At 68.7% G+C, this 56,012-nt stretch carries 45 protein-coding genes and 6 pseudogenes; 16 read left to right on the top strand and 35 right to left on the bottom strand.

The features are described 5' to 3' along the window. Positions 1 to 168, top strand: a pseudogene (locus tag ADL12_RS53495) (IS110 family transposase); the annotation flags it as partial. 184 nt (positions 169 to 352) lie between these two features. Here ADL12_RS53495 and ADL12_RS41790 read toward each other — a convergent pair. Then, the gene (locus ADL12_RS41790) at positions 353 to 1,597 is read right to left on the bottom strand and encodes an amidohydrolase family protein (RefSeq protein ID WP_062713273.1); all 1,245 of its coding nucleotides are present in this window, start codon (positions 1,595 to 1,597) and stop codon (positions 353 to 355) included. Between the two features lie 605 nt (positions 1,598 to 2,202). Between ADL12_RS41790 and ADL12_RS54615 the strand changes: the two genes are divergently transcribed. Further along, entirely contained in the window at positions 2,203 to 2,451 is a 249-nt protein-coding gene (locus ADL12_RS54615) for a hypothetical protein (RefSeq protein WP_159053468.1), read from the top strand. Between the two features lie 346 nt (positions 2,452 to 2,797). Here the strand turns inward: ADL12_RS54615 and ADL12_RS41785 are convergent, their stop codons facing one another. Next, positions 2,798 to 3,493 carry an SDR family NAD(P)-dependent oxidoreductase gene (locus ADL12_RS41785; protein WP_062713271.1) on the bottom strand — a complete coding sequence of 232 codons (696 nt, stop codon included), beginning with the start codon at positions 3,491 to 3,493 and terminating at the stop codon, positions 2,798 to 2,800. A 102-nt stretch (positions 3,494 to 3,595) separates the two neighbouring features. On the opposite strand from ADL12_RS41785, the gene ADL12_RS41780 reads away from it, so the two are divergent. Next, positions 3,596 to 4,438: a helix-turn-helix transcriptional regulator gene (locus tag ADL12_RS41780; RefSeq protein WP_062713268.1), complete on the top strand. Its 843-nt coding sequence runs from the start codon at positions 3,596 to 3,598 to the stop codon at positions 4,436 to 4,438. Positions 4,439 to 4,810: 372 nt separating this feature from the next. Here ADL12_RS41780 and ADL12_RS41775 read toward each other — a convergent pair whose 3' ends face one another. After that, complete coding sequence (locus tag ADL12_RS41775) at positions 4,811 to 5,608, bottom strand: alpha/beta fold hydrolase (protein ID WP_062713266.1); 798 nt, start codon at positions 5,606 to 5,608, stop codon at positions 4,811 to 4,813. An 81-nt stretch (positions 5,609 to 5,689) separates the two neighbouring features. Here ADL12_RS41775 and ADL12_RS41770 point away from each other — a divergent pair, with 81 nt between their 5' ends. Then, entirely contained in the window at positions 5,690 to 8,200 is a 2,511-nt protein-coding gene (locus ADL12_RS41770; protein ID WP_244188250.1) for a SpoIIE family protein phosphatase, read from the top strand. A gap of 14 nt (positions 8,201 to 8,214) precedes the next feature. Here ADL12_RS41770 and ADL12_RS41765 read toward each other — a convergent pair whose 3' ends face one another. The 7 genes from ADL12_RS41765 to ADL12_RS41735 form a co-directional block, all read right to left on the bottom strand. Continuing rightward, positions 8,215 to 9,378, bottom strand: coding sequence for a substrate-binding domain-containing protein (locus tag ADL12_RS41765; protein WP_062713262.1), 1,164 nt, complete (start codon positions 9,376 to 9,378; stop codon positions 8,215 to 8,217). 69 nt (positions 9,379 to 9,447) lie between these two features. Beyond that, the gene (locus tag ADL12_RS41760) at positions 9,448 to 10,596 is read right to left on the bottom strand and encodes an ABC transporter permease (protein WP_062713260.1); all 1,149 of its coding nucleotides are present in this window, start codon (positions 10,594 to 10,596) and stop codon (positions 9,448 to 9,450) included. After that, positions 10,593 to 12,176, bottom strand: a complete 1,584-nt coding sequence (locus ADL12_RS41755) for a sugar ABC transporter ATP-binding protein (protein ID WP_062713258.1) — start codon at positions 12,174 to 12,176, stop codon at positions 10,593 to 10,595. The genes ADL12_RS41760 and ADL12_RS41755 overlap by 4 nt, the downstream gene beginning before the upstream one ends. 139 nt (positions 12,177 to 12,315) lie before the next feature. Next, a complete protein-coding gene (locus ADL12_RS41750) occupies positions 12,316 to 15,219 on the bottom strand; it encodes a SpoIIE family protein phosphatase (protein WP_062713256.1) in 2,904 nt (967 codons plus the stop codon). Positions 15,220 to 15,344: 125 nt separating this feature from the next. Next, on the bottom strand, positions 15,345 to 16,313 hold the full coding sequence (locus ADL12_RS41745) for a cyclase family protein (RefSeq protein ID WP_062713253.1): 969 nt from the start codon (positions 16,311 to 16,313) through the stop codon (positions 15,345 to 15,347). 741 nt (positions 16,314 to 17,054) lie between these two features. Next, entirely contained in the window at positions 17,055 to 18,356 is a 1,302-nt protein-coding gene (locus tag ADL12_RS41740; RefSeq protein WP_079052568.1) for an RICIN domain-containing protein, read from the bottom strand. Between the two features lie 100 nt (positions 18,357 to 18,456). Then, positions 18,457 to 19,887: an endo-1,4-beta-xylanase gene (locus ADL12_RS41735; protein ID WP_062713249.1), complete on the bottom strand. Its 1,431-nt coding sequence runs from the start codon at positions 19,885 to 19,887 to the stop codon at positions 18,457 to 18,459. Between the two features lie 881 nt (positions 19,888 to 20,768). On the opposite strand from ADL12_RS41735, the gene ADL12_RS41730 reads away from it, so the two are divergent. After that, complete coding sequence (locus tag ADL12_RS41730; protein WP_062713247.1) at positions 20,769 to 22,235, top strand: non-reducing end alpha-L-arabinofuranosidase family hydrolase; 1,467 nt, start codon at positions 20,769 to 20,771, stop codon at positions 22,233 to 22,235. A 183-nt stretch (positions 22,236 to 22,418) separates the two neighbouring features. Here the strand turns inward: ADL12_RS41730 and ADL12_RS41725 are convergent. Next, positions 22,419 to 22,694 (bottom strand): annotated as a pseudogene (locus tag ADL12_RS41725) (transposase); the annotation flags it as partial. 109 nt (positions 22,695 to 22,803) lie between these two features. Between ADL12_RS41725 and ADL12_RS41720 the strand changes: the two are divergent. Together ADL12_RS41720 and ADL12_RS54610 are read left to right on the top strand one after the other, a co-directional pair. Beyond that, positions 22,804 to 23,154: an MFS transporter gene (locus ADL12_RS41720; protein WP_062713245.1), complete on the top strand. Its 351-nt coding sequence runs from the start codon at positions 22,804 to 22,806 to the stop codon at positions 23,152 to 23,154. 528 nt (positions 23,155 to 23,682) lie between these two features. After that, positions 23,683 to 23,832, top strand: a complete 150-nt coding sequence (locus ADL12_RS54610; RefSeq protein WP_159053467.1) for a hypothetical protein — start codon at positions 23,683 to 23,685, stop codon at positions 23,830 to 23,832. A gap of 132 nt (positions 23,833 to 23,964) precedes the next feature. Here ADL12_RS54610 and ADL12_RS41715 read toward each other — a convergent pair whose 3' ends face one another. Next, the gene (locus tag ADL12_RS41715; RefSeq protein ID WP_062713243.1) at positions 23,965 to 24,366 is read right to left on the bottom strand and encodes an LAETG motif-containing sortase-dependent surface protein; all 402 of its coding nucleotides are present in this window, start codon (positions 24,364 to 24,366) and stop codon (positions 23,965 to 23,967) included. An 82-nt stretch (positions 24,367 to 24,448) separates the two neighbouring features. On the opposite strand from ADL12_RS41715, the gene ADL12_RS41710 reads away from it, so the two are divergent. Further along, complete coding sequence (locus tag ADL12_RS41710; RefSeq protein ID WP_062713241.1) at positions 24,449 to 24,775, top strand: MafI2 family immunity protein; 327 nt, start codon at positions 24,449 to 24,451, stop codon at positions 24,773 to 24,775. Here ADL12_RS41710 and ADL12_RS53480 read toward each other — a convergent pair. Beyond that, positions 24,736 to 25,423: pseudogene (locus tag ADL12_RS53480) on the bottom strand (IS5 family transposase); the annotation flags it as partial. The gene ADL12_RS41710 and the pseudogene ADL12_RS53480 sit on opposite strands and share 40 nt — an antisense overlap. Positions 25,424 to 25,559: 136 nt before the next feature. Here ADL12_RS53480 and ADL12_RS41695 point away from each other — a divergent pair. Next, the gene (locus tag ADL12_RS41695) at positions 25,560 to 26,726 is read left to right on the top strand and encodes an alkaline phosphatase PhoX (RefSeq protein ID WP_062713239.1); all 1,167 of its coding nucleotides are present in this window, start codon (positions 25,560 to 25,562) and stop codon (positions 26,724 to 26,726) included. Positions 26,727 to 27,078: 352 nt separating this feature from the next. Here the strand turns inward: ADL12_RS41695 and ADL12_RS41690 are convergent, their stop codons facing one another. From ADL12_RS41690 to ADL12_RS41670, 5 genes are all read right to left on the bottom strand, one after another. Beyond that, a complete protein-coding gene (locus tag ADL12_RS41690) occupies positions 27,079 to 28,824 on the bottom strand; it encodes a PhnE/PtxC family ABC transporter permease (RefSeq protein ID WP_107120161.1) in 1,746 nt (581 codons plus the stop codon). Next, the gene (locus ADL12_RS41685) at positions 28,821 to 29,567 is read right to left on the bottom strand and encodes a phosphonate ABC transporter ATP-binding protein (protein ID WP_062713235.1); all 747 of its coding nucleotides are present in this window, start codon (positions 29,565 to 29,567) and stop codon (positions 28,821 to 28,823) included. Before ADL12_RS41685 ends, ADL12_RS41690 begins: the two co-directional genes overlap by 4 nt. Next, the gene (locus ADL12_RS41680) at positions 29,564 to 30,472 is read right to left on the bottom strand and encodes a putative selenate ABC transporter substrate-binding protein (protein WP_208614725.1); all 909 of its coding nucleotides are present in this window, start codon (positions 30,470 to 30,472) and stop codon (positions 29,564 to 29,566) included. The genes ADL12_RS41685 and ADL12_RS41680 overlap by 4 nt, the downstream gene beginning before the upstream one ends. Positions 30,473 to 30,533: 61 nt before the next feature. Next, positions 30,534 to 31,457 carry an Rv1678 family membrane protein gene (locus ADL12_RS55835; RefSeq protein WP_159053466.1) on the bottom strand — a complete coding sequence of 308 codons (924 nt, stop codon included), beginning with the start codon at positions 31,455 to 31,457 and terminating at the stop codon, positions 30,534 to 30,536. 12 nt (positions 31,458 to 31,469) lie between these two features. Continuing rightward, positions 31,470 to 32,567 (bottom strand): radical SAM protein, encoded by a 1,098-nt coding sequence (locus tag ADL12_RS41670; RefSeq protein WP_079052565.1) that lies wholly within the window; start codon positions 32,565 to 32,567, stop codon positions 31,470 to 31,472. A 114-nt stretch (positions 32,568 to 32,681) separates the two neighbouring features. Between ADL12_RS41670 and ADL12_RS41665 the strand changes: the two genes are divergently transcribed. Beyond that, a complete protein-coding gene (locus ADL12_RS41665) occupies positions 32,682 to 33,326 on the top strand; it encodes a class I SAM-dependent methyltransferase (RefSeq protein WP_062713230.1) in 645 nt (214 codons plus the stop codon). A 91-nt stretch (positions 33,327 to 33,417) separates the two neighbouring features. Next, entirely contained in the window at positions 33,418 to 34,890 is a 1,473-nt protein-coding gene (locus tag ADL12_RS41660; RefSeq protein WP_063806802.1) for a glycosyltransferase family 87 protein, read from the top strand. Between the two features lie 78 nt (positions 34,891 to 34,968). Here ADL12_RS41660 and ADL12_RS57925 read toward each other — a convergent pair whose 3' ends face one another. From ADL12_RS57925 to ADL12_RS41605, 13 genes are all read right to left on the bottom strand, one after another. Continuing rightward, positions 34,969 to 35,097, bottom strand: a complete 129-nt coding sequence (locus ADL12_RS57925) for a hypothetical protein (protein ID WP_279617197.1) — start codon at positions 35,095 to 35,097, stop codon at positions 34,969 to 34,971. Positions 35,098 to 35,795: 698 nt separating this feature from the next. Beyond that, positions 35,796 to 37,082, bottom strand: coding sequence for an amidase (locus ADL12_RS55830; protein WP_279617198.1), 1,287 nt, complete (start codon positions 37,080 to 37,082; stop codon positions 35,796 to 35,798). A gap of 11 nt (positions 37,083 to 37,093) precedes the next feature. Continuing rightward, positions 37,094 to 37,726 carry an amidase gene (locus ADL12_RS57920; protein ID WP_208614726.1) on the bottom strand — a complete coding sequence of 211 codons (633 nt, stop codon included), beginning with the start codon at positions 37,724 to 37,726 and terminating at the stop codon, positions 37,094 to 37,096. A 57-nt stretch (positions 37,727 to 37,783) separates the two neighbouring features. Further along, positions 37,784 to 38,017: a hypothetical protein gene (locus tag ADL12_RS54605; RefSeq protein WP_159053465.1), complete on the bottom strand. Its 234-nt coding sequence runs from the start codon at positions 38,015 to 38,017 to the stop codon at positions 37,784 to 37,786. 340 nt (positions 38,018 to 38,357) lie between these two features. After that, positions 38,358 to 38,537 (bottom strand): hypothetical protein, encoded by a 180-nt coding sequence (locus ADL12_RS41645; protein WP_062713224.1) that lies wholly within the window; start codon positions 38,535 to 38,537, stop codon positions 38,358 to 38,360. 25 nt (positions 38,538 to 38,562) lie between these two features. Then, positions 38,563 to 38,826 carry a hypothetical protein gene (locus tag ADL12_RS41640; RefSeq protein WP_062713222.1) on the bottom strand — a complete coding sequence of 88 codons (264 nt, stop codon included), beginning with the start codon at positions 38,824 to 38,826 and terminating at the stop codon, positions 38,563 to 38,565. Positions 38,827 to 39,229: 403 nt separating this feature from the next. After that, positions 39,230 to 39,826 carry a transposase gene (locus tag ADL12_RS41635; RefSeq protein ID WP_159053464.1) on the bottom strand — a complete coding sequence of 199 codons (597 nt, stop codon included), beginning with the start codon at positions 39,824 to 39,826 and terminating at the stop codon, positions 39,230 to 39,232. 76 nt (positions 39,827 to 39,902) lie between these two features. Next, positions 39,903 to 40,994, bottom strand: coding sequence for a nucleotidyltransferase family protein (locus ADL12_RS41630; protein ID WP_159053463.1), 1,092 nt, complete (start codon positions 40,992 to 40,994; stop codon positions 39,903 to 39,905). Positions 40,995 to 41,008: 14 nt separating this feature from the next. Next, complete coding sequence (locus tag ADL12_RS41625) at positions 41,009 to 41,818, bottom strand: hypothetical protein (RefSeq protein WP_062713217.1); 810 nt, start codon at positions 41,816 to 41,818, stop codon at positions 41,009 to 41,011. Next, the gene (locus ADL12_RS41620) at positions 41,815 to 43,035 is read right to left on the bottom strand and encodes a M16 family metallopeptidase (protein WP_079052563.1); all 1,221 of its coding nucleotides are present in this window, start codon (positions 43,033 to 43,035) and stop codon (positions 41,815 to 41,817) included. The genes ADL12_RS41625 and ADL12_RS41620 overlap by 4 nt, the downstream gene beginning before the upstream one ends. A 318-nt stretch (positions 43,036 to 43,353) precedes the next feature. Beyond that, positions 43,354 to 44,163 carry an ABC transporter permease gene (locus ADL12_RS41615; protein WP_063806801.1) on the bottom strand — a complete coding sequence of 270 codons (810 nt, stop codon included), beginning with the start codon at positions 44,161 to 44,163 and terminating at the stop codon, positions 43,354 to 43,356. Further along, positions 44,160 to 44,924 carry an ABC transporter permease gene (locus tag ADL12_RS41610; RefSeq protein WP_062713214.1) on the bottom strand — a complete coding sequence of 255 codons (765 nt, stop codon included), beginning with the start codon at positions 44,922 to 44,924 and terminating at the stop codon, positions 44,160 to 44,162. The genes ADL12_RS41615 and ADL12_RS41610 overlap by 4 nt, the downstream gene beginning before the upstream one ends. After that, positions 44,921 to 45,880: an ABC transporter ATP-binding protein gene (locus ADL12_RS41605; RefSeq protein WP_062713212.1), complete on the bottom strand. Its 960-nt coding sequence runs from the start codon at positions 45,878 to 45,880 to the stop codon at positions 44,921 to 44,923. The genes ADL12_RS41610 and ADL12_RS41605 overlap by 4 nt, the downstream gene beginning before the upstream one ends. 367 nt (positions 45,881 to 46,247) lie before the next feature. Between ADL12_RS41605 and ADL12_RS57390 the strand changes: the two are divergent. Next, positions 46,248 to 46,844 (top strand): annotated as a pseudogene (locus ADL12_RS57390) (helix-turn-helix domain-containing protein); the annotation flags it as partial. Here ADL12_RS57390 and ADL12_RS58755 read toward each other — a convergent pair. From ADL12_RS58755 to ADL12_RS55820, 3 genes are all read right to left on the bottom strand, one after another. Further along, entirely contained in the window at positions 46,824 to 47,231 is a 408-nt protein-coding gene (locus ADL12_RS58755; RefSeq protein ID WP_159053462.1) for a condensation domain-containing protein, read from the bottom strand. The pseudogene ADL12_RS57390 and the gene ADL12_RS58755 sit on opposite strands and share 21 nt — an antisense overlap. Before the next feature lie 138 nt (positions 47,232 to 47,369). Further along, positions 47,370 to 47,654 (bottom strand): transposase, encoded by a 285-nt coding sequence (locus ADL12_RS51875; protein ID WP_107120159.1) that lies wholly within the window; start codon positions 47,652 to 47,654, stop codon positions 47,370 to 47,372. A gap of 204 nt (positions 47,655 to 47,858) precedes the next feature. Continuing rightward, a complete protein-coding gene (locus ADL12_RS55820; RefSeq protein ID WP_208614724.1) occupies positions 47,859 to 48,155 on the bottom strand; it encodes a hypothetical protein in 297 nt (98 codons plus the stop codon). Positions 48,156 to 49,203: 1,048 nt separating this feature from the next. On the opposite strand from ADL12_RS55820, the pseudogene ADL12_RS51870 reads away from it, so the two are divergent. Continuing rightward, a pseudogene (locus tag ADL12_RS51870) lies at positions 49,204 to 49,996 on the top strand (IS5 family transposase). A 35-nt stretch (positions 49,997 to 50,031) separates the two neighbouring features. Here ADL12_RS51870 and ADL12_RS41585 read toward each other — a convergent pair. Continuing rightward, a complete protein-coding gene (locus ADL12_RS41585) occupies positions 50,032 to 50,790 on the bottom strand; it encodes a hypothetical protein (RefSeq protein ID WP_079052560.1) in 759 nt (252 codons plus the stop codon). Positions 50,791 to 51,082: 292 nt separating this feature from the next. On the opposite strand from ADL12_RS41585, the gene ADL12_RS41580 reads away from it, so the two are divergent. The 3 genes and pseudogenes from ADL12_RS41580 to ADL12_RS41570 all read left to right on the top strand — a co-directional run. After that, positions 51,083 to 53,878, top strand: a complete 2,796-nt coding sequence (locus tag ADL12_RS41580) for an ATP-binding protein (protein ID WP_159053461.1) — start codon at positions 51,083 to 51,085, stop codon at positions 53,876 to 53,878. Continuing rightward, positions 53,875 to 55,083, top strand: coding sequence for a response regulator transcription factor (locus tag ADL12_RS41575; protein ID WP_062713208.1), 1,209 nt, complete (start codon positions 53,875 to 53,877; stop codon positions 55,081 to 55,083). The genes ADL12_RS41580 and ADL12_RS41575 overlap by 4 nt, the downstream gene beginning before the upstream one ends. Before the next feature lie 513 nt (positions 55,084 to 55,596). Beyond that, positions 55,597 to 56,012 (top strand): annotated as a pseudogene (locus ADL12_RS41570) (transposase); the annotation flags it as partial.

The raw sequence follows: 56,012 nt of genomic DNA, 5'->3' as shown, positions 1-56,012 counted from the left end.
CGGCACTGCGACGAGTCCCGCCGGTTCTACGACCGCAAACGAGCCGAGGGCAAGCGGCACACCCAAGCTGTCCTCGCGCTGGCCCGTCACCGCGTCAACGTCCTCTGGGCCCTCCTGCGCGACGGACGGTGCTACGAGCTCACGCCGCCGACGGCCCTCGCGGCTTGACAAACGGCATTAGGAATCGATGGCACACGCTCAAGGTTCAGTGTCATAGGACAGCCGCATCGGACAAGCACATGGAGGCGGGCGGCATGTGGGAGTTCGACCGTCAGTGCGTCGGATGAGCAACAGCGCGTCGGCGCTGATGTTCAAGGTCCCTGCGGTCAGAGCCGGAGGCGGTGGGTTCCGGTCAGCGGGCGCTGATCGCGGCCGCGGTGGCGCGCAGGGCCCGGGCGGTACGGCGGAGATCGGCGTGGACCAGCCGGCCCGCGAACTTCACGACCTTCCCTGCCACGAGGACCGTGTCCACGTTGTGTGGCTGTGCCGCTGTGACCACGGCCGCGATGGGGTCACGTTCGGCGGTGAGCATGTTGAGGTCGTCCAGGCGGAGCATGATGACGTCGGCCTGCTTGCCGGGGCGCAGCGAGCCGGTGCGGTCGGCCAGTCCCATCGCGGCGGCGCCGTCCAGGGTGGCCATCCGCAAGACGTCCTTGGCGGTCATCCGGGGGTCCTCGGCGATCTGGCCGGCGAGATGTGCTGCCCGCATCGTGGAGAACATGTCGCCGGGGGCGAAGGCGACGGTGTCGACGCCGGTGCCGGTGGTGATACCGGCGCGCCGCAGGCGGCCGGCCTCGTCGCCGGGCGTGGCCGAGGCGGTGGCGCCCGAGTCGGCGATCAGCTTCAGCTCGTCGTCACCGACCCCGTTGCCGTGGACGTAGAGGGTCTTCTCGCGGATCAGTCCGGCGTCGCGCAGGGCGAAGACGGGGCGTTCGTTGACGGGGGTGCTGGCGAGGTGGATCGTCAGCGGCAGGTCCAGCTCGTCGGCGATGCGCCAGTCCTTGGCCACCGTCTCCATCGGGGTCGACAAGGGGCCGAGCGGGGCGTACGCCATGGTGACGAGCGCGTTGTCGTCCGCCAGACGCTCGCGGATCCGGCAGACGTCGGCGAGCTTCCCGCCTCCGGTGACGTTGACCGGGGTGCCGTAGCCGAAGACCGCGCGCAGCCCAGCCGCCTTCAGGGCGTCGACGGCGGCGTCCGCGAGCTCGGGCGAGTACGCGATGTGCGCGAAGTCCAGCTGAGTGGTGATGCCGGCGTCGAGGCACTCCAGTGCGCCGGCCAGCGTGGCGATGTGCACGTCCTGCGGCCGGAACTTCGGGCCGACCTGCCCCAGAAGCCGGAAGTAGGCGTCGAGGTCGACGTCCACGGCCGCGCTGCGCAGCGCCGAATGCCACATGTGCCGGTGGGTGTCGACGAAGCCCGGGAGCACGATGCGGTCGGTGGCGTCGATGACCATGGCGCCGTCGGAGCGGAGGTTGCGCCCGACAGCGACGATCCGGCCCCTCTCGATCAGGACGTCGGTGCGGGCGTGGACGACCGGCTGGGGTTCGGTGTCGATAACGTGGCCGTTGCGGATCAGGATCCGGCCTTTCGGCATGACAGTGGCCGTCTCTCTCGCCAGGTGTGCTGAGCCGGGGTGTCGACTTCCGCCGGGCGCAGCGGTCGCCGGTGACGAGGTCAGGGTGGCCGCGGCCGCAGCGGCCGCCCCCGTCAGCAGGTTTCGGCGGGGCATGTTCATGGTTCGTCTCCGTTGTCTCGGAAGGGATCGAGGTGGACAAGGCAGGAGTGCCACGGTGGTTCGTGGCGTGCGAGCAGGAAGGCTTTGCGTTGGTGAAAGTGACCTGTGGCGTGAAGGGCGACAGCAGCATCGGATCCCGTTGACGTGCGACTCCGTCGTGGCGCCTGGAATCGCCTGCCTTCGCGCATGCCTCTACGGAGCTCGAGAGCGTTCCGGGCCGTTGAACGCCGTCCGACTCGCGGTAGAGGTCGCGGGGCGCTCGTCCTTCAGTTGTGCCGACATGAGGTTCGGCATCTCACCGAGAGTCCGGCGGAGTTGCGGGTCGGCCGTGAAACCGGCTGACTTCGGCAGGGTGGGGGGACGCCTTCGCCGCGTTGGCCTGCCCGTTCCCGACCACTCCGCCGGAACGGCCATGGCGGGAAGGCCGGGACGGGAGCTGGGCGGCGTGATCACTGCCCGGAGACGTGACGCTGCCGTCCGCCGGTGGGAGCGGCGCGGGCAAGGGAGAAGGAGATGGAACGGGAGCGGGGGCAGCGGGGGCGGCCGCCGAGTGGCAGCCCGGCAGCGTCGGCACGACCGCCGCACGGCCTGGGAGCCGGGTCACCGACACCACACCCGGCGTGGCGACGAGTTTCGCGGCCTGCCCGCCTGTGAGCCGGGCGGTGAAGCCGCTGGGCGCGGTACCCATGGAGTCGCCCAGCCGCACCGTATAGACGCCGTCGCCGTGAGCCCGTAGCCCTGTCGGACCCGGAGCTTGGAGAGTCGTCGTTCGGGCCTGCACCACGACGAAGGCGAGTACCAGGGCCGCGAGGAGCACAGGAGTCAGCAGCACGGCGACCGCGCGAACATTTCCGAGTTTCTTCATCAATTCCGGTCCAAAGTGGTCTGCCCGGCATGCCGTACGCCCCGGTCGTGCGGGGGTCGGCAGATCGGTGAGGTGGGGGGAAGGCGAACTGGAATGTGGCGTGACTCAGGCCGACAGCAAGGCGTGAGAAAACCCTGGTGGCCGCCGACGATCCGCTCGGCTCGCGGCCGGCCAAGGCGCCGACAGCTGCGGCCTCACCAGGGCACTGTGCCGGCGGTGTCGAAGTAGCCGCCGGTCGGGCCGTCGGGGCCGACCTGCGCCATGCGCACGATGATCTCGGCGCCTTCCTCGACAGACTGCATGCCCGTGTGGCCGTTGAGGTCCGTCTTCGTGAAACCGGGCGCCACGGCGTTGATCCGCATGGCCGGGAAGGCCTTGGCGTAGTGCGCGGTGATCATGTTGACCGTGGCCTTCGAGGCCGCGTAGGTGAGACCCGGGTAGCGGTGGGCCGGGTGGTCCGGGTCGGAGACGTAGCCGAGGGAGCCGAGGCCGCTGCTGAGGTTGACCACGACCGGCGCGGCCGAGCGTCGCAGCAGCGGGAGGAAGGCGTGGGTGACGCGGACGACGCCCAGGACATTGGTGTCGAAGACGGTCCGCACCTGGTCGGCGGTGATGTCCGCGGCGCCGGGCACGCTGTTGTCCTCGCCCCGGACCTCGATGCCGGCGTTGTTGACCAGCACGTCGAGCCCGCCCTCGGCCTCGACGGTCTTCACGGCGGCCTGGTCGGTGACGTCGAGCTGGACGAACCGGGCGCCGAGCTCGTCGGCGGCGCGGCGGCCCCGCTCGGCGTCCCGGGCGCCGACGTAGACGGTGTGGCCTGCGGCAATGAGACGGCGGGCGGTCTCGAAACCCAGCCCCTTGTTCGCTCCGGTGATCAGTGTTGTCGTCATGCCGCCACACTCCTGCCGGGCCGGGCGGACAGCCAGGAGATCCTTCTTCCTGGGACTCCCAGTACCAGGCACGCACCCCAACCGACAGTGTTCACTGAGGACATGACCACGACGGAACTCGGCCAGGCGCTGCGGCGCTGGCGCGACCGCATCTCCCCCGAGACGGCCGGGCTGCCCATCGGCGGACAGCGACGGACGGCCGGTCTGCGGCGTGAGGAGCTGGCCCTGCTGGCCGGGGTCTCCGTCGACTACGTCACCCGCCTCGAACAGGGCCGGTCAGCCAACCCCTCCGGTCAGGTCGTCGAGGCCCTGGCGCGGGCGCTGCGGCTCACGGGAGACGAGCGGGCGTATCTCTTCGGGCTGGCCGGGCTGGTGCTGCCAGGCCCAGAGGTGGTGCCGTCGTACATCCCACCCAGCGTTCTGCGGCTGCTGGACCGGCTGGTGGACACACCGGTCGCGGTCACCGACGCGGCCTTGACGCTGTTGGTGGCCAACCCGATGCACCGGGCGCTGTTGGGCGACATGTCCGGCTCACGCGGCTTCGAACGCAACGGGGCGTGGGGCGTGTTCCTGGGGTCGTCCAGCCGGATCCGGCACACACCGGAGGAACAGCGCGCCTTGGAGATCGGCATGGTCTCCGAGCTGCGCGCCGCCGCCGCCAGGTATCCCGCCGACCGTCAACTGCGGCGGCTGATCACCGAGTTGCGCGCGGGCAGCGAGCGGTTCGCCGAGCTGTGGGAGGCGGGCGTCGTCGGCAGTCTGGAGGTCTCGCGCAAGACGATCGAGCATCCGCAGGTGGGCCTGCTGACCCTGGACTGCAACGTGCTCCGGATGGACGGCAGTGGCCTGCGCATCCTCGGCTACTCGGCCGAGCCGGGCACCGAGGACGCCGAGAAGCTGGAGTTGCTGGCGGTGATCGGTACGCAGAGCCTGGCTGCCGAGTAGGACTGCCTGAGCCTGGCTTCCCTCTGGAGTTGCCGCCGCGCCTCGTCGCCCCGCCCCAGCACCCCTGAGAACTGAGGCATAGGAGGCCGGGGCCCCCGAAGGAGGCCGCGGTGCAGAAGACATCGGGGCGCCAGCCGTGGATGGACGTGGGACTTCGGCTGGATGACTGCCACTTGCCGGAAAAGGGGTGGGGCGTGCCCGCCCTCCGGGAAACGCGCCCGTCTCGGGCAGGAAGTGGACGGACTCCGGGCAGCGGCCGTTTGTCACCTGGGATGGCTCGCCCAACGCCCGCCCCGCTGGCCGGACTTCGGCAGATGTGGCCGCGCCCGGACGACGCCGAAGCGGCCCAGCGTGGTTGCGATGGCTGGATGGCTATGTATGCATCCGCAGTAGCGGCCTGATGGTCCGGACGAGCTCATCCGGGTGGTCGAACTGGGGCGCGTGCGAGCCGGGTGTCTGTACCACCTCGAACCCCGTCCGCCCGGCGAGCCATGCGGCGGCCTCGTGGAAGAAGCCGGGTGAATCCTCGCTGACCAAGACATGGGCAGGCGTGGTGATGCCGGCGAGCGCCGAATCGTCAGGGCGGTAGGACTCGAACGTTCCCAGCTCCACGCCGACCAGCGTCTCTCCGTTCGAGGTCATCCTGTCGCGCAAGCCCGTGGGCAGACGATCCCAGGTCGCATCGCCGACCACGAGGCGGAAGAAGCGGTCGACAGCTTCCGGAGGCCCTCCCCGTGCCAGCCCCTCCTGAACGGCTGACCTCACGCTCGTCTGCGCCGCTGCCGGGTCGTCCACCACCGAGATCATCGCAGGCTCGTGCAACACCGCGGAGCGGACAACACCGGGATGGCGGAGCAACAGGTCGAGGGCAAAGGTCGCCCCGTAGCTGTTGCCGTACACGGCGGCGGGAGCGAGCCCGAGCTCAGAGAGAAGCGCCGCCGCGTCGTCGGCCTGCTCGGCCACCGACGTCGTCCCCCAGCCACGGGGAGGGAGACTGCGCGAGTTACCTCGCCGGTCGTAGGTGAGCACGGTGAACTCATCGGCGAGCAGGTCCGCAACGCGTTCGAAATGTCCGGCATCACCGGTCGCGCCGGAGATGAACATCACCGATGGGCCAGTGCCCCGCAGTTCGTGGTAGATGCCTGCCCCATTGACGGCGATCGACGACACGGCAACCTCCTCCACCTGCCCACGGGGAGCTATAAACCACCCTAAAATGGAATAAATTACTCACGGGAGATCGAGGGCAACGTGTCGGCCAACGGTGTGGCACCGAACTCGTACCCGTTCGGCGCCGCAAGTGCCGGCGAAGCGCCCGAGCGCGACGACGCGCTGGTCAGTGCCGTGGTCAGTGCTGTGGAGGTGACCGGAGCGCATGCCGGAAGCGTGTTTCTGCTCTCCGGCGACCATCGCTCGCTCGTGGTGGCCGCGTCGTGCGGGACACCGCCCTCCCTGCTCAGCGGGTGGCGTCGGATCCCGGTGAACAGCGGTATGCCGGTGGCGGAGGCGTACCGCTCCGGGCGCATGGTCCACCTGGCCGACGCGGAGGAGACGATGCGGCGCTTCCCCCAGCTCGCGGTCGCCCTGCCCTACCCGTTCGGCTCTGCGTCGGTCCCCGTACGAGCGGGCGAGCGGACCTTCGGCGCCCTGGCCGTGGTGTGGACAGCCGGGCCGGACGGGGCAGGACTGTCGAGGGCGCAGCGCCGGCAGCTGCGCTCCGTCGCCGACCGGCTGGGCACCACCCTCGCCGGACTGCGGGCCCGCGGCGCGCTCGGTGAGTACGACGAGCGGACGGCCCCGATCGTGGTCCCGCTGCCGTCCGCTCCGGTGATCCGGGTGGGTCTGTTCGACTGGAACCTCGACACCGGAGCGCTCACGGCCGACGACGAGCTGTGCGCGATCTTCGGGATTCCGCCCCGCGAGTTCGACGGGCGGGCGGCCACCCTGGCGGCCATGATCGAGCCGACGGATCTGCCCGGCTTCCGGTCCGCCGCCCGTGCCGCGGTCCAGGAAGGCCATGTACTGGCGCACTGCCTGCGCATCCGGGACGGCCGCGGGGGCCACCGCACCGTCGAGCTGTGGGGCCGGATACCCGAGAGCCCTGACGACCTGGCGGCCTCGGCCCATCTGATCGGCGCCGTAATCGACTCCGGGAGCGGCATGGCCGCCGTGGCGGCGATCGAGCGGCTCGCGGACGGCTTCTTCGCGCTCTCGCCCGACGGATGCCTCGCCTACGCCAACCACAGCCTGGAGAACCTGCTGCGGGTCCGTCAGGACGAACTGCTCGGCCGACGCCCCTGGGACGTCCTGCCCTGGCTGGCCGATCCCGTGTACGAGGACCGCTACCGCGCAGCACTCGTCTCCCAGCAACCGGTCTCCTTCCTGGTCCGCCGCCCACCCGACGAGTGGCTGGTCTTCTCTCTCCACCCGGGCGCGCAGGGCATGACGGGGTGGGCGGCGCCCGTGCGACAGCCCGTACCGGCCGACACCGGACCCGGGGCTCCCGTCGCGGAAGGGGGGCCGCCCGTCTCCTTGTCGTCTCCGCCCGCGGCCCCGCGCGTGGGTTCCCTCTACCGGGTACTCACGCTGGGCAGCGCGCTCACCGAGGCGGTCACCGCGCACGAGGTGTTCGAGGCCGTCGCCGAGCAGCTGCTGCCCGCTTTCGGCGGCCAGAAGCTGGCGATCTCGGTGGTGGAGCAGCGGCGCCTGCGCCTGCTCGCTCAGCGCGGCTACTCGAAGCGCTTTCTCGCCCGGTTCGAAGGCACTCCGCTGCATGCCCGGCTGCCCGTGACGGACGCGCTGACCTCCGGGGCCCCGCTGTTCGTCGAGTCCCGTGAGGAGCTCCTCGAGACCTACCCCGGGATCACGGTCAGTCACTCCAACTCTTGGGCGTTCCTGCCCTTGATCGCCTCGAACCGCCCGGTCGGCGTCTGCATGCTCGCCTTCGACGACGTCCACCGGTTTCCCGACGAGGAGCGTGGAGTCCTCACCGCGCTGGGCGGCCTGATCGCCCAGGCCCTTGAACGCGCCAGGCTCTACGACGCCGAGTTCGCCCTCGCCCGCGGCCTGCAGAACGCGCTGCTCCCGCACCGGCTGCCCACGTTGCCTGGCCTCCGTGTCACCGGGCGCTATCTTCCGGGCACCAGGGGGATGGAGATCGGCGGCGACTGGTACGACGTCATCCCCACCGGCGACGAGGTCGCTCTGGTCGTCGGGGACGTCGAGGGGCACAACGTCGCCGCCGCGGCCGCCATGGGCCAGCTGCGCAGCGCGGTGCGGGCCTTCGTCGCCGCGGGCCACCGGCCGAGCGACGTCGTCGCCGGCACCAACCGGCTCCACATGGACCTCGACCCGGCGCTGCTCGCCAGCTGCTGCTACGCCCGCTTCCATCCCCGCTCGGGGGTCGTGCGCATCGTCCGTGCCGGCCACCTCCCGCCCTTGCTGCGCCTGCCCGACGGGCAGGCCGAAATCCTGGATGTGCCCGGCGGCCCTCTACTCGGCATCGACGCAGCGGCACACTTTCCGGAGTCGGAGCTGCGCCTCGTACCCGGGTCGGTCCTGGCCCTGTACACGGACGGGCTGATCGAGAGGCGCGAGTCGGACATCGGTTCCGACGTCGACCGGCTCCGGGCGTCACTGGCCCGCCTGGGCGGGGGCCCCTTGGAGGATCTGGCCGACGCGCTGCTGCGCGACGTCTGCCCCTCGCCCGACAGGGTGGACGACATCGCACTCCTGCTGACCGAGTACGCCCCGCCGCGGTAGACCCGACGCCGCTGTCACTTGCCCCAGATCTTCCGGTACGCCTCCTGATAGGCCGAGGGGTCCCAGGTCGTGGCACCGTCGCTGTTGTCGGCCGTGGTGATGTGGACGGGGGCCACATATCCGCTGGCCGGACGGCCGGAGAAGGCTCGGTTGAACTCGTCGACGATCTGCCAGCCCTGCTGGGACAGCGGCTCGGGCACGGTGGCCGCCTGGTACTGCTCGCTGTTGATGCGCTGGAAGGCGGAGGGGTCACCGTCGCCGGCGCCGATGTTGAACGGCGGGCCGGAACCTTTCCTCCCGGCCGCACGGAAGGCAGGGGCGGCATCGGCGAAGTAGAGGTCGTTGATGGCGACGGAGTACGTCCACCGGTCCTGGAAGCGGGAAAGGAGCGAGGAGACCTCCCTGGGCGTGCGGCTGCTCGAGTCCGGAATCGGGATGTTCTGGTACGCCAGCAGCTTCACGCCCGAGCAGGTGGCGAGTTCCTTCCGGATCAGCTCGGACTTGTTCTTGGCGAACGGGATCGAGGCGTCGGTGAAGACCACGACCCCCGCGGTGCCGTTGGAGCGCGAAATGACCCATTGCGCGCTGACTCTGGCCACGTCCTCGACTTTGGTGGTGACGTTGGTGAAGAGCTCCGGCCGCCGGCTGGGGCCGGGGGCGGCGACCGCGTGCCAGCCGATGAGCGGGATGCGTGCCGTGTTCGCCCGGGCCACCTGCCGCGAGGTCGAGTTGGGGTCGAAGCCTCCGATGACGATGCCCGAGGGCCTGAGGGCCACGGCATCGCTCATCGCCGCCTGGATGCCGGCGGGGGTGCCGCCGCCGTCGATCACCCGGACGTTCCAGCCGATGACCCGCGCGGCTTGCCGCACGCCGTCGGCGGCGCCCGCGACTCCGGGGTTGGTCATGGTCTGGGCAACGTAGACGAGGGTCTTGCCGGCCACCGCCGTGGGGCCGCTGGTGGGTCCGTTCCAGGGGACGTCCGTCCGCTCCGCCCGCTGCACGGCCGCCTGGGCCCTGGCCTGGACCGAGGGGCAGCCGCTCGGGCCCGAGGTGGAGTCCCCGGGGGCATTCGACGAGCCGCGTTCGCACCCGGCCAGGACGGTTGCAGCGGCCAGCAGGGCGGTGGCGGCGGACCGAGCCTTGAAACCGCCGGGCGTGGCCTTGCGGTGGTAGTGCACGGAAGCTCCTCGCGGAGGGATGAACGGGAGGATGTGGGCCGGGCGCTGTGATGTCGACCGCGGCGTGGGTCATGGAGTGCTGCCCGATGTGCCGTCGTCCTGCCTCGGGGAGGACGACGGCTCCGGCGTCACGGCGGGCGAATCGCGGGCTGCGACGACGCTGGTGCGCAGCCGGCGGCGAGCGGCGTAACCGGCCAGGCCGACGGCGAGGAGCAGGGTGCCGCCGTGGAACAACGGGATCGTCCAGAAATCGGCGCCCATCTGGCCGATGCCGGTGAGGCCGACGGCGAGGACGGCGACGGCGACCACGGTGCCCATGGCGTTGGGGCGGCCGGGTTTGATCGCGGTGGACCCGAGGAGGGCGCCGACGAAGGCGGGCAGCAGGTAGTCGAGGCCGACGCTCGGATTGCCGATCTGCTGCTGGGCCGCGAGCAGTACTCCGGCGAAGCCGACGATCAGCCCCGATGTGGCGAAGGCGTAGATGGTGTACTTGCGGATCGAGATGCCGACGAGGTCGGCGGCGCGCGGGTTGGACCCGACGACGTACAGGTACCGGCCGAGCGGCAGCCGCTCCAGCACCAGCCAGAGGGCGACCGCGAGCGCGAGCACGTAGAAGGCGGGGACCGGAAGGCCGAGGAACGTGGAGTTGTAGAGGTCGGTGAAGGCAGCCGGGAGGCCTTGTGGGCCGGGGACGATCCGGCCGCCGTCGGTGATCCAGCCGGTGAGCGCGTACATCATGCTGCCGGTCCCGAGCGTGGCGATGAACGAGTCGATCCGCCCGAACTCGACGATGACGCCGTTGAGGACGCCCACGACGCCCCCTCCGACGATCACCGCGAGGCAGGCGAGCGGCCAGGGCCACCCGCCGCCCACGAGGAGCTGCATCACCATGACGTGCGCCAGGCCGAGGCCGTAGCCGATGGAGAGGTCGAACGCGCCGGTCACGATGGGGACCATGGCAGCGAGCGCGAGAACGGCCGGGATCGACTGGTTGGACAGGATCGAGTCGACAGTGTCCAGGGTGGGAAACGTACGCGGCAGAGCGAGGGAGAAGATCAGGTAGAGCAGGGCGGTGAGGGCCAGGAGGCCGTAAGCGCCGATGAGGTGCCCGCCGGGTCGGCCCGGTCCGGCCCGTCGGCCGAGTCGGCTCAGCAGGCCCGGTCGACGTGGTTGCCGCCGGGGCGAGGACGGGGTGGGCGGGGAGGGCGGGGCGGTCACGGGTTCGTCGCGGTTCCGGAGGGGGGCATGGCCGAGGCCGCCCGGGTGAGCCCCGCAACCGTGAGGGCCGGACCGCCCAGCTCGGCCGTCACGGACCCGCGAACGAAGACCAGGGCGCGCCTGCACACGCCCGCGACCTCCTCGAAGTCGGTGGAGATGAGGAGGACGGCGAGACCCGCGGCCAGCGCCTCGTCGAGCAGGCGGTGGATCGCGGCCTTGGCACCGATGTCCACGCTCGCCGTCGGCTCCTCGAGGATCAGCAGGCGCAGTTCCACCCGGAGCCACCGGCCGATCATGACCTTCTGCTGGTTTCCGCCCGACAGGGTGGCGATGAGCGCCTCGCTGTCGCGGGGACGCACCGAGAACCGTCCGATCAGGGTGGCGGCCTCGCCGCGTTCGCGGCGGGGACTGATCCAGCGCGGCGCCGGCCGGCCTCCCGCGCGGGGGTTGGCCAGGAGGTTCTCCCGTACGGTCAGCTCGGCGAGGCAGCCCTCACGCTGCCTGTCGCCGGGTACGAAGGCGACACCGAGCCCGACGGCGTCGGCGACCGTACGGGGACTGTACGGGCGGCCGCCGAGGACGGCACGTCCGCCGAGAAGGGGCCGGGAACCCGCGAGGGCTCGCCCCAGGTCCATGTGTCCGGCGCCCGTGAGGCCGACCAGCCCGAGGACTTCCCCGGGCCTGAGCTCCAGGTCGACCGGTCCCGCACCGGCTGTCCGTACGCCGTCGAGGGTCAGGACGGCCGCGCCGCCGGCCGGGGCCGTGGCGGGGATGGGGGTCCCCCCGCTCGAGCGAAGCCGAGAGTGGGGGAGGTCGGCCGGTTCCTCGCCGATGATGTCGTGCACCAGGCGGGCCGGGGTGTGGTCCGCCAGCGAGCCGTGGCTGACGAGGCGGCCGTCGCGCAGGACGGCGAAGGTGTCGGCGACCTCGTACACCTCGTCCAGGCGGTGGCTGACGTAGAGGATGCCGTGCCCCCGGTCGCGCAGAGCGTGCAGGACGCGGAACAGCCGGGTGCAGTCGGCGGCCGGGAGGCGGGCGGTCGGTTCGTCGAGGACGATGAGCTTCGCCCGTGCCGCCAGGGCTCGTGCGATGGCGACCAGGGAACGCTCGGCGGGGGGAAGGCCGGCGATCGGGGCGTCGGGATCGAGATGTCCGGCGACGATCCGCAGTGCCTCGGTGCACTGCTCTCGGGTCCGCCGCCAGGAGATCAGTCCGGCGCGGCGCGGATACCCGGTGCTCAGGGCGATGTTCTCGGCGACGGTCATCCACTCCACCAGACCCAGATCCTGGTGGATGAAGGACATGCTGCGGGAAGCGGCATGACTCCCGAGTGGGTGCCCGTCCACCGCGATCTGCCCCGAGTCGGCTTGGTGTACGCCGGCGAGCACTTTGATGAGCGTGGACTTTCCGGCTCCGTTGGGGCCGAGGAGGGCGAGGACGCTACCGGTGTGGACGTCGAGGTCGACCCCGGCCAGCGCGAGGGTCCCGCCGAACCGCTTGGCGAGCCCGCGGATACGGACCAGGGGTACTGCCCCGCTGGGCGGGACCGCCGGCGCAGGGGTGTCGTGAGCGTCGTGCACGGACGACTCCGGGGATCGGCCTGGCGAGTTCTTCCCGACTCGTGTCAGTGATCCTAGCGGGCCATATCAACATATTTCAGGCATCTTGTCGTCGTCTGTGACTCCAACGGATCAGTGGGCGGCGCCGCTCTTCAGCGCCTCAGGCACCGTCGAGCCCGCATTCGGCCCAGATGACCTTGCCCTCCGAGGTGTAGCGCGTGCCCCAGCTCTCTGCCAGCTGCGCGACGAGGAACAGGCCGCGGCCCCCTTCATCGGTGCTGGCCGCTCTACGCAGATGTGGGGCGGTGTTGCTGGTGTCGGAGACCTCGCAGACCAGGGTGCGGTCGTGGAGCAGCCGTACCCGGATGGGCCCGGCACCGTGGCGGATGGCGTTCGTGACCAGCTCACTGAGCATCAGTTCAGCGGCGAACACGACCTCGTCGAGTCCCCAGTCGGCCAGTTGCCGGGTGGCGCAGGAGCGGACCTCGCTGACGAGGGCCGGATCCGCGGGCAGATCCCAGGTGGCGATCCGCCCCGGGTCCAGGGCGTGGGTGCGGGCCACGAGCAGCGCTATGTCGTCGTAGGGGTGGGCCGGCGCCACGGTGTCGAGGACCGCCTGGCAGGTCTCGTCGGGTGCACGCTCCGGGTGGGCCAGGACCTCGCGCAGCTGATCGAGGACCACGTCGACGTCGCGGTGCCGGTCCTCGATGAGTCCGTCGGTGTAGAGGACCAGCTGACTGCCTTCGGGGAGGTGGATCTCGGCGGCTTCGAAGGGCAGACCTCCGAGGCCGAGCGGGGGCCCGGCGGGCAGGTCGGGGAACGACACGGTGCCGTCGGGGCGGACCAGGGCGGGCGGCGGGTGGCCGGCGCGGGCCATGGTGCACTGCTGCGAGGTCGGGTCGTAGATCGCGTACAGACAGGTCGCGCCGATGATGCCGGCACCCTCGGCGGCGGGCTCCTCCCGGTCCAGGCGTCCCACGAGGTTGTCGAGGTGGGTGAGGACCTCGTCCGGGGGGAAGTCGAGCTCGGCGAAGCTGCGTGCGGCGGTGCGCACCCGGCCCATGGTGGCGGCGGACAACAGACCGTGGCCGACGACGTCACCGACGAAGAGGCCGACGCGGGCGCCGGACAGGGGGATGACGTCGTACCAGTCTCCCCCGACGTCGGATTCGGCGGGCAGATAACGATGGGCGACCTCGACGGCGTCCTGGTCGGGCAGTCCGTGCGGGAGCAGGCTGCGCTGCAGGGCCAGGACCATGGTGCGTTCGCGCGTGTAGCGGCGGGCGTTGTCGATGGACAGCGCGGCACGGGTGGCGAGCTCTTGCGCCAGCGAGCGGTCGTCGTCTCCGAAAGAGGCGGGATCCTCCGCCCGATAGAAACTGGCGACCCCCAGCACGACGCCGCGGGCGACCAGGGGCACCGCGATGAGGGAGTGGACGTGGCTCAGCAGTTGTTCGGAGTGCTCGGGGTCCTGTGCGAGCCAGCCCGCGGCGGTCTGCAGGTCCGGTTCCAGCACTGCCCGCCCACTCGTCAGACACCGCATCTGCGGCGTCGTCGGGCCGTAGTCGACGTGCTTGCCCACCGGACTGAAGGGACAGCCGTCGCGGATGCCATGGACCACCGCACGGCGCAGGTCACGGCGGGGATCGGCGGACTCCTCACCGCGCAGTACGGCCTCGGGCAGGTCGATGGTGACGAAGTCGGCCAGTCGCGGCACCGCCGTCTCGGCGAGTTCCCGGGCGGTGCGGCGTACGTCCAGGGTGGTGCCGATGTGGACGCTGGCCTCGGACAGCAACTCCAGTCGGCGTCGCGCGGCCAGGGCGTACGTCCCCACGTGCGGCTCCCCCACCATCACGAGTCCTCTGACGGAGGGCGGGGAGTCGGGTCGGTCGTCCGTGGGTCGGCCGTCCGTCACGCCGTCGATGTCGGCGGCCGTGATGCCCTCGCCGGCCACGGCCGGCCGGTCGGGTGCCGTCTCGGGAGGATGCTGCCCGGACGGTGGAGTGAGGGAGAGATGCCCGGGCGTCACGGCGACGGGAACGGCTCCGGAGAGCCGGAGGACAGAGGCGACGGCAGGCTCGGCGGGGAAGCCCAGCACCTCGTCGACCTGGTGCGGGATGGCGAGAGCCTCGCGCGGTGCGAGGCCGGGGAGAACGGCTTCGATGGCGACGCCCTCCACTCCGGAGGCACTCGTCATCGGGCGGCTCACGAGCGTGACCCGTCGACCGTCGGGCAGGGGCACGTCGACGGCGCCCCGCTGTGCGCGGGAGATCAGCTCGGCGGCCTTCTCCATGAGGATCGCCTGGCCGCGGGGGTGCAGCTCCAGGGCCAGTTCCGCCACCCCGATACGGTGCTGAAGGCCTGCGTCGGCCTCGGCTCCGGTGTCCAGGTAGGCCCGCAGCAATGCGCGCTCACGTGCGGAACTCCGCGCCAGCAACCGCCGCTCGATGGCCTCGGCCGCCTTGCGTATGACGGTGTCCAGCGCCGGATTCTCGGCGCCGCGAGGATAGCCGAAGCACAGAACGCCCTCGATGCGGCCACTGAGCGGGTCGCGGACGGGAAGCGCGCGGCAGGCGCTGCCTTGGGAGCGCTCGGCGAAGTGCTCAGCGCCGTAGACCCGGATGAGCTGCCGCTCCGCCAGGGCGAGACCGATGCCGTTGGTACCGGCGACCTGCTCGGCGAACACGAACCCCGGGGCGCTCTGGATCGCCGGGAGAGTTCTGGCCAGCGACGCTTCTCCGAAACGGCGCAGGAGCACCGTCCCATTCGCATCGGCGACGGAGATGTTCATCGCGCTGCCGGCGAACGTGGACTGCAGTCGGTCGAGCACCGGCACGGCTGCGCGGACTATCGGCCCGTCCGGATCGAAGTCCTCCCGATAGGGAAGGTCGGACTGGTCCGGCGACAGCCCCAGGGTCCGGCAACGCTGCCAGGAATTCAGGATCGAGGTTCGCACACCCGGCCCGACCGAATCACCCTGCAGAAACCGCTCACGGAAACGGGCGGGCCCCGTGCCGCCTGTCGCACGCCCCGTCGGTATCGGTTCGCCGCCGGCCCGATCCACGCTTTGCCTCACGCCTTCGACAATCCACTCTTCGGAAATATCTGGCATTGACGAGGATACGGGCATTAAGGTGCACTAGTCATGATTCGCAAGATCCCTCACGCACGGTGACCGGACCCGGTCTGTCACAGGACCGCGACCGGGTTGACGGGCGAGCCCGTCCCTCCCGGGACGTTCAGTGGCGCCACCACGAGCAGGAACTCATGCCGCCCCGCCTCGGCAGTGGCCGCGGAGAGCCCTTCCAGGTCCAGGTTGTCCAGCAGCGGCACCCCCATCGCGGCCAGGGCCAGGGCGTGGACGGGCGAGTGCACACCGTCCACGGGCGAGGGCCGTACATCGCTGTCGCCGTCTCCGCCGAGCAGTGCGATACCGCGCTCGGCCAGAAGCGGCAGGGCGTCCACGTGAAAGCCCGCGCTCGCCGTGTCGGGGTCCCAGGCACCGAGCTCCTCGCGGCGGCGGACGTGCCCGGAGCGCAGCAGTACCGCGTCGCCCTCGCCGATCGTCACATCGAGCGCCTTCTCCGCAGCGACGATGTCCTTGGCGTGTACTGCTTGCCCCGGCTCCAGCCAGCGGGTCCCGAGGACGGCGGGGAGGTCGAGGAGCACACCCCTCGTGACGAGGGGCCCGAGCGTCGACACCGCGCCGAAGCGGGCGCCTGCGGCATCGACGACCTCGTGTGCCGTCCGGCCGTCATAGAGCTGCCCCCGGTAGGCGATGTGGCACAGTGCGTCGAGGTGTGTGATGCCCTTGCCGTGGTAGTCGGCGGCGATGAAGTCCTTGTGGGTGGAGGGTTCCGGCGCCTGAACGTCGCCGAGGTCGGTCATGTGGTGCAGGGCGGGCTTGCGGTTGCCGGGACCGGGTCGGGTGTTCCAGGGCAGCGCCAGCGGGACGACGGTCCCTGACCGCACGCCGGCAGCGGCCTCCCGCACATGGTCCGCGGTGACACGGTTCCAGGCACCACGGTCGGCCGGGGACCAGCGACCCCATGCGCGAACCGCATCGAAGAGTGCGTCGAACTCCCGGCGGGAGACGGCCGGCCCGTTGCCGGCACCGGTCGGCCCGGGGTTCGGGGCATCGGCGGAACTCAGGCTCATCTGTACTCACCGCTCCCAGCTTTGGAACGGCGCCGACGGCAGGGCGTCACCGGGCGCGATACGGATCGGGCTTCCGGGGGCGTGCGCCCGGCTGACGTCGTGGCCTCGACGCCGTGACACGGAAGAGCTTCGTCCTCGTGATCAGAAAACCAGCTTCGCACATTCACGGGGTGGTCCTGGGGCGGCTCTTGCGCCAGGTCGGGGTATTCACGCCGGTGAGGCGTCGGCCAGGACATGGATCCGGTTCTCGAAGCCCTGGTCGACCAGGGCTTTGCGGACGGTGCCGCCGGTGTGCTCGGCGACCTGTTCCACCAGCCGGGCACCACCGCCGAAGAGGCGGAACCCGGCTCTGATCCACCATCAGGACTGCCGGGAGGCACCCGTGATCGCCCGGTTTCAGGAGCCCGCCGTGCCATGCCGTCGGCACCGGCGATGAGCAGGTCGTGGAACTCCTGGACCAACTCCGCCGGGCGAGGAGGCGGGCGGCCGCGCCCTCCAGGAGCTCCTTCATCTCGAAGAGGCGGCCCAGCAGCAGTAGACGGCTGCGAGGCGACCGCCGAAGCCCGTGATCTGGCTCTGGTCTTCTTCGAACGCCACTTCTCCCGCGGCCTGCTCGCCGGCCGTGACCAATCCGAAGGCGTGAGAGCTCTCCTGAAAAGGCCCCTCCGTCCTTCAATCCGGGATGGCCGTCGACGGAGTGGAGCCAGGATCATCCTGGCTCCACTCCGTGGTGCGGGCGTGTCACTGGAACTGTGCGAAGAACCTCCAGATCTCTGCCTTGGTCCAGGTGGCGACGCCGCTTTCGCCGGAGGAGCCGTCGACCGGACCGGGTATGTGGCCTCCGTCGAACGCGGCCCATTGGACCGGGTATCCGGTACGGCAGCCCGAGTAGGTGGTGGTGATGTGCGTTCGGCTGCCCGGCGCGGGCTCGCGCGGGCTCTGGGGGGTGCAGCCGTTGTTGCTGACGAATTTGTCGCGCAGGGACCGTCCTTGCGCGATGTTGAGGACGGAGTCGCTGATGCCGTGGATTCCGAAGTAGGCGATGGGCTGGGTGCCGCCGCTGCACCCGCTGATCTGAGCGCCGGATATGACCGCGACGGCCCTGAAGGCGTTCGCCCGGCTGCATGCGAGTGCGTAGCTCATACCGCCGCCCCAGCTGAATCCCGTGGCGAAACGCTGTGCCGGGTTGACACAGAGGCCGCCCTCGATCCGCCGGATCATGTCGTCGACGAAGGTGATGTCCTCACCGCCCGAATTGGCCCAGCCGTTGCCGAGGCCCTGGGGGGCGACGAGGATCGCGCCGTTGTTCGACTGTTCCTGTTGGCCGTAGTAGGACCAGGCGTTCCCGCTCGTGCCGCCCGAGGCGACGTCGCCGGCGGTTCCGCCCCGCCAGTGGAACGCGAAGATCAGCCGGTAGGGGTGGCTGTTGTCGTAGTTGGCGGGAACCCTGAGGATGAAGCTGCGGCTCTTGCCGCCGCTCTGCATCGTGTGCGTACCGCTCGCCAGGGTCGGGGCGCTGCCGCACCCGCCGCCGCCACCGGACGACAGCTTGACCATCTGCCATTGCTGGTTGGCGCCGCCCCAGTCGGAGTACTGGACGACGTTGCCGCCGTCGGCGGTGGAGGCGCCCTGCACCTCCACCGCCTTGCTGCTGGTGCGGTTGATCAGCCGGACGTGGCCCGCGTCGGAGTCGGCCAGGCGGAACTGCTGGTTGGCCCCGCTGTGGTCGGCCCACTGCTGGATCGCGGCACCGTCCGCGGTCGAGGCGCCGGCCACGTCGAGAACCTTGCCCGAATGCCGGGCCTTGAGGAGGTAGAAGCCGTCGCCGGAGTCCACGAACTGCCACTGCTGATGGGCTCCGTCGTTGCGCGTCCACTGGCTGACCCGCGCGCCGTCGGCGGTGGACGCGCCAGAGACGTCCAGCGCCTTGCCGCTGTTGCGATTGACCAGGACATACCAGGCGTTGGTGTCTACCGTCGCCGCCTCGGCGGGCGCCGGCTTCACCGCGGCGAGCATGCCGATCGCGAGGGTCGCCGCCACCACCGCGGCGACCCGGGATAACCAGCGATGCCTTCGTGGAGGGGCGGGGGAAGCCGCACCGTAGGTCTTCATCGATTCACCCTCTCGTTTGAGGCAGGTCCCCTCAGGTACGGGTCCAGCGTTGGTTGCTGCCGTTCGAGCAGGAGTAGAGCTGGATCAGGGTGCCGTTGGCTGTGCCGCCTGCGGCGGCGTCGAGGCAGAGGCCGGACTGGACGCCGACGATGGATCCGTCGGAGTTGAGGCGCCATTTCTGGTTGTCGCCGCCCCAGCAGCTGTAGATCTGGACTTTGGTGCCGTTGCCGGTGCCGGCGGCGTCCAGGCACTTGTTGCCGTAGACCCTGAGCTCGCCGGCGGCGGTGTACGTCCACTGCTGGTTGGTGCCGTTGTGGCAGTCCCACAGGTGGAGCTGGGTGCCGTCGGTGGTGCTGGTGCCGGGCACATCCAGGCAGCGGCCCGAACCGACGCCCTTGATCGGTCCGGATTCCGAAGGGGGCGTGGACGAGCCGCCGTTGAGTGCGTTGAGGACGGCGGTGTAGGCGGGCTTCTTGCTGCCGTCGCCGTTGAACAGCAGCGGCGTGTGCTCCGGTCGCCAGGAGTCGGTGTCGCGCACACCCCAGACGGTGATGCCGAGGCAGCGCGGGACGGCCAGGCAGTCGTTCGTCACGTTGGCGTAGGTCGTGGCCGGGGCGCCCTGGATGTCGAGTTCGGTGATGGCCACATCGACGCCGAGGGCGGCGAAGTTCTGCAGGGTGGTGCGGAAGTTGCTGTTGTAGGGGCTGCCGCTGTTGAAGTGCGACTGGAAGCCGACGCAGTCGATGGGCACGCCGCGCTGCTTGAAGTCTCGGACCATGGCGTACATGGCCTGGGTCTTGGCCCAGGTCCAGTTCTCGACGTTGTAGTCGTTGTAGCAGAGCTTGGCGGCCGGGTCGGCGGCGCGCGCGGTGCGGAAGGCGACCTCGATCCAGTCGTTGCCGGTGCGCTGCAGGTTGGAGTCGCGCCGGGCTCCCGAACTGCCGTCGGCGAAGGCCTCGTTCACGACGTCCCACTGGACGATCTTGCCCTTGTAGTGGGCCATCACGCCGTTGATGTGGTCGATCATCGCCTGGCGCAGCGAGCTGCCGCTGAGGCTCTGCATCCAGCCGGGCTGCTGGGAGTGCCAGGCCAGGGTGTGGCCACGCACCTGCTTGCCGTTCTGCACCGCCCAGTTGTAGACGCGGTCCCCGGCGGTGAAGTTGAACTGGCCCCGCTGCGGTTCGGTGGCGTCGATCTTCATCTCGTTCTCGGCCGTCACCGAGTTGAACTCACGGTTCGCGATCGTCGTGTACGCCGAGTCGCCCAGCCTGCCCGAGGCGATGGCGGTCCCGAAGTAGCGGCCGCTCTGCGCCGCCGCGGCGCCCAGCGTGTTCTCGGCGGCGTGTGCGGTCGGCGGCGCGACCAGTGCGGCGACCGTACCTAGGACGCCGACGACCAGCGCCAACAGCAGGCCGCGGGTCTTCCGGCGGACAACGGATCTGGGAAGGGCATACGAGCCCATGACTGTGCCTCCAAGGTAGAAATCACGGAAGGACTGAAGCGCAGGGGAATGCGTCGTCCGCTCCCACTCGGCAGACGGACGGGGCGGCCAGAACCCGGGCAGCACGGAATCACCGGACACCGCGGTCACGGGACCGGGACGATCTCAACCGGCACCGACGGCACCCGGACTCGGCCGTCGGGTGACGTACGGCGGGCGGCGGCGGTGTTTCGACACAGACATGGGGGTACTCCATCGCGGCTCAGCCGGGGGGCCGACACGCGGCGTCGCGTACCTCTCCAACTGGGCGAAGAGCCAGGATGCGCTGGTGCGAACCTCACCGGAAACGAAACGGGGTGGCGCAGGTGCTTTGGTGCGCGGATCCGTCGTGCAGCACAGATTGCTCAGGGCCGACATAGTTCGAAATCCCGAACTACGGTCGGCCACTCAGAGAGGGAGATTGAGGGATTGACGGTGGATCGTCAATACTCACCGCAGAGAAAGTTTCTGTTCCCCGCCCGCAACTTTCGAAATCGGGTCGAGCCGGACGGCGAACCCTCCGGCGCTACCGTCGGCGGATGCCGTAGGCCCCGGGCCCGGACCAGGACGAGTGCGCGGACGCCGCTAACTCAACTTCCCACCCGTGGACCCTTGGACTGGGGAGCCGTATCGAACTTTGGGGGTGCTTCCGGTTGGCGCGACAGCTTGCCAAGCCCAAAAGGGGAGGATCTGTTTGTGGACAGATCGGCGACAGACCTTGACCAGAAGGCCCCGCATTCCTAGCTTGTGGCGTCAAAGGTTCGGGGATCTCTTCGAATGTTTCGAAGCTGTTCCCTGCCCTCGGTACGGCCGCTCCGCGGTTCATCGGCGTCACCTCACCCCGCCCCCAAGGAGGCCCTCTGATGTGGTTTCGCCACCCGTCCCCGGTCCGCCCAAGACGCTTACTCGCCGTCCTTGCGCCCTTGCTGCTCGTGGCCACCTTCCTCGGCGCCCAGCCCGCCGGCGCGGCGACCGTAGACCCCAACGCCTCGTATGTGCTGGTCAACCGCAACAGCGGCAAGGCCCTTGACGTCTACAACCTGGCGACCGACGACGGCGCCCGCATCACCCAGTGGACCAGGAACAATCAGGCCCAGCAGCAGTGGCAGTTCGTCGATTCCGGGGGCGGCTACTACCGCATCAAGTCCCGCCACTCGGGCAAGGTGCTGGACGTCTACAACTGGTCCACCGCGAACGGCGGCTCGATCGTCCAGTGGGCCGACCTGAACGCCACCAACCAGCAGTGGCGGCTGGCCGACAGCTCGGATGGCTACGTAAGGTTCATCTCGCGCCACAGCAACAAGGCCCTCGAGGTGCAAGGCGCCTCCACCGCCGACAACGCGAACATCGTCCAGTACGACGACTGGGGCGGCACCAACCAGCAGTGGCAGCTCGTCAAGGTCGGCGCCGACAACCCCGGCCCGTGCGATCTTCCGTCGACATACCGCTGGACATCAACGGGCGCGCTGGCGCAGCCCAAGCCGGGGTGGGTCTCGCTCAAGGACTTCACCGTCGCCCCCTACAACGGCAGGCAACTCGTCTATGCGACGACGCACGACACGGGGACGAGTTGGGGTTCGATGAACTTCGGCCTGTTCACCAATTGGTCGGAGATGGCCTCGGCCAGCCAGAACACGATGTCAGCCTCAACCGTCGCGCCCACGCTCTTCTACTTCGCGCCGAAGAACATCTGGGTGCTCGCCTACCAGTGGGGCGGGACCGCCTTCTCCTACCGGACGTCGAGCGACCCCACCAACCCCAATGGCTGGTCATCCCAGCAGGTGCTCTTCTCCGGAAGCATCTCCGACTCCGGAACAGGACCCATCGACCAGACGCTCATCGGTGACGGGACGAACATGTACCTGTTCTTCGCCGGTGACAACGGCAAGATCTACCGGGCCAGTATGCCGATCGGGAACTTCCCGGGCAGCTTCGGCACGACCTCGACAGTGATCATGAGCGATACGAGGAACAACCTGTTCGAAGCCCCGCAGGTCTACAAGCTCCAGGGCCAGAACCGCTACCTCATGATCGTCGAGGCGATCGGCTCGCAGGGCCGCTACTTCCGCTCATTCACGGCCACCAGTCTGAACGGCTCATGGACACCTCAGGCCGCGACCGAGAGCAATCCCTTCGCCGGCAAGGCCAACAGTGGCGCCACCTGGACCAACGACATCAGCCATGGCGAACTGATCCGTACCAGCCCCGATCAGACCATGACCGTCGATCCCTGCAATCTGCAGTTGCTCTACCAGGGCCGCAGCCCCAACTCCGGCGGCGACTACGGCCTCCTGCCCTACCGTCCGGGTCTGCTGACACTGCAGCGCTGACGGCGTGACACGAGTCCAGCTCCGGTACGGAGCCGGCGTGGCGGGCTCGGCGGAAGGCCGAGCCCGCCCGGGTCACGCGACAGCGTCAGCGCTCATACGGCGACGGAGCGCGGGGTCGGGCAACGCTCACCAGCCCGATTCCCGTAACGCGGTGCGGCCGCCGGTGGCGCTTGCTACTGAGGTTTTCATCCTGCGTAACTCCCGGCGGAGCACACGGTCGAGGTGGTCGGATGTGCCGAAGGCGGTGTTGGCCATAGCTCTGCGCACCAGTGACCAGAGGGCTTCGACGGGGTTCAGGTCGGGCGCATAGGGCGGGAGGCGGACGGTGGTGAGCCAGTCGTGCTCGGCCTCGTACCGTTTCAGCCCGGCCGCCAGACCGGTGTTGAGATTGTCCCGGACCACCACGAACGGGCCGCCGAGCTGGATGTGTGCGCGGACCAGCAGATCACGGTAGTCCCGCACTGGCTGAGGCGTGGGAACGCGAATCCCTCCGCATGACGGCCGTGGATCACAGCCACTCGGTGACGGCTGCGATCAGGACGGTCGCCTCGTAGCGGACCTGCCCGGCGTGATCCTGCTCAGCCTCGGCCAGGGCATCGCCTGGACCGCCATGTTCGTCGCGGCCACCAGCGGCGTCGACGCCCGCCACCAGGGCATCGCCTCCGCCATGGCCTCCACCACGCAGCAGATCGGCTCCGCCGTCGGCCTCGCGATCCTGGTCGCCATCGCCGACAGCGGCGCCCACGCCGGAATCGGTCCAGACCTCGTCCCCGGCCTGCGCACCGCAGGGTTCACCGCCGGCGCCCTCACCCTCCTCGGAGTGGCCATCGCCCTGACCCTGCGCCGGCCCGGCAGCACTCCGCCGGCGCCCACCGCGACGCAGACCGCGCAGAAGACGGAAGCCGACATCTCCGCCTGAACCAAAGACGTCGCCAATCGCCCCGCCCACCGCGAGGGCGATCGGCGACGTCCGGCGACAGTTCCACGACCAGCCCTGAGCTGCGGGGGCCGACGCAAGGCCGTCAGGGCCATGAGCGCCGAAGTGGCCAACCGAAGCACTCGATGGCCAAGTAAGCAGCTCAGTCACACGCACCCCCGAGCGCTCGCGCCGGCGTTCGGTCGCCCGCAATCCGAACGAGACAGCGAATACACCCCTGATGGTGAACATCCGTACGGGCTTTACGGGTCGGGCCCCGCGCCTCATATCGAGCCGCCCCCGGAAGGCACGGGCAAGCAGCTCGGCACGGCAGGAACTGGCTGAGGCGCGGAGTTCGAGTGAGGTCCGCCACGGCGAAACTGGGGCAATTGCCGGACGTGGCCGACGCGGCCCGGAGGTCGTCAACACATGTGACCAGCAAGCCTCTTGACCCTGACCCATCCAGCTTAAACGCCCTCCCCTTGGTGGGTACATTAGCGACATAGGTGACTTCTAGTACGGTCTGCTCGCATGGGACTCGATACGCAGTTCGCGACCTTCTCCAGCCCGCTTCTGGCCGTACTGACGGTGCTATTCGCCGCAGCCCTGGCGCACCCCGACCCGCAGGTCAGGGCGCGAGCAGAGCGGCTCCTGGCGGTGATCTTCCGGGCCCGTCAGTAGCGCAAGAGCCAACCTGAAGCGAGGGCCACGCACCGCAGGACCGCGTACGGCGAGCACCTTCCCCTCTGCCTGCCACCCGCATACGTCCGCACCGTCCGCTCCGGGCGGGCGCCCACGACGAAGCCCCCGAAATCAGCAGATTCCGGGGGGCTTCATGAGTGGGACAGGCGAGGGTCGGTCCTCGGTGGGCCCGTCGTCGTTGGATTCGTCCATGCGGCGTCGGCGGGTCGCGACGAGGGCTCCGGCGCCGGCGGCGGCGAGGAGGCCGGCGCCTGCGGCGATCCATGGTGTGGCGTCAGCGCCGGTGTAGGCGAGGGAGCCCGCCGGCGCCTTCGGCGTGGAGTCGCCGGCCAGGGCTGCGGCGGCGGTGGACGAGGAGTCGGCGTCCGGTGTGCCGGTGCCCGGCGAGGAGGGCTGGGCCCCGCCGGTCCCGCTGCTCGGCTTGCCCGGGGTGGACGGGGTGTGGGTGGGCTTGTCCGAGGGGTCAGGCTTCGAGTCGGTCGCGGTCTTGGCGTTGGTGACGGTCACGGTCACCGGGCGCAGGGGCCGGCGGTGAACGTCTTAGACGACGTCTCAGTTGGCGTGATTGCTCGATGACCGGGCAAGATGCGCCGGCATGGCAGATCCCGAGCTTGAGCGTGTCAACGGCATTGCCCTCATGGCGGTGCAGGCCCTGCTGGGGCTGATCTCCTCCGATGTGGTCGCGGTTGCGGTTGCGGCCGAGGAGGAAAGAGTGCTGCTCTCCTTCTGGGTACATCGCCATACCCCCGAGATCGACGAGGACATCGTCGATGTGATCGGCGATCTGAAGGCTTTTCTCTACCCGGACAATCCGCTGATCGAATCGCGCGTCGTGGTGGGTGCGCCGAAGGCGGCCGCCACGAGACCTCACGAGCGCATGATCTATTGGGCCAAGTCCCAGACCAGCACTGCTCCGCGGTAGCAGATGAGGGTGCAGGCCATGCCGACGAAGGCGGGGAAGTGGCCGGCTGTGCGTTCGTAGCGGCGATGCAGGCGGCGACAGCCGTTGAGCCAGGACATGGTGCGTTCGATCCCCCAGCGGTGCCGGCCCAGGCGGCCGGACGGCTCGATACCGCGGCGGGCGATCCGCTGGACGATCTGTCTGCGCCGTAACCAGTTGCGCAGATGATCGAAGTCATAGCACTTGTCCGCGTGGAGCTTGGCCGGCCGGCGTCGCCTGGGACCGTAGCGGGAGCGGATCGGTGGGATGCCACGCATGAGCGGGGGATGAGGGCCTGACTGTCGTGCAGGTTGGCGCCGGAGATGCCCACCGAGATCGGCAGCCCGTTGCGGTCACAGATGACGTGGATCTTTGACCCCAGCTTGCCGCGATCGGTCGGATTCGGTCCGGTCAAGGGCCCCCTTTGACTGCACGGACACTGACCGAGTCGATCGCGCACCGAGACCAGTCCAACTCGCCGTTCGCGCCGAGCCGGTCGAGCACCACGCGGTGCAGCTTGGCCCATACCCGGGCCTTGGACCAGTGGGTGAAGCGGCGGTGCACCGTCTGCCAGGACGCACCGAAGACGGGCGGCAACTGCCGCCAGGTACAGCCCGACGCTGCTCCAAATCTATTCACCAGTCGGCCGGAAAGAGTTGGTCAAAGGGAGCCTTACCTCACCTGTCAGCGGGCTTTACGTTCCCTGTGACCAGTCGGCGGCGCTCAACAAGTCATCATTCGCCTCTGCTTGGCTGAAGGAGTACCTGTGGAACGTCGCAACTTCCTTCGCGGTGCCGTGTTCGGCACCTCGGCCGCCGTCTTCGGTGGCACCCTCATGCACGGTGCCGCCTACGCGGCCCCGGCCCAGAACGGCACCAGCCCCTACGGCGGTCTGCTGACCGCCGACGCCAACGGCATCCAGCTGCCGTCCGGCTTCACCAGCAGAGTCATCGCCCGCTCCAGCCAGACCGTCCCGGGCACCTCGTACACCTGGCACAACGCCCCCGACGGCGGCGCCTGCTTCGCCGACGGCACCGGCTGGATCTACGTCTCCAACTCGGAGATCTCCTCCACCGGCGGGGCGAGCGCCGTGAAGTTCAACTCCTCGGGCACTGTCACCGGCGCCTACCGCATCCTGTCCAACACCAACCGCAACTGCGCGGGCGGCGCCACCCCGTGGAACACCTGGCTGTCCTGCGAGGAGGTCTCCCTCGGCTACGTCTACGAGACCGACCCGTGGGGCGTGAACGCCGCCACCCGCCGCGCCGCCATGGGCCGATTCAAGCACGAGGCCGCCGCCGCAGACCCGGTCCGCAAGGTCATCTACCTGACCGAGGACGAGTCGGACGGCTGCTTCTACCGGTTCATCCCCACCACCTGGGGCAACCTGTCCTCCGGCACCCTCCAGGTACTGGTCGCCGGCACCGCCACCTCCGGCTCCTTCACCTGGACGAACATCCCCGACGCCGACGGCTCCCCCACCGCCACCCGCGACCAGGTCTCCGGCGCCAAGATCTTCAACGGTGGCGAGGGCTGCCACTACGCGGGCGACACCGTCTGGTTCACCACCAAGGGCGACAACCGCGTCTGGCAGCTCAACCTGCTCAACAGCACCTACGAACTGGCCTACGACGACAACCTCGTCACCAACGGCACCGCACCCCTGACCGGCGTCGACAACGTCACCGGCAGTTCCTCCGGGGACCTGTTCGTCGCCGAGGACGGCGGCAACATGGAGATCTGCATCATCACCCCCGACGACATCGTCGCCCCCTTCCTGCGCATCACCGGCCAGTCCAGCTCCGAGATCTGCGGCCCGGCGTTCTCCCCCGACGGCAGGCGGCTGTACTTCTCCAGCCAGCGCGGCACGACCGGCAGCTCCTCCGGCGGCATCACCTACGAGGTCACCGGACCGTTCCGCACCACCGCCTGATCGCCCGCAGGTGACGGTTGGGGCGGCGCAGAAGGCACCGCCCCAACCCTGCCCCGCGTCCAGAACGAACGGTGGCTTCAGGTCCGCTCGCTTGCCCGGACATCACCCGAGCCCGACCTTGCTCGCGCCTTCGACGAATGCAGAGCTTCGTCGGCTTCGTCGGCTTCCTCGGACAGGGCCGCGATTCCGTCCCCGCCAGCCTCAATCACCCGTCAGGAACCCTTGTCCGCAGGCTCCAGAATCGCCACGCACTCCACATGATGAGTCATCGGAACCGTGGCCGCGGGCGCCGCCCGGCGCACGGGGTCTCCGGCCCCAGCCCGGCATGTTCGTACCGGCGGTCGACCTGGGCTCAGGCTCGAAGCGCGCGTCGCAGTCGGCGTCCCAGTACCTCGGTGGCGAAGCTGATCAGCAGTGACACCAGCAGGATGCCGGTGACCACGGGGAAGTCGAAGGCCGCGAGACGCTCGCTGAGCAGTCGGCCCAGACCCGCGGCGCCGACGACGCCGACGATGGCGGTGTCGCGCACGCAGATCTCGAACCGGTAGAGCGTGTAGGTGACCAGGTGGTTCGCGGACGGCGGCCCCATGGACACCACGGCCGAGATCGCACGGGGGACGCCGGCGTTACGCAGGGACTCCCGGGGCGCCAGGTCCATGGTCTCCCAGGCCTCGGCGACCAGCCGGCCGAGGATGCCGCCGGTGTAGAGCCCCAGTGCCAGGGCCCCGGGCAGTACGCCCGGGAAGAGACCCAGGAGCGCGACGACGGCCCACACCGTCGGAGGGATCGACCGCAGCACCAGGAGCAGCAGCCGGGCCGGCCACCAGACGGCCCATCGGCCCCAGGCTGCCGGGCCGCGCCGGTCGGCGCGCGGGCGGCCGGCCCAGGGGCCCACGAGCAGGGTGATCACGACCGCCACCGTCATGGCGAGGACGGCCATGGCCACGGTGTCGAGGGCGGCGCCGGTCAGTACCCGCAGACCTCCCTCGGGGAGCGCGGGGGGCCACAGGTCGGACAGCAGCCGCCCGGCGAGGTCCTGTGTGCGGGCCGAGGCGAGTCCGACGGGTGAGAGGCCGGCCCACCACCAGGCGGCCCCGATCGCCGGTACCGCCAGCGCCAGGGACCAGCGTGTCGAGCGGGACAGGCCACGCGGCGACCGGCCCCCGTCCCGGGAGCGTTCCTGTCCGACCGACCAGTCGGCGCAGGTCACCACCGCGACGTCGGAGCGGACGCGGTTGCTCCACAGCTCGACCACCCCCGCGAGGGCCAGCAGTACCGCTACCAGCGTCCAGACCTCGCCCCAGTTGCGCGACTGCAGGCTCACCGTGAGCTCGAATCCCAGCCCACCGACACCGGCGACGCCGAGCACGACCGCTGACCGCAGGGCGCACTCGAACCGGTAGAAGGAGTAGGACAGCAGCAGGGGTGCTGTGCCGGGAAGGAGGGCGTAGGCCAGAGCGGAGCAGCGCTTGGCGCCGGCGGCACGGAGTGCTCGCAGCGGCGCGTCGGGCGCGCTGTCGAAGGTCTCCCCGAAGACCTGGGCGCTCTGCGCGCCGAAGGGCAGGGCGAGTGCCAGGACGGCGACGAGCGGATCGAGCCCGAGCACGCTGACGAAGAACAGCGCCCACACCAGTTCGTGCACCGAGCGGACGGCCACCAGCGCACCGCGCAGCACAAGCCGCCCCGCACGCACGGGCCACGGCAGCGCGCCGCTCCACGCGACGTCGCTGAGGACCAGCCCGCCGACCAGACCGATCACCAGGGCCCCGGCCGTCCCGAGCAGCGCCAGGGCCAGCGTCGTCGCCGTCGCCTCCAGGACCACGCCGAGGAAGCCGGGGTCCAGGGAGGGACGCAGCGCGGTCGCCGCGAGGTCGTCGAGCAGGGCCAGGCCGCCTCGGTTGACCAGCTCGCCGCCTGAAGGGACGGCGCGATCAGCGGCCCAGGCCAGCAGCCCGGCCACCGTCACCAGTGCCGTGAGCCTGCGGAGCAGAACCCGCCGCCCGCTCACGGGCTTTCGTCCCGTCGCGGACACGGACGGCGGGGACTGCGGGGACTGCGGGGACTGCGGCGACTGCGGGGCGTCGAGTTGAAGTGTCATACGAGCTCATAGAGGTCGTGCAGGGCCTCGTCGGTCGCGTCGGCGGCCGGGACGTCGAGGACGATCCGGCCCTGGCGCAGGCCCACCACGCGCGTGCAGTGCTCGCGGGCGAGGGCCGGCTGGTGCAGGCTGACCATGAGCGTGCGCCCGGTCGGCGAGGCGCCGAGCAGGTCGAGAACCCTCGCGGCGCGCACCGGGTCGAGACTGGACACGGGCTCGTCGGCCACCACCAGCTCGGGCTGTTGCACCAGGAGCCGGGCGATCGCCACCCGCTGCCGCTCGCCGCCGGACAGACGCTCGGTGCGTTCGTACAGCGCCCAGCCCAGGTCGACCCGTTCGAGCGCGTCGCGGACCACGTCGAGCGAGTGCGGCCAGACCAGCGAGGCCAGCGCGCGGGTGGTGCTCCACCGGCCGAGCCGGCCCGCGTTGACGTTGTGCACCACCCGGACCTGCTCGATCAGGGCGAGGTCCTGGTTCACCGAGCCGATGCGCCGCTGCAGCAGCCGCCGCTGTGGTGCCGTCAGGCCCGCGGGATCCTCACCGAAGACCTCCACACTGCCCGACGTCGGCTCCAGCGACCCGTTGACCAGGGCCAGAAGCGTGCTCTTGCCGGCGCCGCTGGTGCCGAGCACCGCCACCCGCTCCCCGGCATGGACGGTGAGGTCGAGCCCGGCCAGGGCCTCGTGCGCGCCGAACCGGCGCCCCGCCCCGCGCAGCCGGATCACCGGTGTGGAGGCACTCACCGCAGCAGCCCCAGGTCGCGGGCCACGTCCTCGATCCGGTCGTAGGCGGAATTCCTGGTCGGTACGAAGGACTTGGCGCCGAAGAGCTTCAGCAGCTCGGCGTCCTCGGCGTTCCGGCCGTCGAGCCCCAGGAGCAGGTCCAGCACCTTCTTCCTGGTTCCGTCACCGAAGGTCTTGTCGAGATCCGGACGGGCCAGCCAGTGGTAGTCGGCGTAGCCGGGTGTGCGCCACAACACGACCGCCTTGCTCAGGTCGACCTCCTTGGCAGCGACGGTGGCGTCCCAGACCTGCTTGTTGACGGCCCCGGCCTCGAAGCTGCCGCCCGCCACGAGCTCGATGGTGGCGTCGTGGGAGCCGGAGAAACCCGGCTTCCCCCGCAACTCGCCCTGCTCCAGCCCGGCCTGCCGCATGAAGTACTGCGGCATGAGCCGGCCGGAGGTGGACGTCTCGCTGCCGAAGGTGAAGGTGTGCCCCGCCAGGCCGCGCAACCCGTCCACCTTCTCGAACGGCCGCAGCCCCGAGTCCTTGTGGGCGATGAAGAGGCTGTGGAACTCGGCGTCGATGTCCCGCTGCGCGACGGCCGTGGCACCCGCTACGCGTGCGCGTGCCTGGACGCCGGTCAGCCCGCCCATCCAGGCCAGATGGATGTCGCCGATCTCGAACGCCCGCACCACGGCGGTGTAGTCGGTCACGGGCCGGTAGGCCACCTTCAGACCGGTCGCGTCGGCGAACCGCTCGGCCACGGCGGGGTAGAGCCGGTTCAGCAACTCGGGGTCCTGGTCGGGAATGGCGGAGATCCCGAGCTGTCGCTTCTCCGACGCGGCCCCGGTCCCGCAGGCGCCGAGCAGGAGCGTCGCTCCGGTGCCGAGGAGCAGCGTACGTCGGGTCATCGGTCTCAGGGACATGGGTACTTCCTCTGTGCGAACGTGGCCGGCCGGGTGGGTCGTCGTCGGGTCGTCGTCGGTTTCACTCGCGTGGCGGCGCCTGGTCCGGGGCACTCGCGACCGTCGCGGCGACCAGGGCGACGGACAGCAGAAACGCCGCCGAGGTCCCGGTGCCGCCGAGGAGCGGGTCGGTGAAGCCGACCTGGGCGAACAGGGACAGTGCGGCCAGTGCGCCGACGGCCGCCGCGGCCCGGCACAGCAGGGCGCTGCGGCTGAGGGCACCCGCCAGCAGCAGGACGCCGATCAGCACGAGCACCAGGCTGCCGACGAGGTTGTAGCGGCCGACGCTGATCATCAGGTCCCAGGCCTTCATGTCGTGGCCGCGGGCGGCGAGAGCGTCGTCTCCGGCCGAGCCCAGTACGGCGACACCGCCGAGGACCACCACGATCGCGCCCCAGGTCCGGCCGAGCCTGCGGGCGGAGCCCACCCCGGACCGCAGCGCGTCGACGGCGAACGCCCGCCCGGCCGAGGAGAACAGGATCGCCACATGGGCACCGATCATCAGCCAGTACGCCCACGGCCATTCGTGCGGGGCGGCAGCGACCGAGAGCCCGATGGACAGCGACATGCCCACACCGAGAGCCGCCGCCACCCGCACCCAGGCACCGGTCAGCAGCAGCACCGCCAAGGCGCTCTCGGCGATCAGCACTCCCCAGCCGAAGACCTCGATGCCCGGCAGGACGGCCTTCTCCACGACCCAGCTGTACGGCGGGAACACCGGGTGGCTCACGGCGAAGGCCGCCCACTTGTAGAGCCCCCCGTCGGCGTCCCCGAAGTCCGGGGGAACCTTCCACGCCACGTTGTGCAGCCACATCAGGCCGAGCAGCACCCGCAGGAAGGCCGCGCCGCCCGCCTGTCCGCGAGGAACCTGGTCAGTGGCGGGGGCGAAGAGCCATCGGACAGCCGCCACCCCGGACGTCGCGGCCCCGCTCATACTCGCTTGCATACGGATGCTCCCTCAGGCACAGCGGAAGACCTCACGCCCCGACCGGGCGGCGGCGTCCTGGACGGCGAGTGTGTCTCGTACGACGCCGAAGACCTCGGCGAGCGGCAGCGGGGCGTCGGCGATCCGCAGATGCGGGTCGGTGACCGCCACCGGGTGCCACCAGGCGCCGTCCGCGGTGAGCGTCGGCTCCGGCTCCAGAGTGTCGAGGGAGACATGCACTCCCTGGTCGGCGAAGCCCTCATGGGCCACCGGCCGGATGATCCGGTCCGCTGCGGCGATACCGGCGTCGTCGAGGCGCCGATTCAGCGCGTCCACGCCCTGGGGGTCCTCGTCGTAGAGCGTGGCGGCCACCCGTACCCGGAACCCGAGCGAACGGGCCAGCGAGATCCCGTCGAGCGCTCGCGTCCACGACCCCGCACCTCGCTGCCGGTCGTGCAGCTCGGGTGTGGCCGAGTCGAGGCTGATCTGGAGCACCACGTCGCGGTCCAGCTTCTCCAGGGTTTCCCGGCGGGTGCCCCTGGCGAAGATCATCCCGTTGGTCAGTACGGTGCGCTCCAGACCGGCCGCCGCCGCGATCAGGGCACCGAGCTGCGGATGCATGAACGGCTCGCCGCCGGTGAAGAACACCTCCCTGCCGTCCTGGGCCGCGAACTCCTCGAACACCGCGGTGGCCACAGCCGGGTCGAAACGCCGGGCCGCGGCCTTGGGCGAGGACTCGGCGCAGCAGTACCCGCAGGCGAGGTTGCAGTCGAAGTTCGTGTAGAGCCACAGCCGTCGGCCCACCGGCGTCCGCTCGCCCCGGGTGAAGACCGTGACCGCCTCGGCGGACCCGCCGGCCTTGCTCACGGCGAACCACCACGGGCCCGTGGCCGACTCGGCGACCTCGGCGACGACGTCGTGCCCGACCAGGTCGGCCCAGGCCGGCAGATCGGTGACGACACTCGCCTCCGCGCTGCGCACACCGAGCAGTTGCCCCGGTTCCAGCCGCCTCATCGCCCGTGTGATCAGCAGCAGCAGACCGCTGCCGCAGTCCATGTCGCCGCCGTCGACCAGCGCCTGGACCTCGCCGAGTGGAGTCGGCGCCGGATCGGGATGTTTCCGTTCGACCATGGCGGTCACCGTAGCCACGACCAGGCACGGCGAGGAGGGGATCGCTCCTTACGGAACCATGACGCCGCCTCCCCGCACTGCCGGGCCCGAGCCACCGGGACTACCGTCACCACCATGACGGACCACGGCATCCCGCGCCCCGACGACGCAGCGACCCGGACGGAGTTCTGGGAGGGCGTCCACCACAGCAAGGACATCGACGGAGTCTCCTGGTGGCAGTCGGTACCGGGACTCTCCCTGGGGCTGGTCGACAAGGCCGGGCTCGGCCTCGACGAGCCCATCATCGACGTGGGTGCCGGCTGGTCGACGCTCGTGGACCACCTCCTCGAACGCGGCTACCGCGACCTGTCGGCGGTCGACCTGTCGACCACCGCCCTGCAGACCGTCCGCGACCGGCTCGGTCCGGCGGGCGCGGACGTCGTCCTCACCGTGGCCGACGTGCTCGATCTGCGCATGGGACGCCAGTACGCGCTGTGGCACGACCGGGCCGTCTACCACTTCCTCACCGAGCCCGACGAACGCGCCGACTACCTCGCCTCGCTGGAACGCTCGCTGCGACCGGGCGGATGGCTCGTCGTGGCGACGTTCGGTCCGGACGGCCCGACCACCTGCAGCGGCCTCCCGATCGTCCGCTACACCCACGCCGAACTCGCCGACCAGTTCCCCGGCTACCAACTCGTCGACACCGCAGGTGAAGAACACCTCACACCGTGGGGCACCTCCCAGCAGTTCACCGCGATACTGATGCGACGCCTCTGAGCCGTTCGGCCGGCGGACTCGGCACATTACGAAACTCGGACGTTCGGCCCAGCGCGACATCTCGGGGACCGCGGACTGTCACGGTGGCGGTGTGCGCATCCGTATCCCCACTGTCGTCACCGCCGCCCTGCTCGCCGGGCTGACCGCTTCCGTCGTCACCGCCGTCCGCACCGACGGCATGCTCGAGGACCGCGGACGTATCCTGCTCTGGAACGGCATCGCCTGGGCGCTGTTCGCGGCCGCCGCCCGGACCGTGCGCAAGGTGCCGGTCCGCGCCGCGACCGCGCTGGTCCTGACCGGCGGAGCGGCCGTCGCGATCGCGGGCCTGACCGCACCACCCGGCACCAGCACCGACATGTTCCGCTACGCCTGGGACGGCAAGGTGCAGACGGCCGGGTTCTCCCCCTACGACCACCCGCCCGTGGCCCCGGAACTGACGCGGCTTCGCGAGACCTGGCTCTTCCCGCCGCAGAGCGCCTGCCAGGACCCGGCCCTGGTGGAGAAACTGAAACTGTATGTCGCGGACGGCGTATGCACCCGGATCAACCGCCCCGCCGTCCACACCATCTACCCGCCGGTCGCCGAGGGCTGGTTCGCCGCCGTGCACGAACTGTCCCCGGACGGCAGCCGGCACAAGGCGCTGCAGGCCGGCGGCGCCACCCTGGCCATGGGCACCACGGTCGCACTGCTCGTCGTACTGCGGCGACGCGGCCGTGACCCGCGTGCGGCCGCGCTGTGGGCCTGGTGCCCGGCCGTCCCCGTCGAGGCGGTCAACAACGCCCATGTCGACGCCCTGGGCGTGCTGCTGACCGTCCTCGCCCTCGGCACGGCCGCCGGCACCCGGCGCGGCGCACTGCTCGGCGCGGCCATCGCCGTGAAGCTGTACCCGGTCCTGGCCCTGCCGGGCGCCCTGTCCGGGCTCCGCCCCCGCCAGGCAGTGCGCGTGGTGCTGCCCGCCGTCGCCGTCATCGCGTTCGCCTACCTGCCGTACGTCCTCGCCTCCGGCGCCGGCGTACTGGGCTACCTGCCCGGCTATCTCCACGAGGAGGGCTACCAGTCGGGCAACGTCCGCCGCTTCGCCCTGCTGCGCCTCGTCCTGCCCGACCCGGCAGCGGGCCCGGCCGCCGCTGTCGTGCTGCTGCTCACCGCCCTGTACGTGCTCCGGCACGGCGACCCGGCCCGGCCTTGGAGCGGCGCCCTGCTCGTCACCGGCACCGCCCTGCTGCTCACCTCGCCCGCCTACTCCTGGTACGCCCTCCTCGTCGTCGCCCTCGTCGCGCTGGACGGCCGCTGGGAGTGGCTGGCCGTCCCCGCCGCAGGAGCCGTCCTCTACATCGGCGGCGAGCCGTGGGGCAACCACGCCTCCCTGCAGTCGCTGTCATACGGGGCTGCGGCGCTGGCCGTGCTGGCCGGTGCGGCCGTCCGCACCCGCTCCGCCCGGAAGCGCCCGGTGCCCTGCGAGCCCGGATCCGGGGGTTGCCACTGGTGCGACGGTGGAACTCGGCCGCCTGCGCCTTCGCGACCGTGCCGAACACCGGCTCACGATGCTGCCTCGACTCGGTGACGCCGAACCCCGGGAGCTCGATTCCGTGGACGCCGGGCGGCAGTTCCAGCAGATCGCCGCGTTCGGTGCGGCGCTGCATCACACCGCCGCCTCGGCGATGAGAGCCGCGCTGTCGACCGCGTCCACGACAAGAACCAGGTCCTGCCAGGACACGTATCGCCGGCGGCTCAGACCGGCAGGTCGACCGTGGACCAGGATCCGGACCATGCCGGGCGGGCGATCTCACTGACCTGACGCAAAAGCGCAGGTCAGGAGCCCTTCACTACCGGCTCAAGGATGGCAACACACTCCACGTGATGCGTCATCGGGAAGATGTGCAATTTGGCCTGCTCCAGACAACATGCAGGTCAGAGGCGGTTTTCTAACCCATTCCAGGCCCCACGAGAAGCTTCGTGCGTCATACGTGCGTCACCACCGCCTACGTGCGTCAGAGACGCCGAGATCACAATCACGAACCTGCCCACAGCGTACTCGGCAGCAGCCCGACTCGCTGGCGACTGTGCGAATCACAGACTCCCCGCCCGAAAGCCCGCAGGAATCGAGGGTCAAACGCCGAAAGCCCCCCGCCTGGCAGGCACCAGATCGGGGGGCGTACTGAAGAGCAGGGGCGCGGGCGCAGAAGGATTCGGCAGGCGACTCAGTCGTCGCATGGGAAGATCCATCGCGAGCACGCCTCACCTGATCGCAACAGCCGACGTCTTCCCTCCGTCTGTGTCCGATCCGCGCGTAGTACCGCAGGTAGCTGCCGAGGAACTGGCGGTGGGATTCGGCGGTGAGCCCGCCGAAGTCGACGATCGCGGACAGTACGGACCTGAGGTCGCGCCACACGCCGTCACACATGGCCTTCACCGGATCTGCCAGGTTGCCCACCGCGGCCCGCTGATGATCGAAGCGCATGTGGGCGGTCAGGGCCGCTGCCCACGCCGGGCCGTCGTGGACGGCTTCCGACCCGACCGGTTCGAAGTGCTCGATCCACGAGAAGCGCTGCTCCTCCCGGGCCCGGCTTTGCTCGACCCAGGCGTTGAAACACCGCTCCAGGGGTGCCGGCAGCACGGCGATGCCATGTCGCGGTTCGAGGGCGGATTCAGCAGGAAGGCCCGATAGGCCGGGAGGGTGGCTCGCTTGGCTTCGGCGGCGAAGTCGTGCCCGAGCTGAACGCGCTGGTAGACGTGGGCCATCTCCTGCACGACGAGCGGGAACACTTGCGTCCCGAAGTCCAGTTGGCGGGTCTCCCCCGTCGGCAGCACGGCGCGTCGGCCGACACGCCGGCGCAGGGTGCGGACCGCGTCGTGGGTGAGGAAGATCGGCTCGTGCTCCAGCGAGCCGTGGCCAACCCCTGAGCTGTCCTCCGCCTTGCGGTTCTCCGCCCGGCTGTGCGTGAACATCCCGCTGGGGCTCATGGGTACGATCACCGCGGGCTCATGTCCGCTGGGCGTGTAGGCGAGGCGCAGGGGGTCGGCCGGGTCCGGGCTGTCGGCGAACGTGCCACCGCGTCCCTCGGTGACGCTCAGGATGGCGTCGATCGCGGCGCCGATGCGCAGGACGCCTGCCTCGTCGAAGGCCCGGCCCACGATCTGTAGCCCGAACGGCAGCCCGGAGGCGGAGAATCCGGCGGGTACGACCAGCGCCGGGTTGCCCGTCACGTTGAACGGCACCGTCTGCACCGCCACGGTGAGACTCGGCGGCGGCCAGTCGAGGGGGAACTCGTCGAAGTGAGCCGGTGGTGCCAGGGCGACTGTAGTGAACAGGGCGTCGTAGCGGCCGAGGAGCTCCCGATTGAGCGCCACGGTGAGTTCTTGGCGCAACCGGAATGCCTGGATGAGGTCGGCGGCGGAGAGCGTGGCCGCGCCGACGATGCGCTGGTAGGTGTAGCGCCCGAAGTCGTACGGTCGCTCGCGCAGGGCGTCTTCGTGGATGGCGTACGCCTCGGCGGTCATGATGAGGCGGCCGCACGCCTTGAAGAGCTCGAAGTCGGGCAACTTGACCTCTTCGACGACCGCTCCCAGAGCGGCCAGTTGCTGGGCAGAGGCGTCCATGAGCTCGACCACTTCCGGTGACACGCCGGGGACGTCGGCGAAGAGATCTCGGGCGTACCCGAGTTGCAGGCCCTCGATCCCCTCGCCCATTCCGGCCGTGTAGTCCGGCACGGGCACCTCGACACTACTCGGGTCCTCGGCGTCGTACCCGGCGATGACGCCGAGAGTCAGCGCGGCGTCTTCGACGTTCCAGGCGAGGTGCCGACGTGGTCGAGGGCGTACGACAGGGGGTAGACACCGCGTCGCGACACCAGACCGTAGGTTGGCCTGATGCCCACGGCGCCGCAGTTGGCGGCGGGAGATCGTATCGAACCGCCGGTGTCGGAGCCCAGGGCGATCCGGGTCAGCCCGCCGCCCACCGCGGAGCCGCTACCGGCGGACGAACCGCCGGTGAAGTGGTCGGGATTCCACGGGTTACGCGGAGGAGGGAAGGGCAGGTCGAAGCCGGGCCCGCCCAGGGCGAACTCCACCGTGCCCACCTTGCCGAGGAGTACGCCGCCCGCTGCCCGCAGTCGCGCCTGGACTTCCGCGTCACGGGCCGGGACGTTGTCCAGGCACAGCCGGGAGTTGCACGTCGTCGGAACGCCCGCGACGTCGATGATGTCCTTGAGCGCATACGGGATTCCGTGCAGGGGGCCCAGGTCGGTGCCGGATCCCAGTTCTGCGTCCGCTCGCGCCGCGTCCGTCAGCGCCTGCTCCTCGGTGACCCGGATGAACGCGTGCAATCGGTCGTCGATGGCGGCGATCCGGTCGAGGAAGTGGCGTGTGAGCGCCGTGGAGGTGAGCTCACCGGCACGCAGGGCCCGCCCCCCGCCTCGGCGACGGACAGTTCGTGCAGCGGACGCGCCGCGTTGGCTTCACGAGGCATTCGAATCGGCTTCCCGCAGCAGGGCCGTCAGGGTAAAGACGTTCGAGGGTTCGCTCTCGGCGGGACGTTCCACACGGAGCCGCTCGGCCATCTGGCTCAGTTCGAGGTGCACGGCGAAGGCGCCGAGCCGACGGTCCGTGGGCACACGGATTCCCTGGCGCTCCATCAAGAGATCAAAAACACGCAAGGACTCTTCGTGATCACTCGACGGTCTGGCTTCCATGGATGCTCCGTTTCGTCCTTGGTGCGGACAGGGGGAAGGTAAGGATCGACTCAACGCCACCAGGAGAAGGGGGTAAACACTTCCTGCGGCGCGAAGGAACCGTGGTCGTATTGGTATTCGGGATCGGTGAGGAAAGATTCGCCCTCGGCGACCAGGAGGAGGTCGCCCACCCGGCGCCGGGCGAGCGATCCCGGTGTGAACACATTGTCGGCGTCGACCGGCCGGACCGTCGGGGGCAGGTGCGGCCGGCACCTCCCATGGTGAAGCCGTGCCGGCGTCCGAGCCGGTCCAGCAGGGACTCAAGGCCCTCGTCGTGGACGGTGGGTACGAGGCCGTGGTCCTAGTGTGCGATGACGAGTGCGGGACCGGACGCCAGCTCCCGTGCGAAGGCTTCGAGTGCGTCGAGGAAGGTGCCGACTTCGGCGTTGTAGCCGGTGCGGTGCACCTGCTGGTCCACCTCGATGTAGCACCAGAGGAACAGGGGCCGGTTCGCCCCGTGCCGGGCGAGCGTTTCGCTCACTGCGGCACGGACCCGGTCGGCGATCTCACCGGGGGGGACGGTGGCGGTACACCCCGTCCTCGGTGAAGAAGCTGTGACCGGACACCGGCTGTGCGTGGGAGAGCAGCGCGTCCCGCCAGGCGGAGTCGTAGGTCTCCATGTCTCCCAGCACGCTGATCGGCTTGTATCCCAGCCGAGCGGCGTCGGAGAACACGTTCTCCGGGACTTCCGTCAGGCCGGGCCCCCGGTATTGGAAGACATTGACCAGGCCGACGTTCTCCGCAGGATTGGAGAAGACGACGCCCGGCACTCCGTGCGTGGCGACATCCTGACCGCTGAGGGCACTGAGCCAGCACGCGGACGAGGTGGTCGGGTATACCGACTGTGCACAGCATGTTTCCGCCGTCCGCCAGTGGCGCTCCGCGCACTCCACATTTATTCCGTCGAGAGCAAAGACGACGACGTGGCGGGGATGACTTCGGCGGCATTCCTCCGAAACTATCCGCGCTACCTCACTCCTGAAATCGACGACAGAAAGAGACTTAAACGCAGAATGCACGGACACCACGCGGATACACCTTCGTTTCCCTTCTCCATCCACCGAATTGATCAATCCCGAGAACACGCGGAAGTCAATGAAGGAGGTCAAGTACCGACCGGGTCAAGAATCCCCAGTTTTTGTCTCGTCTGGCGGAGTGAGCGGCACTTTCCGCTCAGGCTCCGCACAACTCCGTCAGTTGGGTCGGACGCGCGGGTTCCTCGAGGGAGGAGCCGAAGAGCCGCGCGGTGAACTCTCCACGGCGGTGGACCCTGATTTCGGGCTTCAGGGATCCGCCCCGTTCCTCGGCCCGCCGGGCGGGCAAAGGCTCCGGAGCACTCCGGTCCAAGCGCTCGTCCGCCAGCGCCGCCAGCCTGACAGCCCACTGGCGCATCTGCTCCGGAACCCACTGCGCGTGCGCGGCGTCGCGCAGGCGCTCCCACAGCCCGGCCTCGCTCCACTGCGTGAAACGACGGTGCGTGTTCTGCCATGACACCGGGAACGACTTCGGCAATGCCCGCCAAGGCACTCTGCTGACCAGCACGTACACGATCGCGGCGAATATGGCCTCTTCGTCGTTGCGCTGCGTGCCGCCGCCCTGCGGACGAGCAGCGGGCTTGGGCAGTTGACGGGAGGCCAGGGGCCACACCATGGTCGGCGACAACCAGGCGAACCGGCCGGCATCCGGTGCGGTGGCGGGCTGCATCTGATGGATGGGGCGCACGACGGCCGTACGGCTGTCGGAAGGCGCGGGGAGCTTTCGGGAGTTCACTGGACCTCACTGCGATGGCGAGGGAACGGAGTATGAGGGCGGCGGACGCTGCCACGACGTCGGGGATTGACACTGTTCAGTGGCCTCGGTGTCCTGGTCTGAGGTCCGCGAGGGCGGTGAGCGCCGCGCTGTACAGCTCCGGATCGACCAGCTCTCCCGTCACCAGCAGGAAGTCGGCGACCGGGGTCAGAAGCAGAGTGCCGCCCTCAAAGTCGCACTGCGCGGCCGCGTCCGGGGCACGCCCCGGACGCGGGCCACAGGCCACCGAGGTAAGCCTCATGCCATAGCGCAGCGTGCGCGGATCGCTCGGCCCGGCCGGTCCGTCGTCCTCCCCCAGCCACTCCGCACGCCGCCGCGCCTCCCGCGCAGCCGCCAGATCGAGGGCCATGAGGAGCATGTGGAAGTGGCTAGCGCTCGTCTCATCCACATTCGCCCATAGCCGCAGCAGTTCCAGCAGCTCGGGCGCCAGATGGAACTCGTCGGCAAGACTGGCGAGTTGATGTACGTCGACGTCGCAACCCGGTCTCAGCGTCATCATCACGTCAACGACGTCCTTGGCGTTGAAAGGCCGTTGGAACCGTTCCTCGGCGACGGCGAGGAGACCGGCGGCAACAGGGTCGTCCGGTAGACAAGGCCGGAGCGGGACCGCGCCCTGGTCACCAGTGAGCGCGCAGGTGGTGATCTCCACGTGGGTCTCGCGGTCCAGCAGAGGATCCGCGCCAGGCCAGCTCAGGTTCACCACGAAGTGCTGTGCTTCGTACCCGAGCATCGTCACGTCCATCTCCTGTGGACCGTATTCAACGGCGAGTGCGCTGACGACCCGCCATAGGCAGGCCGGGTCCGGGACCACCAGGTCGAGGTCGCTCATCGGCCGGGGAAGGTCGTCGGGATACCAGGCGGCGAGCGTGAACCCCTTGATCGGCTGCGCTCCCAGCTGCTCGGCCGTTTGTTGGACTCGGGCGTAGAACGCGAGCCGCTTTGCGAGCCGCTGCAGCTCGTCCGTGGATCCGGTGCCGACCACACCCTCCCGTGCGGCCGCTGTCATCACGAGTGACCGCAGAGCATGCGAGGTTCGTCCGGCGACCGTCACCACGTCGTGGGGTGGTGCGTCGTCGTCGAGGTCCAGCATCTGCCGGAAGAAGGCAAGGTTGACCGGAGGCGTAGTCAAGTCGGTGTCCTGATTCATCGGTTGGGGGCGTGCCAGTAGACGTGGTCGGTGCGCCAGCCTCGCCTGTGCAGAGAGGCGACGACGTGAGCGCCGTGGTCCGGGCCAGACACCCCCGTTCGGTGCACGACATTGCCGAGCAGGGGAAGCCCAGCCCGCGCGCCCTGCGCGAGCGCGGCATCGGTCAGGAGCCCCGTGAGGGTCCGCGTCTTGAAGGGGACGGGGACCAGAACGTCGAAGAGTTCGAGGTACTCGGTGCCGGTGACCTCATCGGTGAAGGGGCGGAGTGTCACGTGCCCGGCAGGCACGCCGTGTTCAACGGTCGCGACCAGCGTGAGCCGACCGGAAACGGCCAGCACCTCGTCGGCCTGCGCCTGGGCGTCCTCGCGCTGCACGGAGACGCCCTGCTCGGCTGCTCCAGCCGCAAAGGCGTCGGTGATCCAGCCACGGACCTGTTCACTGTGTTCTGGTCCCGCCGGCACCACGACGACACCCTCCGAGTTGTTCTCGCTGATGCCACCGAGTGCGCCATGGTGGCGCACGTACGTGAGGTGCTCGGCCCAGGGCGGCCCCAGCCGAGCGTTGGGGCCGGTGCGCAGCAGTACGCCGTGGACGCCTGGATAGGTCAAGAAGGCGTACGCGCGCAGCGCGTCGGCCGCCTCCTGTGAGACGGGAGCCGGATCGGCGTACTCGATAAGGCAGAAGTCCCGCCCGATGAGTGCGTCCTCTGTCCTGCCTAGGACGCACTCCACCTCACCGATGCGTACCAACATGTCGGCGTCACGACAGGCGGCGAGGTATCCAGGGTCGACGTGCTGGGTACTCATGCCTGTTCCGGTTCAGGTCGTACGACGGTGATCTGATGCTCGGCGATTGTGGTGGCGGCCAGCCGGACCTCCTCAGCGGTCACCCGCTTCAGGGAGAGGATCCCGTCCTCCACACTCCAGGGCCGGGTCCCCAGCTCGGTCTCCCGGCGCAGCGTCAAGGCGTGGTCCCAGGGCCTCTCGGCATCAATCACCAATTCCATGACCGCCTGCTGCTGAGCCACGGCAAGGTCCTCCGGATCCGGACCGTGCTGGGCGATTTCCAGGAGTAGTTCCCGCACGATTTCCTGGGCACGCGCCAGATTGCGGTCCTCGACCCCGGCCAGGATCTTCCATACTCCGGCCTCGGTGTAACTGCGTGCCCCCGTGTAGAAGGCGTAGACGAGCCCCTCCCGCCCGCGCAGCCTGCGGTAGAGCAGGGACGACGGGGAGGGACCGAGGAGATGGGCGAGAATGGTGTAGGCGTGACGCCGAGGATCACTCATCGACGGCGCCCGGCTGCCGGTTGCGAACCACGAGAATCCATCGGAGCCACCCTCCTGGGGCCGCCATAGCCCCGTTGCAGGCTCGTCCAGGGTCTCCGTCCTCGATGCTCCCACTGATGCCCATGTGGTCCCGACGACGTGCTTTGCCACTTCGGTCGGCGCGGTGCCCCCCGTGCACACCAGGGCCATACGGCGGCGGAGTAGCACTTCGCGGTGTACGGCGAGCACATCGGGCAACCTGAGGTCACGGATGTTTTCGACGGTTCCACCGACCGGGCGACCGAGCGGATGCCCCGAGAAGACAGCCGCCAGGAAGGCATCCTGCACAGTGTCACTGGGATCCGCGGCAGCAGCGGCCAACTCCTGCAGGACAGCTTGCCTTTCGGTGTCGAACACGCGCTCGTCAAGCTGTGGATCCCGGACGGCCTGGGTCAACAAGCCGACGACTTCGAGTACATGCGCGTTCAACACCTGTACCTGAAAGATCATCCAGTCGAGCCCGGTGATGGCATTGGCCTGCCCGCCCAGCCGCTCGACATGCTCACTGAGTGAACGCCCGCCATCCAACGGAGCCGACATCAGCAGATGTTCCAGAAGATGCGCGACCCCGCCTTGTCCGCTCGGATCGTCACGCGATCCAAAGTCAACGGCCAGACTCAACGTGCTGGTGCGCCAGCGCCCGTCACTCTCACCGATCACCACAACTGGCAGATCACTACACATCGTGAGCAACACACCTTCATTTCAGGAGAGCACCCCGACAAGGGGCGCAGGACTGTGCCCCTACGCGCTCAGCGAAGCGAAACGCTGCCGGGAAGCAAGAGCATGGCTCCCCGGCAGCGGGGTCATTACTTGACCGGCTTCACCTTGATCTTGTCCAGGCGAGGACGAAGAGTGGCGATGTGGTTGCGCTCCATGGTGGTTCACCTCCTTTCACAGCTCGGAGCCGAGGGACATGGCCGACCGGTCGAACGTCTCCGCGTCGGCCACCGGTACTGCGTCGTGTCGAACACGACGTGATACCGGCAGTTCAGGGAATGAAGCGGTGTAGCGTCAGGTGCCGAACTCGATCGCTCCTGTGCGCCGCCCACGCCGCGCGGCCCACCCGAAGACGACTACCGCCACGGCCAGCCAGCCAACGCCCGTGATCACGCCGAGCACAGCCCGGCCGAGTATTCGCAGGACCGGAGCACCTTGGAGCACTCCGCGCAGTGCTTCGAGTTCGTGGGTCAACGGAAGGAACTGGGCCAGGAGTTGGAGTGGTTGGGGCCAGTAGTGGACAGGGACCTGCACTCCGCAGAGGGCCATCATGCCGAGGTAGGCCACATTGGAGACGATGTTGCGCAGGGCGGGCTGGTCGGCGACGAGCGCGGCGAGGGCGAGCCCGAAGCAGTAGGTGCCGAGCGCAGTGAGAAGCACTAGCAACACTGCCGCCGCAGCGCTGTTCAGGGTCCAACGCAGGCCGAAGGCAGGCCCGAGAGTGAACAACGCGACGAGCGAGGACACCGTGCCGCTGATCACCCACTGGAGGCTGCGCACAATGAAGGTCCAGGCGAGGTGTGTGGGTGCGGCGACGAGCAGGGGCATAGTGCCGAGCGATCGTTCCCAGGCGCTGGAGGCCACGACCATCGTGGCTTCGATGGCGCAGACCATGAGCGCGTTACCGATGACGAGGAACTGTTCGTTGTGCCCGGCGTCGGTGAGGCGTCCGACGAGGGTGAAGAACACGACCTGGCTGAGCATCCGGACGAGCCAGCCGAACAGCCAGGTCTTCCAGGTGTAGACAGCGGCGAGGTCGGCCACGGCGATGGCGCTGCCGTGCCGGAGGACGGTGAGTGCCTTGGAGGGCAAGCGTGGGTTCATGCGTGCCCCAGGGTGCCGAGAATCCGTACCCGGTCGAGAACGCGGCGCATGAGCACAGAGGCGCAGGCGAGTCCCGCCGCAGCGAGCAGCCCCAAAGCTATTAGCTGCATGGGCAGTTGGCGTGGCTCCTCGGGGCGGAAGGCGGACCGGAGCAGATCGGCCGACCATGACAGATAGATGATCCGGCTGATCGGGTGCACCCAGTGCGGCAGAACTTCGATGGGTACGACGATCCCGGACAGTAGGTAGAACGGGAAGCTCAGCGAGTTCTGATACGGTCGTCCGCCGCGCGTAAGCACCAGCAACGTGGCAATCAGCGCCGCCGTACAGGCGGTGGTGAGGGACGTCGTGAGGATGCCGACGACCAAGGTGAGTGGGTGGTGCACGCTCAGATGGACGCCGAAGCAGAGGCCGACCACCCAGGCTTCGGCGAACGCGATGAGACTGGCCGCAGTCACCGCGCAGATGCGTCCGGTTATGACCTGAGCAAGCGGTGCGGGGGTAGCGACCGTGGGTTCCAGGGTGCCGTCGTGGCGGTCGCGGTCGATCAGGTCTCCGGCGGTGAACAGGGCCATTGTCCAGAGTGCCATCAGCGTCGGCGCGATGATCGCATTGGGGGCGAGGCCGGCCTGGTGAGAAGCATCGGTCATGGCCAGCAGGATGAGCGTGTACAGGGGCACGGTCGCCAACACGTGGAGATTGCCGGGAGAGCGCCACAGCAGGGCGGCTTGCAGGCTGAGGCCGGCGCGGAAGGCTCTCATGAGGCGACATCCATGCCCCGGTCGCCGATCAGCTGGAGGTAGACCTCTTCGAGACCAGGCCGCGTGGTAGCCAAGTTGGTGACACCGGCGTCGACGAGTAGTCGCAGGACCGGCGTGAGCGCGTCTTGGTCCGTGACCTCGATCAGAGTGATGCCGTCAGGGCCGGTGTTCACGGAGGTGACGCCGGAACGCGTGCCCATCTGGGCGAGGAGCTGGGCGGGGACGTCGGTGGCCTCGATACGCTCGTGCCGGGACAACAGCGCGCCCAGCTCCCTTGGAGTGGCGGTGTGCAAGATACGGCCGTCGTCAATGAGGGTGGCGCGGTCGCAGACGGTCTCTGCCTCAGCCATGTCGTGAGTGGTGAGCAGGATGGACCGGCCCTCACGGCGCAGTTCACCGATCAGCGTGCGGAAGTCCCGTGCGGAGACGGGGTCCATGCCGGTGGTCGGTTCGTCGAGCAGCAGGACCCTGGGGGCGTGCATCAGCCCGCGGGCGAGGTGCAGGCGCTGCTTCATGCCCCGAGAGAAGGTCTCCACCCGCTCGTCAGCGTGTGCGGTGAGCCCGAAACGGTCCAGCAACTCGGCGGCCCGGGCTCGGAGCTCGTGGCCGGGCACACCGTACAGGGCGCCCCAGTAGTGAAGGTTGCGGCGGGCAGAAAGCCGGCCGTACAGCCCCCGGTCGCCGCCGAAGACACAGCCGATCAGGGGGCGAACGGTGGCGAGTCGGGTGACGACATCGCGGCCGAGGATGCGGGCCGTGCCCGCGCTCGGCACCAGGACGGTGGCGAGGATCTTGCAGAGGGTGGTCTTGCCCGCGCCATTGGGGCCGAGCAGTGCGTGCACCTCGCCCTCGCCGACAGTGAGATTGATCCCGTCGAGAGCCGTACGGAGGGCTCCTCGCTCGCCATTCGGCAGAGGGAAGTCACGGCGCAGTCCTCGGATTTCGATGGCGTTCATCGCAGCGCCTCCGCAGGAGGCATCACGCCAAACAGGTGGGGCAGGCCCGATTCCCGGACGCGCGCGGCACGGTACCCGCACATGAGGTCGAGTTCCTCCAGAGTTCCATCGTATTCAGCAGGTGTAGCTCTTCACGTTGGTGGCCTTACATGTGGCGATCACGTTTCCAGGGGAACCGTTGGGCGGGTACCTGAAACGTTGCAGGTGTTGGAACCAGAAGTTCTGTGCCTTGGCTGGCCCGCTGCCACGTGTCGTGGTCTGTGCGCTACTCCTTCGCGCCCAAGGCCGGATAGCGGCCGTGCGTCAACGGCCAGTTCGTTTCCCCAGAGGGTGAAGTCCCCCAGAACCGGTCGACGACCGGCGGTGGATGGCCGAGCACCGGTACCGTGCGGCGGTCCTCAAAGTGATGGACGGGGCACCGGTCGCTCAGGGTGGCCCGTCAAGTCGGGGCCTCGCGGCAGTCGGTGTACACCTGGCTCGGGCGGTACCAGGCCGGTGGCCTGGACGCTCTGGTCGACAAGTCGCGCCGCCCCCATGTCTCCCCACACCAGGTGCCCGCCGAGGTCGAGGCCCTGCTCTGCGAACTGCGACGCTCCTAATCCACGGTGGGGTGCCCGCCCCGCCCCATCGTCCACGAGCTCGGACAGCGTGGCCTGGTGCAACTCGACATCACGGGCGGCGTGTTCCTGGCCAGCGGCCGCGAGTGCAAGCTCGTCACCGGGATCGACGACCACTCCCGGTTCATTGTGTTCGCCGAGCCGTCCGGCCGCGCGGTGTGCATCACCTTCGCCGAGGCCATGTCCGCCTACGGAGTGCCGTCGGAAGAGCTGACCGACAACGGAAAGCAGTTCACCGGCAAGTACACCAAGCCGTTCCGGCCGAGGAGCTGTTCGAGCGGATCTGCCGGGAGAACGGCATCACCGCACGGCCGACCAAGCCCCGCTCACCCACGACGATCGGGCAAGATCGAGTGGTTGAGGGACCAGCCGTCGCCCGCGCTGTGGTGGACGACGAGGGACAGTAGGTGTTCCTCGGGGCCGAGGCGGTACAGCGTGGCGCGCAGCAGCGGTGCCCGGGAGAGAGCGAAAGGCTCGGCAGCCTCGTCCGTTGCGGCGCGCAGTGCCGACTGTTCCGGCGAGACGCCTCCGCTGAGGTCGACGAAGCGCAGGACGCCTTCTGAGCGGGCGCGAGCTCGGCGATGATTCCACCAGGCGGGCTGCTCAGAGTGGTGCGCAGAGCTTGGTGGCGCGCCACCAGGTCGTCCGCGGCCAGGGCCAGAGCCCTGCGATCCAGGACGCCGGTCATGCGCACAGCGGCAGGCAGGTTGTAGGCGGCGTCGGCCTCGGGACACAACTCGGCGAGCGCATACGGTGCACCCCCACGGACGCGGGGGTGTTCCACGGTTGGGTGCCACGACATTTCAGGTCGATGCCTTCATCCTGGGGCGGCGCTGTTCCCCAATCCCCCAGCCTCAGAGCTCGTAACACGATCATGATAGGTGCTTCTTGAGGCGCCTCCAGCAGATGAGGCTGGAAGCCAACGAGACGAAGGCGTCGTGGAGTTCGGTTCGGCGTTCCCAGCGGACGGCGAGGCGCTTGAACTGGTGGAGCAGAGCGAAGGTCTGCTCGACGACGTAGCTGTTGCCCAGTCCCTTGATGTTCGGGGCGCCCTTGCGGGAGATGACCGGCAGGATCCGCCGCTTGCGCAGCTCACGCCGGTTGGGGTTGGAGTCGTAGCCCCTGTCACCGAGCAGCGAGTCGGGCCGGCGGCCCATCTTCCGCCGGTCGACCGGCGAGGGACCGGTGTCGGCTCACAACCGAGGGCTCCTAACGTCCGAGGGCAACTGGTCGGCGGAAGCGGTCAGCGCGTGGGAACAGCATCAGGTTTCTACCACGCGGACATGCCGCAACGCAGGGCCCCAATAGCGCTCGCCACTGCGGCAAGGGGGCACCGGCTGATCGAGCCGGCGATAGTAGGGCTAGCGGGCGAGATTGAGGGCCTGGCACGTGACGGGCACCCGCCGGCGGCCAGCTCTTTCACGATCGGGAGATCCTCTTCGCGGAAGGTGTGCCTGCGACAGATAGGCAGCGGCTCGGCGCAGGACCTCGCGCTCCTGTTCCAGCAACTTGATGCGCCGACGTGCCTCCCGCAGTTCCGCACTCTCCTGGCTGTTCGTTCCGGTCTTGGTCCCGTCGTCGATGTCCGCCCGGCGCATCCACTCCCACAGCGCCATCGCGTGGACCCCGAAGTCGGCGGCCACCTGCTCGATCGTCACACCCAGGCGGCCATTCCTCGCGACCCGCACGACGTCCTCGCGGAACTCTGCTGGACAAGGATTGGGCACAGCGACATCCTTCCCACCCACCTCACAGGGCAGACCAGTTCACATGTCACCCATTCGTGTAGCAGACCCCACGAACGTCGCTGCGCTGAGCAGATGAAGGAGCGCAGCGCACTCCACACGGTGTACCCGTCCCACCCTCGAAAGCGCGTCGAGCAGGTTCACCGGAACTATAAAAGGGCAGGTCAGATGCCCTTCGCTGCTGGCTCCAGAACAGCAACACACTCAACATGCGATGTCATCGGAAGCATGTCAGGAGCAGAGGGAGCCAGAGAACTTGCAGGTCAAGCCTATGTTTTCACTCCGCCAAGCGTGCCTGCGCGGGCTCGGAGCGTCAAATGAGCGCCCCAACCCATACTCCACCGGCATGCCACATCCCCGAATCCTCTGCCCGCGGCCCGGCCCTGCTGCGCCCAACCGGCTTGCCTGCGCCGGTGGTTGGCCCATCGCGACCGGTAAAGGGTCTGACCGAAGCATGGGCGCATCCAGTGCTCGACGCCTCGTCGACTCTCTCGTGGGGACGAACAGCTTCGTAAGTGATGTACCGGCGATTGCAGGTGCGGACCTCCAAGCGCGGGTGGGTGTAGGCGGCGAGGCGACGTACGGATGGGAGCCACATGGCCCGCAGTTCAGGTACGAGAGCCCGATGCGGGGCAGCCGTCGAGCGTGGTGGCCATGGCAGGTTTGTAGTTCAGCCACGCCCAGGCATCCATCAGGAAGGTACGCAGGCCCACAGGAGCAGGTCCGGAACGTCGGCCCCCACACCCTCCTCAGCCCAGGGAAGCGGCAGGCGGCGCCGGCGGCGGATCCGTTTCGAGGTCTTGATCCACTGCCGCCTCAAGTAGCCATACTGTTCTGCCTGGGGTAACAGGAGTCAAAGGTGGGGGATGCATGGTGGAAGCCATAAGAGCTCGTAACACGATCTTGTTGAAGTGCCCTGGTCCGGCGTGACCGATGTGACGATTCGGCTGTTCGGCAGGGTGTGAGTACTCGGCCGTGGATCGTGGATGACGAGTTGTGGGCACTGATCGGGCCTCTGCTGCCGCCCTGGCCGGAGAAGGCGCCGGGCCCGCAGCCGGTAGCGGACCGGCTGTGTCTGCAGGGCGTCCTGTACGTGCTCCACAACGACATAGCCTGGCAACTCCTGCCCCCAGAGCTGGGGTTCGGCTCCGGACAGACCTGCTGGCGACGCCTGGATCGCTGGCAGCAGGCCGGTGTCTTCGAGCAGCTGCACTGCATCCTGCTCGCCGAACTCAACGCGGCCGGCGAACTCGACTGGTCCCGCGCGTGTGTAGACGGCTCCCACATCCGCGCGAAAAAGGGGGCCCCGACACGGGGCCGTCGCCGGTCGACCGGCGGAAGACGGGCAGTAAACACCATCTGATCTGCGACGGACGCGGCACCCCGCTCAAAGTCATCACCACTGCGGCCAACGTCAACGACGTCACCCAGACCATCGCCCTCGTCGATGGCATTCCGCCCGTGGCCGGAAGGATGGGCCGCCCGCGGCGCCGCCCGGACTCACTTCTCGGTGACAATACGACTCCAACCCCAACCGGCGTGAGCTGCGCAAGCGGCGGATCCTGCCGGTCATCTCCCGCAAGGGCGCCCCGAACATCAAGGGACTGGGCAAACTCCGCTACGTCGTCGAGCAGACCTTCGCTCTGCTCCACCAGTTCAAGCCCCTCGCCGTCCGCTGGGAACGCCGAACCGAACTCCACGACGCCTTCGTCTCGTTGGCTTCCAGCCTCATCTGCTGGAGACGACTCAAGTAAGCCCACGCGTGATCCTTTTACGCGCTCCTGGACTGCTATGCCTGGCAGGCTGCGATCTGGTCCGGCACCGAGAAGTCTGAAGCACAGTCGGGACACGTCGTGGAGCCAAACAGGTGGGTCAGATGCTCTGCGGTTGCTGGCTGGCCGGCCCTGACGGCCACATCGTGCAGCCGAGACGCCAGTGGCGGCAGGTCCACGGGGTCCGCCGGGCGGACCCCGTGGACTATGGGTCCCTCACGGCCGACAACCCGAAAGCGCGCGTTCGGGTCCCGACGGCGAGTGCCTGGCCCCTTGTAGGAAAGGTCGATCTCCAAGCTCAGTGCGCAGGAGGGGCACACTACGGGATGCTCCTCACGGCGCAGTCTGCGCCTCCATACGGGCACCCCCTCAAATGCCAGGAGGTGCTCCAGCCAGTACAGAAAGTCGTCTACATCGCCCTCGAAGGGCCTTGTCCCCACGACGTTCTGGGTCAGCTGGTGCAGCTCGTTGATCGCAGCCGGGTAGCGCGTCTGCACGTAACCGGGCTCGTGAAGCTGTTGCTCCTCGACGACGATGCGGCCGGCCAACCCAAGTGCCGGCCAGCGACCACCAGGTTTGCGACCGGCAGCGATGTCTGTCAGAACGGGCAGGGCGGCAAAGCTGGCTGTGTACACCGACCCCTGGTGGTAGAGAGAAGCCCACAGGTCCTCCCACGCCTCGTCAGCCAGCTCGGGATCACCGATCTCATCAAAGAGCCGTGGCAGGTTGGATGCGGAGCCATAGGCATGCTTCAGACGGGACCAGTCCAGTGTCATGCCAGCAATCATCCCAGCCGCATCCGACTGGCACCCCGTACCTCACCAATGCCGCCGACAAGACAAGATCGTGTTACGAGCTCTAAGGGAGGCATACGGGCAGGCCCTGTTGGGCATACTCGAGCGTCCGGCCGCGGAGAGGGTGACAGAGGCTGCGCCTGCTCTGGCGCACTTGAGCAGGTTTGGGCTTACAGCCCCCCGACGCGGGCTGAGTAACGCCCTCGCTCTGGCGCTGGTACACAGCTCGTACTACTACGAAAACAAGAAGGCTGTCCCGGGCATCACGAAAGCCATGTTGGACGCACTCAACCGCCTGGGCGGAGCGTTCTTGCAGAAAGCGGCGGCCGCTGAGGCCTACCGCAACTCTGCGAGCCCAACTTCGGGGTCGATGAGCAAAGATGTCGCCAGCATCGCCTCGTCCGTCCCGGCCTGGGCGGCAGAGCAGAAATGGATTCGCCAGTCCGCGGCTCTGAGTGTCGGCCTTAGCAGGGAGGAAATTCCCGCAAAGGTTACTGCTCTCCTCTTCCGCCAACTCCTTGGCGTGCTGTGTCTCGGGAGCGAAGAGGAAGTAGCCGGAAAACTAGTGTCGGACTTAATCACGACCCAGCATCAAGGAGCGGCGGGAGACGTAAGCGACCCCAAAAAACTCCTACAGGAACATCTGGGCTTCAACGCGGTCACCTATGAGTTCGGGCGTGAAGGCCCTGATCACAACACCATGTTCCATGCTGTCGCTACTGATTCACGTCGACGACGTGGCGAGGGAACAGGAAGGAGTAAAAAGGCCGCCGCTCACCAGGCTTCTCTGGATTTCCTGCGGAAACATATACCGAATGCTCTGTCCGCGCATCGTCAGACTGCTGTGCCGCGCCTTCCCGCACTGGAAGTACCGTTTCCAGAAGTCCACGTGAAGGCGGTGAGCCGCCTACAGGAACTGTTCAGTCTGCCTGATCAGGCACGCCCCTTGCTGTCTCAGGCCTTGATACATGCGTCATGGACGTACGAGAACCAGGCCATGATCGCCAGATATCGGCAACGGGACTATCAGGTTCTCGCGTTCCTCGGATCCCATGTTCTCGTCTATGAGTACTTCCTTGCCACGGCTCAGCACCTGGCCGTCGATCCGCCCGAGGAGTTCCCGTTCGGACATGTTCCGAACGACATCTTCGACAGCGCATTTCGCCGAGCAGGTCTGGCGCCTGGGCTGCTCCTTGGGGCAGGCCAGAGCTCGATGGGGATCCCTGTGGAGATGGGTTCGGACGCCTTCCAAGCGGTCCTTGGCGCGGTATCCGTAGCCGAAGGTTTTCCTGACACTCTCGCCACCCAATGGCCGGCGGAGTGGAGGTCACTGTGGCAGCTCATCGTTCCCACGGCGCCGCTGCCGATCGATCCCACGTCCCGCCTCGAACGTGCGGCGAGCGCCATGAAACTGCAATTGCGCCACGAGTACCGTGAGTCCGGCCCGGATCACCAACGGCGATACGCGGCCACAGTGATCTTCGAGAGCGTTGCCCTGGACCTCTCCACCAGGATGGATGGCGCTGCGGCTCTGGGAAAGACCCCGGCGAAGCACCAAATATCCCGCTTGGTCTTGAACGTCCTCGACAGACTCGCTGATCAGTCCCCCGCCCGCTCCTTCGACAGCGCCAACGAACGTGACAGGTCGTTGGCTCGGTTTCTGCTCGCCCAGCAGGCCTTCGTACTGGCCATGTCACCCGTGCCACCACAACGGTGGATCAGCCAACGGCTGTTCGGCCTTCATCTCGCCTCCGACAGCGCCGCATTGCTGATGTGGGCCGTCGGCGTCGACGAGTTGTTGAGCCTCGATGTCGCCCTGCAGCCGGGTAGCCATCTGCGGGAGGCGTTTCGGAGTGCGGTCGACACCACGGCCGATGCCGATCGCGCGCTCGACACGGCGCTGGCTCAAGCCATGGATGCCATCGAGCAGTTCCAAGACCCAGAGGCCGTGGACCCAGCCTTCCTCCAGCATTTGGTGCAACTGTGCGATGTCTACCGCTGCCTCGGTATCGACGACCCGGACATCTCCCTGTCAGAACTCGTGGACGACTGGCGGGTCCTGCACCGTGGTCGCTTGAAGACGGCGACACAATGGCCGGGCGTGCGAATTTCTGCCCGTGAACGGGCGACCGCCGACGCTGCCCTGTCCGCCGTCACGGCAGCAGGACACGAGACCTCGGCAGAGGTTGTCGGCGTCAGTCCGCTACATCTACGGTTCCGCTCCACCCAACCGCTCTCACGTTCCTCCGCCGAAGGGGTCTGCGCCCTGTGGTCGAAGGTGAGCAGGACTACCAGCATCATGCCGACCGATCACGGCATCGACGTGATCGTCAGCACCACCCAGACACCCGTCGACCCTGGCCCCGTAACCCAGGCAGTCGTGGACGCACTTCGCCCCAGCCCCGAACCGTACCGGGCTGCCGTCGCAGACCTGCTGCACGACCTCAAGAACCAGCTCGTCGCCTCCCGCCTCGCGTCCTCCCACCCGGCTGAAAGCCGTACCGCCCAGTTGCAGCAGCAGCTCACCGCCAGCCGACACCTCGACGAAGCCCACTCCCTGGCACTGCGTGTGAGGGCGGCAACATCGATCCTCCGGCCAGCCGGCACTGAGAGCGTCGAGCTCGGGGGGTTCCTCCGCCAGTACGCGGCAGCAGTTCTCACACGGCTCCCCGGCAACATCTCGCTGTCAGTCCCCGAAGCCAGCCACCCAGTCCACGTCGCTCTCGAAGCACGGGCGCTGAACGCGGTCCTGGACAACCTCGTCGGCAACGCGATCGAAGCACTGCGCAAGGGGGGTGCCATCACGCTGGCCTGGACGGCCGACGAGTACGAAGCCGTCGTGGAGATCGCGGACAACGGGCCTGGTCTGCCAGCCGACGTCGCAGCGGCCTTGGCCTCCGGAGAAAGAGTCCGCAGCACGAAACCGGGTGGGAACGGACTCGGTCTCCTCGGCGTGCGCACCCTCCTGGCCCGGGTCGGGGGCCAACTCAGCGCAACCCCCGCACCCTCTGGCACCGCGTGGCTCATCACCCTGCCGATCGCCACTTCAACGACATCGGAGTCCACATGATCCAGCAACTGGCAGGCGCACGCATCCTCGTCGCTGACGACCAGAGCGATGTGGCACGCACCCTGTGCCGCCCTCTACACAAAGCCGGTGCGCGTCTGCGTTTTGTTGCTGATGGGCACACTGCCCTGCAGGAGATCGCAACCCGCCCGTTCGACCTCATTCTCATCGACATGAAGATGCCGCCCGAGGAATGGGGCGGGCTCTGGCTGCTGGGGCAGCTCAAAGACGGCGGCTGGCGCCTTCCCAGCCTTGTGCTCTCCGGTGAGGGATCCAAGCAGCAAGTCATCGAGGCATTGCGTCTCGATGCCACGGACTGGGTTCTCAAGGACCACGCGGGAGAAGAGCTGTTGGAGCGGTGCGCAAAAGTCCTCTCCGACCGGCACGACCAAGCCCTCACTCTCGCGGGGAACGACCTGCCATCACCACTGGCTCACCGGTTCGCCCGCTACGAACGCACCGCCGACCCCGGCAAGAAGGCGATAGAAGGGCTCCACACCCTGGAGGCCATCTTCCGCTTCGCCGCCCTTCTCGGCCTGAGCACCACTCCACCCGCCCCCCTTCGGGGCATCACTGCCGCGCGCCTAGCGGCCCCCAGCATGGGCACATGGTTCGACATCTGCACGGCTCTCGCCAAACTGCCCGGAGCCGGCAGCGACTTCATGCGGATGCTCGCCTGGCTGGTCCCCGAAGGAGGCGATCACCGGCCAGTACAGGAACTCATTACCGTCCGCAACGACTTCGCGCACGGCAGGAGCGCACCCAGCGTCTCCGATGCCGAGCAACTCGACGCCCTGCTTTGTCGCTTCGCCCACCGGGCGGCATCATCATGGCGTGCCGACATCGCAGTTCCCGTATCCATGACCTTCGACGGCACGACATACGCCGTCGACGCCCTGAGCCTCAAAGGAACCGACAAACCCATCCCAGGCACACTGCCGACCCGAACCTCCATGATCACCGGCCAGGCATTTGTTGTACCTCACGGCGCCGAACCGATCCCCCTGGCCCCGTGGCTACTGACGCACACGCCGCCCGGCACCCACGATGTCCGGTGCTTGCAGTTCGACGGCCTGCAACGCGGCAACCCGGCCAACTCCGGGAGGACACCCTTCAGGTACGCCAAAACCGACGAAGGCGTCGACACCCCCGCGGTCAACCATCCCGATGCGACAGAACAAACGTTGTCCCAATGGACCGCCATGTGAAACCCAGACAGTCACTTCCCGCGGCACAGGATCGAATGGCAGGCCGGGCCGGCGGGTAGGCCTTCGGACCGACGTCGCTCTGCCAACGGTCACGTAGTGTGCCCGGAGCCTCTATGCGACGAACAGCCGCGCCCAAGGGCCAGCGCCTGCCATCTGACGGTCTGTTCTGGGGAGGATCTGGGGAGTACGAACCGCTCTGGGGGCGCGTGGGGAGAATCGGCTACGTAATGCGACACGATCCCGAAAGGCCCTGAAAGGCCGATCCTTGCAGGTCAGAGACACGGGGAACCGCATCGACGCACGTCAAATCGGTTCAGTAGACAACTTCAAGAAGATTCCTTCTCCCCTCGCCGCCTAATACTCCAGCTGTAGATCGTGATCTTGCTGGTCGGGGTCTGTCAGGGAACGCGTACGGCCACCGGTGATCATCGGTGTGTGAAGACAGAAGATCAGGCGGTGACGGCAGGCCACACCATAGGACCTGCCCGCTGGCAGGACATGTTCGAGGCCCTGATGGGCCGCATCGCGGGGTGCTTTGCCGGGTGGAATCGCGACGCCGGGCACGGCAGTTCGTCCTCGGGCTGATGTCGGACCTGCCGCGCAAGAACTGCTGGACACTTGCCGAGCACGCCGGATACGCGTCCCCGTACGGTCTGCAGCACCTGCTGTCCCGAGCCAAGTGGGACGCCGATGCGGTCCGCGACGACGTCCGCGGTTTCGTCATCGAGCATCTGCGGGCCGACGACGCGGTGCTGGTCGTCGACGAGACCGGCGACCTGAAGAAGGGTACGCACACAGTCGGCGTCCAGCGCCAGTACACCGGCACCGCTGGGGCCCGTATTTCAATAAGTGCTCGGCAGAGGGGTGTTGGTGGGAGTCTGAGATATGACCCCGTGTCTGTCAGGCCGCGTTGCCGCTCGTGCTCTGCG

This window comes from Streptomyces regalis, from assembly GCF_001509475.1.
Lineage (GTDB): Bacteria > Actinomycetota > Actinomycetes > Streptomycetales > Streptomycetaceae > Streptomyces > Streptomyces regalis.
The sequence above is the reverse complement of the archived record's forward strand: the minus strand, read 5'-3'. Positions and strand labels throughout refer to the sequence as shown.

Coding starts and splice junctions, on each gene's coding strand:
- ADL12_RS54610 (WP_159053467.1), top strand. CDS start 23,683: ATGGGACTCGATACGCAGTTCGCGACCTTCTCCAGCCCGCTTCTGGCC.
- ADL12_RS41575 (WP_062713208.1), top strand. CDS start 53,875: ATGATCCAGCAACTGGCAGGCGCACGCATCCTCGTCGCTGACGACCAG.
- ADL12_RS41605 (WP_062713212.1), bottom strand. CDS start 45,880: ATGAACGCCATCGAAATCCGAGGACTGCGCCGTGACTTCCCTCTGCCG.
- ADL12_RS41735 (WP_062713249.1), bottom strand. CDS start 19,887: ATGGGCTCGTATGCCCTTCCCAGATCCGTTGTCCGCCGGAAGACCCGC.
- ADL12_RS41710 (WP_062713241.1), top strand. CDS start 24,449: ATGGCAGATCCCGAGCTTGAGCGTGTCAACGGCATTGCCCTCATGGCG.
- ADL12_RS41670 (WP_079052565.1), bottom strand. CDS start 32,567: ATGGTCGAACGGAAACATCCCGATCCGGCGCCGACTCCACTCGGCGAG.
- ADL12_RS41615 (WP_063806801.1), bottom strand. CDS start 44,163: ATGAACCCACGCTTGCCCTCCAAGGCACTCACCGTCCTCCGGCACGGC.
- ADL12_RS41680 (WP_208614725.1), bottom strand. CDS start 30,472: ATGTCCCTGAGACCGATGACCCGACGTACGCTGCTCCTCGGCACCGGA.
- ADL12_RS41610 (WP_062713214.1), bottom strand. CDS start 44,924: ATGAGAGCCTTCCGCGCCGGCCTCAGCCTGCAAGCCGCCCTGCTGTGG.
- ADL12_RS41785 (WP_062713271.1), bottom strand. CDS start 3,493: ATGACGACAACACTGATCACCGGAGCGAACAAGGGGCTGGGTTTCGAG.
- ADL12_RS41625 (WP_062713217.1), bottom strand. CDS start 41,818: ATGAGTACCCAGCACGTCGACCCTGGATACCTCGCCGCCTGTCGTGAC.
- ADL12_RS41585 (WP_079052560.1), bottom strand. CDS start 50,790: ATGACACTGGACTGGTCCCGTCTGAAGCATGCCTATGGCTCCGCATCC.
- ADL12_RS41745 (WP_062713253.1), bottom strand. CDS start 16,313: ATGAGCCTGAGTTCCGCCGATGCCCCGAACCCCGGGCCGACCGGTGCC.
- ADL12_RS41780 (WP_062713268.1), top strand. CDS start 3,596: ATGACCACGACGGAACTCGGCCAGGCGCTGCGGCGCTGGCGCGACCGC.
- ADL12_RS57925 (WP_279617197.1), bottom strand. CDS start 35,097: ATGGTCCGGATCCTGGTCCACGGTCGACCTGCCGGTCTGAGCCGCCGG.
- ADL12_RS41580 (WP_159053461.1), top strand. CDS start 51,083: ATGTTGGACGCACTCAACCGCCTGGGCGGAGCGTTCTTGCAGAAAGCG.
- ADL12_RS41730 (WP_062713247.1), top strand. CDS start 20,769: ATGTGGTTTCGCCACCCGTCCCCGGTCCGCCCAAGACGCTTACTCGCC.
- ADL12_RS55835 (WP_159053466.1), bottom strand. CDS start 31,457: ATGCAAGCGAGTATGAGCGGGGCCGCGACGTCCGGGGTGGCGGCTGTC.
- ADL12_RS54605 (WP_159053465.1), bottom strand. CDS start 38,017: ATGGAAGCCAGACCGTCGAGTGATCACGAAGAGTCCTTGCGTGTTTTT.
- ADL12_RS41690 (WP_107120161.1), bottom strand. CDS start 28,824: ATGACACTTCAACTCGACGCCCCGCAGTCGCCGCAGTCCCCGCAGTCC.
- ADL12_RS41665 (WP_062713230.1), top strand. CDS start 32,682: ATGACGGACCACGGCATCCCGCGCCCCGACGACGCAGCGACCCGGACG.
- ADL12_RS51875 (WP_107120159.1), bottom strand. CDS start 47,654: ATGGGCCGCCGGCCCGACTCGCTGCTCGGTGACAGGGGCTACGACTCC.
- ADL12_RS41790 (WP_062713273.1), bottom strand. CDS start 1,597: ATGCCGAAAGGCCGGATCCTGATCCGCAACGGCCACGTTATCGACACC.